The sequence below is a fragment of the Paenibacillus aceti genome, assembly GCF_003614185.1.
Taxonomy (GTDB): Bacteria; Bacillota; Bacilli; order Paenibacillales; family Paenibacillaceae; genus Fontibacillus; species Fontibacillus aceti.
The window spans coordinates 1,108,159-1,165,829 of sequence record NZ_KZ987724.1; the positions used below are offsets into that span (position 1 = coordinate 1,108,159).

The 57,671-nt window shown below is 49.9% G+C and carries 43 protein-coding genes, 2 pseudogenes and 2 riboswitches (1 of these 47 running past the window's edge); of the genes and pseudogenes, 32 read left to right on the forward strand and 13 right to left on the reverse strand.

Features of this window, described 5'->3' with window-relative positions; all coding sequences use genetic code 11:
- The 3 genes from tnpC to tnpA form a co-directional block, all read right to left on the reverse strand.
- A partial coding sequence (tnpC, locus tag BFJ94_RS04985; protein WP_120465091.1) for an IS66 family transposase occupies window positions 1-1,579 on the reverse strand: 1,579 nt, incomplete at its 3' end.
- 57 nt (window positions 1,580-1,636) lie between these two features.
- Complete coding sequence (gene tnpB / locus BFJ94_RS04990) at window positions 1,637-1,990, reverse strand: IS66 family insertion sequence element accessory protein TnpB (RefSeq protein ID WP_120461667.1); 354 nt, start codon at window positions 1,988-1,990, stop codon at window positions 1,637-1,639.
- Window positions 1,984-2,292: an IS66 family insertion sequence element accessory protein TnpA gene (tnpA, locus tag BFJ94_RS04995; RefSeq protein WP_120461666.1), complete on the reverse strand. Its 309-nt coding sequence runs from the start codon at window positions 2,290-2,292 to the stop codon at window positions 1,984-1,986. The genes tnpB and tnpA overlap by 7 nt, the downstream gene beginning before the upstream one ends.
- A gap of 1,006 nt (window positions 2,293-3,298) precedes the next feature.
- Between tnpA and BFJ94_RS05000 the strand changes: the two genes are divergently transcribed.
- The 3 genes from BFJ94_RS05000 to BFJ94_RS05010 all read left to right on the forward strand — a co-directional run bounded on the left by BFJ94_RS05000 (window position 3,299) and on the right by BFJ94_RS05010 (window position 5,558).
- The gene (locus BFJ94_RS05000) at window positions 3,299-3,835 is read left to right on the forward strand and encodes a DUF6773 family protein (protein ID WP_120461676.1); all 537 of its coding nucleotides are present in this window, start codon (window positions 3,299-3,301) and stop codon (window positions 3,833-3,835) included.
- A gap of 20 nt (window positions 3,836-3,855) precedes the next feature.
- Window positions 3,856-4,050, forward strand: coding sequence for a helix-turn-helix transcriptional regulator (locus BFJ94_RS05005; protein ID WP_120461677.1), 195 nt, complete (start codon window positions 3,856-3,858; stop codon window positions 4,048-4,050).
- Between the two features lie 71 nt (window positions 4,051-4,121).
- Window positions 4,122-5,558 carry an erythromycin esterase family protein gene (locus BFJ94_RS05010; RefSeq protein ID WP_229717239.1) on the forward strand — a complete coding sequence of 479 codons (1,437 nt, stop codon included), beginning with the start codon at window positions 4,122-4,124 and terminating at the stop codon, window positions 5,556-5,558.
- 76 nt (window positions 5,559-5,634) lie between these two features.
- Here the strand turns inward: BFJ94_RS05010 and BFJ94_RS05015 are convergent, their stop codons facing one another.
- Window positions 5,635-6,462 carry an AraC family transcriptional regulator gene (locus tag BFJ94_RS05015; RefSeq protein ID WP_229717240.1) on the reverse strand — a complete coding sequence of 276 codons (828 nt, stop codon included), beginning with the start codon at window positions 6,460-6,462 and terminating at the stop codon, window positions 5,635-5,637.
- 367 nt (window positions 6,463-6,829) lie between these two features.
- Between BFJ94_RS05015 and BFJ94_RS05020 the strand changes: the two genes are divergently transcribed.
- Window positions 6,830-11,308, forward strand: coding sequence for a glycosyl hydrolase family 8 (locus tag BFJ94_RS05020; protein WP_240431895.1), 4,479 nt, complete (start codon window positions 6,830-6,832; stop codon window positions 11,306-11,308).
- 60 nt (window positions 11,309-11,368) lie between these two features.
- Here the strand turns inward: BFJ94_RS05020 and BFJ94_RS05025 are convergent, their stop codons facing one another.
- Window positions 11,369-12,181, reverse strand: a complete 813-nt coding sequence (locus BFJ94_RS05025) for a CAP domain-containing protein (protein ID WP_120461679.1) — start codon at window positions 12,179-12,181, stop codon at window positions 11,369-11,371.
- A 309-nt stretch (window positions 12,182-12,490) separates the two neighbouring features.
- On the opposite strand from BFJ94_RS05025, the gene BFJ94_RS05030 reads away from it, so the two are divergent.
- Complete coding sequence (locus BFJ94_RS05030; RefSeq protein ID WP_120461680.1) at window positions 12,491-14,278, forward strand: flavocytochrome c; 1,788 nt, start codon at window positions 12,491-12,493, stop codon at window positions 14,276-14,278.
- Window positions 14,279-14,646: 368 nt separating this feature from the next.
- Here the strand turns inward: BFJ94_RS05030 and BFJ94_RS26295 are convergent.
- The 5 genes and pseudogenes from BFJ94_RS26295 to fabV all read right to left on the reverse strand — a co-directional run.
- Window positions 14,647-14,880: pseudogene (locus BFJ94_RS26295) on the reverse strand (DUF2798 domain-containing protein); the annotation flags it as partial.
- 130 nt (window positions 14,881-15,010) lie between these two features.
- Window positions 15,011-16,204, reverse strand: coding sequence for a transposase (locus tag BFJ94_RS05040; RefSeq protein WP_016311143.1), 1,194 nt, complete (start codon window positions 16,202-16,204; stop codon window positions 15,011-15,013).
- A 132-nt stretch (window positions 16,205-16,336) separates the two neighbouring features.
- Window positions 16,337-16,612 (reverse strand): annotated as a pseudogene (locus BFJ94_RS05045) (DUF2798 domain-containing protein); the annotation flags it as partial.
- A gap of 281 nt (window positions 16,613-16,893) precedes the next feature.
- The gene (locus BFJ94_RS05050; RefSeq protein ID WP_120461681.1) at window positions 16,894-18,411 is read right to left on the reverse strand and encodes a DEAD/DEAH box helicase; all 1,518 of its coding nucleotides are present in this window, start codon (window positions 18,409-18,411) and stop codon (window positions 16,894-16,896) included.
- 317 nt (window positions 18,412-18,728) lie between these two features.
- Complete coding sequence (gene fabV, locus BFJ94_RS05055; RefSeq protein ID WP_120461682.1) at window positions 18,729-19,919, reverse strand: enoyl-ACP reductase FabV; 1,191 nt, start codon at window positions 19,917-19,919, stop codon at window positions 18,729-18,731.
- A gap of 225 nt (window positions 19,920-20,144) precedes the next feature.
- On the opposite strand from fabV, the gene BFJ94_RS05060 reads away from it, so the two are divergent.
- From BFJ94_RS05060 to BFJ94_RS05095, 8 genes are all read left to right on the forward strand, one after another.
- On the forward strand, window positions 20,145-21,095 hold the full coding sequence (locus BFJ94_RS05060) for a Gfo/Idh/MocA family protein (RefSeq protein ID WP_229717073.1): 951 nt from the start codon (window positions 20,145-20,147) through the stop codon (window positions 21,093-21,095).
- Window positions 21,096-21,588: 493 nt separating this feature from the next.
- Entirely contained in the window at window positions 21,589-22,518 is a 930-nt protein-coding gene (locus BFJ94_RS05065; RefSeq protein WP_120461683.1) for a GumC domain-containing protein, read from the forward strand.
- A 171-nt stretch (window positions 22,519-22,689) separates the two neighbouring features.
- Window positions 22,690-24,537: a sensor histidine kinase gene (locus BFJ94_RS05070; protein ID WP_229717074.1), complete on the forward strand. Its 1,848-nt coding sequence runs from the start codon at window positions 22,690-22,692 to the stop codon at window positions 24,535-24,537.
- Entirely contained in the window at window positions 24,537-26,087 is a 1,551-nt protein-coding gene (locus tag BFJ94_RS05075) for a response regulator transcription factor (protein ID WP_120461685.1), read from the forward strand. Before BFJ94_RS05070 ends, BFJ94_RS05075 begins: the two co-directional genes overlap by 1 nt.
- A gap of 392 nt (window positions 26,088-26,479) precedes the next feature.
- Window positions 26,480-27,409 (forward strand): ABC transporter permease, encoded by a 930-nt coding sequence (locus BFJ94_RS05080; RefSeq protein ID WP_120461686.1) that lies wholly within the window; start codon window positions 26,480-26,482, stop codon window positions 27,407-27,409.
- Between the two features lie 18 nt (window positions 27,410-27,427).
- A complete protein-coding gene (locus BFJ94_RS05085; RefSeq protein ID WP_120461687.1) occupies window positions 27,428-28,384 on the forward strand; it encodes a carbohydrate ABC transporter permease in 957 nt (318 codons plus the stop codon).
- Between the two features lie 206 nt (window positions 28,385-28,590).
- Window positions 28,591-30,108, forward strand: a complete 1,518-nt coding sequence (locus BFJ94_RS05090) for an ABC transporter substrate-binding protein (protein ID WP_120461688.1) — start codon at window positions 28,591-28,593, stop codon at window positions 30,106-30,108.
- A gap of 102 nt (window positions 30,109-30,210) precedes the next feature.
- The gene (locus BFJ94_RS05095; protein ID WP_120461689.1) at window positions 30,211-32,991 is read left to right on the forward strand and encodes an endo-beta-N-acetylglucosaminidase; all 2,781 of its coding nucleotides are present in this window, start codon (window positions 30,211-30,213) and stop codon (window positions 32,989-32,991) included.
- Between the two features lie 160 nt (window positions 32,992-33,151).
- Here the strand turns inward: BFJ94_RS05095 and BFJ94_RS05100 are convergent, their stop codons facing one another.
- Entirely contained in the window at window positions 33,152-34,408 is a 1,257-nt protein-coding gene (locus BFJ94_RS05100; protein ID WP_120461690.1) for a multidrug effflux MFS transporter, read from the reverse strand.
- A 222-nt stretch (window positions 34,409-34,630) separates the two neighbouring features.
- On the opposite strand from BFJ94_RS05100, the gene BFJ94_RS05105 reads away from it, so the two are divergent.
- From BFJ94_RS05105 to BFJ94_RS05140, 8 genes are all read left to right on the forward strand, one after another.
- Window positions 34,631-35,560, forward strand: coding sequence for a DUF7916 family protein (locus BFJ94_RS05105; protein WP_120461691.1), 930 nt, complete (start codon window positions 34,631-34,633; stop codon window positions 35,558-35,560).
- A complete protein-coding gene (locus BFJ94_RS05110) occupies window positions 35,560-36,069 on the forward strand; it encodes a metallophosphoesterase family protein (protein WP_308424696.1) in 510 nt (169 codons plus the stop codon). Before BFJ94_RS05105 ends, BFJ94_RS05110 begins: the two co-directional genes overlap by 1 nt.
- Window positions 36,070-36,527: 458 nt before the next feature.
- On the forward strand, window positions 36,528-37,523 hold the full coding sequence (locus BFJ94_RS05115; protein ID WP_120461692.1) for an ABC transporter substrate-binding protein: 996 nt from the start codon (window positions 36,528-36,530) through the stop codon (window positions 37,521-37,523).
- 30 nt (window positions 37,524-37,553) lie between these two features.
- Window positions 37,554-38,468 (forward strand): ABC transporter permease, encoded by a 915-nt coding sequence (locus BFJ94_RS05120; protein ID WP_120461693.1) that lies wholly within the window; start codon window positions 37,554-37,556, stop codon window positions 38,466-38,468.
- Entirely contained in the window at window positions 38,468-39,265 is a 798-nt protein-coding gene (locus BFJ94_RS05125; protein ID WP_120461694.1) for an ABC transporter ATP-binding protein, read from the forward strand. Before BFJ94_RS05120 ends, BFJ94_RS05125 begins: the two co-directional genes overlap by 1 nt.
- A 187-nt stretch (window positions 39,266-39,452) precedes the next feature.
- Window positions 39,453-39,800, forward strand: a complete 348-nt coding sequence (locus tag BFJ94_RS05130; protein WP_120461695.1) for an antibiotic biosynthesis monooxygenase family protein — start codon at window positions 39,453-39,455, stop codon at window positions 39,798-39,800.
- Window positions 39,801-39,836: 36 nt separating this feature from the next.
- A complete protein-coding gene (locus BFJ94_RS05135; protein WP_120461696.1) occupies window positions 39,837-40,445 on the forward strand; it encodes a TVP38/TMEM64 family protein in 609 nt (202 codons plus the stop codon).
- Window positions 40,446-40,489: 44 nt separating this feature from the next.
- Entirely contained in the window at window positions 40,490-41,713 is a 1,224-nt protein-coding gene (locus BFJ94_RS05140) for an MFS transporter (protein ID WP_276145663.1), read from the forward strand.
- Between the two features lie 290 nt (window positions 41,714-42,003).
- Here the strand turns inward: BFJ94_RS05140 and BFJ94_RS05145 are convergent, their stop codons facing one another.
- Window positions 42,004-42,702: a metal-dependent hydrolase gene (locus tag BFJ94_RS05145; RefSeq protein ID WP_120461697.1), complete on the reverse strand. Its 699-nt coding sequence runs from the start codon at window positions 42,700-42,702 to the stop codon at window positions 42,004-42,006.
- 223 nt (window positions 42,703-42,925) lie between these two features.
- Between BFJ94_RS05145 and BFJ94_RS25305 the strand changes: the two genes are divergently transcribed.
- From BFJ94_RS25305 to rpoD, 11 genes are all read left to right on the forward strand, one after another.
- Window positions 42,926-43,063 carry a hypothetical protein gene (locus BFJ94_RS25305; RefSeq protein WP_162944179.1) on the forward strand — a complete coding sequence of 46 codons (138 nt, stop codon included), beginning with the start codon at window positions 42,926-42,928 and terminating at the stop codon, window positions 43,061-43,063.
- Window positions 43,060-43,440, forward strand: a complete 381-nt coding sequence (locus BFJ94_RS05150; RefSeq protein ID WP_120461698.1) for a hypothetical protein — start codon at window positions 43,060-43,062, stop codon at window positions 43,438-43,440. The genes BFJ94_RS25305 and BFJ94_RS05150 overlap by 4 nt, the downstream gene beginning before the upstream one ends.
- Window positions 43,441-43,541: 101 nt before the next feature.
- On the forward strand, window positions 43,542-44,285 hold the full coding sequence (locus tag BFJ94_RS05155) for a metal ABC transporter ATP-binding protein (RefSeq protein ID WP_120461699.1): 744 nt from the start codon (window positions 43,542-43,544) through the stop codon (window positions 44,283-44,285).
- The gene (locus tag BFJ94_RS05160; RefSeq protein ID WP_120461700.1) at window positions 44,285-45,145 is read left to right on the forward strand and encodes a metal ABC transporter permease; all 861 of its coding nucleotides are present in this window, start codon (window positions 44,285-44,287) and stop codon (window positions 45,143-45,145) included. The genes BFJ94_RS05155 and BFJ94_RS05160 overlap by 1 nt, the downstream gene beginning before the upstream one ends.
- A gap of 64 nt (window positions 45,146-45,209) precedes the next feature.
- The gene (locus BFJ94_RS05165; protein WP_120461701.1) at window positions 45,210-46,205 is read left to right on the forward strand and encodes a metal ABC transporter solute-binding protein, Zn/Mn family; all 996 of its coding nucleotides are present in this window, start codon (window positions 45,210-45,212) and stop codon (window positions 46,203-46,205) included.
- 991 nt (window positions 46,206-47,196) lie between these two features.
- Window positions 47,197-47,440: riboswitch (cyclic di-AMP (ydaO/yuaA leader) on the forward strand.
- A gap of 96 nt (window positions 47,441-47,536) precedes the next feature.
- Window positions 47,537-47,739, forward strand: a riboswitch (cyclic di-AMP (ydaO/yuaA leader).
- Window positions 47,740-47,860: 121 nt separating this feature from the next.
- Window positions 47,861-48,274, forward strand: coding sequence for a hypothetical protein (locus BFJ94_RS05170; RefSeq protein ID WP_120461702.1), 414 nt, complete (start codon window positions 47,861-47,863; stop codon window positions 48,272-48,274).
- 30 nt (window positions 48,275-48,304) lie between these two features.
- The gene (gene kdpA, locus BFJ94_RS05175; RefSeq protein WP_120461703.1) at window positions 48,305-49,984 is read left to right on the forward strand and encodes a potassium-transporting ATPase subunit KdpA; all 1,680 of its coding nucleotides are present in this window, start codon (window positions 48,305-48,307) and stop codon (window positions 49,982-49,984) included.
- A 22-nt stretch (window positions 49,985-50,006) separates the two neighbouring features.
- On the forward strand, window positions 50,007-52,037 hold the full coding sequence (kdpB, locus tag BFJ94_RS05180) for a potassium-transporting ATPase subunit KdpB (protein ID WP_120461704.1): 2,031 nt from the start codon (window positions 50,007-50,009) through the stop codon (window positions 52,035-52,037).
- A 30-nt stretch (window positions 52,038-52,067) separates the two neighbouring features.
- Window positions 52,068-52,700, forward strand: coding sequence for a potassium-transporting ATPase subunit KdpC (gene kdpC, locus BFJ94_RS05185; RefSeq protein WP_120461705.1), 633 nt, complete (start codon window positions 52,068-52,070; stop codon window positions 52,698-52,700).
- Between the two features lie 40 nt (window positions 52,701-52,740).
- Window positions 52,741-55,044: a histidine kinase gene (locus tag BFJ94_RS05190; RefSeq protein WP_120461706.1), complete on the forward strand. Its 2,304-nt coding sequence runs from the start codon at window positions 52,741-52,743 to the stop codon at window positions 55,042-55,044.
- Window positions 55,045-55,777: 733 nt separating this feature from the next.
- The gene (rpoD, locus tag BFJ94_RS05195; RefSeq protein WP_120461707.1) at window positions 55,778-56,671 is read left to right on the forward strand and encodes an RNA polymerase sigma factor RpoD; all 894 of its coding nucleotides are present in this window, start codon (window positions 55,778-55,780) and stop codon (window positions 56,669-56,671) included.
- 184 nt (window positions 56,672-56,855) lie between these two features.
- Here the strand turns inward: rpoD and BFJ94_RS05200 are convergent, their stop codons facing one another.
- Window positions 56,856-57,671 carry the 3' portion of a chymotrypsin family serine protease gene (locus BFJ94_RS05200; protein ID WP_188831461.1) on the reverse strand. The gene runs 318 nt beyond the window's last position, so 816 of the gene's 1,134 nt are visible here — the last part of the coding sequence; its start codon lies beyond the right edge, outside the window; its stop codon occupies window positions 56,856-56,858.

Genomic DNA, 57,671 nt, shown 5'->3' on the forward strand with positions numbered 1-57,671 from the left:
AGTTTAGACGACAGAAGTCCGGTAATGTCGATGACCACGGCATGAAGGGCTCTAATACCTGCGCCTCTTGCAGATTAACCTGTTGCGGCAATTGTTCAAACAGGTACGTGAGATAACGGAACGGATGCAGCCCATTTTCCTTGGCCGTCTCGATTACGCTGTAGATTGCTGCGCTAGCTGCAGCTCCCCTCGGTGTATAGGCAAACAGCCAGTTTTTTCGTCCGATCACAAACGGCTTGATCGAACGCTCCCCGCGGTTATTGTCAATCTCCAGCCGACCATCTTTCAGGAAAGCCGTCAGTTTGTCCCACTGGTTCAGACTGTAGGCAATCGCCTGACCCAGCAAGCTCTTCGGCATCGTCCGGGGTTTCTGCTGACGTAGCCAAGCATAATAACCATCCAGCACCGGACGGCTTTGCTCCTCACGTGCCTTCCGTCGTTCCTCAGGCGTCGCTTCTTTGAGCTCCCGCTCAATGGCAAATAGCTGGTTGCACCAGGCAAGCCCTTGCGCAGCCACACTGTGCGGATTGCTTCTGGCCTCCGGCGCCGCTTTCAGGGCTTCATCGTATTTGCGACGCGCATGCGCCCAGCATCCAACCAGTGTCACATCCTTGACCTTGTGGTAGCCGGGGTACCCATCCACATGCAGATAGCCGTTGAACCCCGCCAGCATATCTCTCGGATGTTCGCCGCCTCGCGTACGCTGGTAGTCGTAGAGCACCACCGGACCCACTCCTTGACCTGTGCGGTACAGCCACATATACGACTCCGACTGCGCCGCTTTCCCAGGCTCCTTCAGCACCTGCAGCGTTGTCTCGTCCGCGTGCAGCACCTCTTGCTTCAGCAAATACCGTTTCATTTCCGCGACAACGGGTTTTAGCCACTGCTCCGCGCCGTAGATCATCCAGTTCGCCATCGTTTGCCTCGACAGCGGATACCCCAAACGGGCCCAATCCTGCTCTTGCCGGTACAGTGGCAGACTATTGACGTATTTTTGGCACATGATATGCGCCATCGCCGATGGCGAGGCTAGACTGCCAGGATAGACGGGCCGAGGCATCGGGGCCGTGAGGATCGGCGTTTGCAGCTCGTGGCGCTCGCAATGACGGCAGGCATACACGTGACGCACATGCTCTACGAGCTTGACCTGTGGGGGCATCACTGCAATTTCACGGCGGGTCTCCGTGGTCATCTCATGCAGCGAGCCCCCGCAGCAGTCGCAGATTTGCTCGTGTTCCGCAAGGGTATACGTGACGGTTTCCACCGGCAGTTTGGATAGATCGGCTTCGCGTTTGCCGCTGGTTTTACGGCGCTCATACGTGATCGATTCTTTTTCCGGTTCTGGCAAAGCCGTTACTTCCGCTTCGTTAAACAGATTCAGCTCCAGTTGATCCGGATGCGTCTTCTCGCTGGAAGCGCCAAAGCGCTTCTGCTGCGCGAGCCGAAACTGTTCTTCATACCACTTCAGTTTCGCGGACAGCTCGGCAAGCTCCCGTTCCTGCTGGCGATTTTGTTGTTCCAACTGGGCATTTTGCTGTTGAAGTTGTTCAAGGGTGAGGGATTCCGGTTCATTTTTCATGAGGGTATGATTCGACAAGCGCAGCTCCAAATCCTGCATGCCCTAGTTTAGATCCTATTAGATCGCTACTTCCGGCGAAACAGGGGCATGCGCCTGACGCTGGGTGAGCGAAAGGCCGTCCAGCAGCCAGCGCAGTTCACGCTGCGAAAGGCACAAAGGAGTCGTGCCGCCTGCGGGCCACTGAAACGAACCACGTTCCAGTCTGCGATAGTAGAGCCAGAAGCCGGCATGATCCCAGTGCAGGATTTTGAGCTTGTCCCGCCTGCGATTGCAGAACACAAACAGCGCCGGGGAAAACGGGTTAAGCGCGAATTGCTCCTGCACGATCGCCGCAAGTCCGTCAATGGATTTACGCATGTCGGTTGCGCCACAAGCCAGATATACCGGTGATGCTGAAGTGAAACTCAGCATAACGGGGCAAGAGCCGCAACCACGTCGCGAAGCAGCCCCGGTTCAAAACCGGAACGAACATCGATCCGAGCGACCCCGACTTGGATTTGAAGCGATTCGGTTGCTGCAGCCTGATGGGTAACCGTAACCGGACGGAAGGTAGTGGCGGAAGCGGCCTGATCTTGTCTTTGGGCTTTGTAGAGCCAGTATTTTAATTGATGAACGGTCAGATTCTGCTCCGCGCACCAAGCTTTCATCGTTTGCCCACTGGCCCGATAAGCCTGAATTCGTTCCGCCCATAACGCCTGTAAATTCATCTCCATTCACAATCCATCCTTTCGTATGTGTGATGGATTTATTGTGACTGATTCAAACCATTATGGACAGGTGTGCTGGGTTTGACGCTTACTTACAATCGAAAACGAATCCATGGGGCCTTAGGCTATCTTTCCCCCGTTCGCTTTGCTGCACAGTTTAACAGAAAATCTGCTTCATAACTGTCCACTTTTTTGACAGAAGTCCAACCATAACGTTATTTGAGCCAAATTGAGGGTTTGAGCTGCTATTTGGGCGGAATAAGGTTACCCTGTTTCGTTAGAATCTCCAAAGGTGGTTTTTGGTGTGGATAGCGATATCACGTTTCGTTAGAGTTGGTGACAGTGCTTCCTGTGGTGAATATGACGAGTTTATAGAGAGTTTTTCTGTATTTTAGCGGAGAGGCTCTTTTTTATTTAGACTAATGTCAAACTGCGCGGTAAGTGAAGGGTGGGGTGGAGCACGTCTCAACACATCTCAATAGGCCATCAGAAAGTCAATTAGTTCCTCACCCGTAGCACATCAATACGCAGCTGCAGCGTACCGTCCAGACTTGCCCCCACACGCCATCATGAGTCTGTCCCGAGAATACACACACCACCACAGCATGTCCAAGTGTACCTACAGCAACGTTCGTGGATCTTGCCACCCTGCGGAAGGCTCTTCAACCTTGAGCAGGTTCGGTCCCGGATCGGTCCAGCTGTGCCTCGCCACCACGGCTCTGACCACCTCCAAGTGTACCTACAGCAACGTTCGTGGATCTTGCCACCCTGCGGAAGGCTCTTCAACCTTGAGCAGGTTCGGTCCCGGATCGGTCCAGCAGTGCTTCCCCACCACGGCTCTGACCACCTCCAAGCACGCTGTCCATCCCCGCTCCACATGCCCCTCAATCCCCTCCCTACCCTACCCCTCAACCACCCGTCATAAAGTAAAATATATAAAACTAAATGACATATATATATTGCAAAATGTCCGGTATATCGTTATAATCAGAATCACAAAGAGGAAATAATTATGAAGGTGGTATGGGATATGAGTTGGTTCAAGCGGAAGGCTGTGCAGGATGAGCGGATTGTGAATCTGAAGAATCAGATCGCGAAGGAAGCCTGGATACTGGTGTTGGTGATCTGCGGTATATCGGTGATTGTGAAGACGTTCTTCTTCGATGAGCAGCGACCATGGCTAGAGATTGGTATTCTTATCGTAACGAGCCTCTATTCAGCAATTCGGAGTGTAAGCTTGGGAGTATATTCAGATGAGGTTGAGGTGCATGACCAGACGCATCGGTTCTCGATGACCAAGAAGCAGGTAATAATAGGCCTTGCTTCGGGCATCCTTATAAGCTTGTTCTTTGGATTCCGTAGTGCGTATCTGTTCGCGGACGGAGTTAATGCGCTCCAAGTGAAATACTTCCTTGTTGTCTTTGCTGCGTGTCTAATCATGTATATTCCTTTCTTTATACTGCTAACAGCGGTTAGTCATCTTGTGATGAATCAGCTGAGCAAGCGCCGTTCAGCCAGCGATCTTGATGATAACGATCTTACCAGATAGGGGCGTGGAGGACAGACAATATGAAAAATTTAAAAATGAAAATGGCACGGGTCGAGAAGGATCTATCCCAGGATGAGTTAGCGAGAATTGTTGGCGTGTCGCGACAGACGATTGGCTTGATCGAACTGGGGAAATATAATCCTTCGCTCAGTCTTTGTGTGGCGATATGCAGAGCGCTGGGACGGACGTTGGATGATCTTTTTTGGGAAGGATAGGGCTGTGTTAAGGAGAACAGAGGGACAGAGGTTCCTATAATTAGCTAGATTAGCTAGGGGAGAGGATTCACGTGATAAAGATAAATAATAGTAAGATTGCAGGTATAATCGTAGCGGCCTTATTAGGCGCTCAATTCATTACAGGCTCGGTTCCGGCATATGCGGAAGCACAAGCAACAAACCCACGCAGCGAGGCCGAATCACAGCTGGTAGCACGCACAACCAAGGAGACGCTGGCGGATTGGGAGGTCTGGACCCGGGATCATGCTTACCGCTTGGAGACGATCAAGCCCGTGGAAGGAAAGATCGAGCCAGGCAGCTTCAATGACCTTGAGATGCTGAAGCCGCTTCTGCATGACAAGCGCATCGTATTCCTCGGTGAGAGCTCGCATGGTGTAGCGGAGTTCAACCAGGCCAAGACCCGATTGATTCAATTTCTCCATGAAGAAATGGACTACAATGTGCTTGCCTTCGAGAGTGGTATGAGCAATGCTTCTATCGCTTACGGAAACGCAGTCAGTAAGAGCGCAGAGCAGACGATGAAGGACTCGATCTTCGGCGTATGGTGGAGCAAGGAGATCCTTCCGTTGTTTAACTATCTAAAAGATACGCAGACGACTGAGAAGCCGCTTATGTTGACCGGCTTTGATATTCAGACGCAACCCCCGCTAATGGACGGCAAATGGCTTAAGGATGAGAAGCAGGCTGAACGCTTGAAGCAGACGGAGGAGAAGCTAGCCGACTATGCGGGAGGAACGGATCTGGAGGCGTATCAGAAGGACAAGAATCATTTGATGGGCGTCTACAATGAGGCCCTTCGTACCCTTAAAGCGAAGGGAACCGAAGAGCATATCCAAGCCCTGTATCCATCTAATCCTATGCTTATGAAGCAGTTGGAGAGAAGCCTCCAGGATCGCGTTCGAGTAGCTGACGAGTATGTAGAGCTGTCCATTAAAGCGAATCGCAGCTTGGAAGAGCAGGACTATGTCGCTTATAGTGAACATTTCCTGAAATCGATGGAATGGCGGGATCAAGCGATGCTCGATAACTTGATTTGGCTTGCGACTGAAGTGTACCCGACCGAGAAATTCATCGTATGGGCGCATAATGACCATATCCGGAAGACGCATAGTGAAGTGATGGGCACTTTCTATCCCGTAAAATTGATGGGGGAACGTCTGCCGGAAGAGTGGAAGAAATACAGCTATGTACTTGGTTTGTATCCAGCAAGTGGGCGAACATCAGATAATTCAGGTGCGATTCATGAGGTGCTTCCATTGGAAGAGGGCTCGATCGAATCGATCGTATCCAAGGCCAGCAGATCCCCATATACATTTATTGATCTGAAATATCGCAACAATGAACGTGGAAATTCGTGGATGTTCGAGCCAAGATATACATACAGCTGGGGCATGTTTCCTGAGAGCCTGGTCGCTCGGGATCAATATGATGGTCTGCTGTTGATTGATGATGTCCATCCTCCGCAATATATACGTAATAACAAATAGTCTTATCAGCAGCTAATAGTGAAGTAGATCGCATACCTTTGAGCCCAGCAAGGAGGAGCGGTCTACTTTTTTAGATTCATAAGCTCTGATTCATCTTGCGATACTTCAACGGCGGAACACCGACAATTCCTTTGAAAATACGTCCAAAATGGGTCAGACTTTCGAAGCCAACGATCTCGGCGATTTCGGAGACGGTTAATTTGCTGTTTTTTAGCATCGTTGAAGCTTCCTTCACCCGGATGCTGTTGATGTATTCAATGAGAGTGAAGCCGGTAGATTCCTTGAAAATGCGGCTTAGATGAGACTGGCTCAAGTAGAAGCGGCGCGAAATATCGTCCAAGGTCAGGCGTCTATTGTAGTTCTCATGAATGTAATTAATAATTTGCGATACCTGCCCATGACTACGGTTCGATTCGATGAACGGCCCCTTGTCCCATTTTCGCTTAATGAAGATAAGCATTTCCATCAACAGCAGCTTCACGTATAGCTCGGATTGAGGAGAGGGGTCCGTATTTTCACGGATCATTCGATCACACAGATTTTCGATGAAATTCTGTTCCTGTCCCCGCAGCTTCACCGCGTTCGAGCCACTATGGAAACAGGCAAAGGGATCGATCTCCTTCATCGCGGTCGCAAAGGATTGCAGAAACTCTTTTTTGAACAGTAAAGTGACCCGCTCGTACATCGCCCCATTGGAATTGACCAGTCGGTGTACATCATTCATATCGATCAGCAACAGAACCCCGCCCACCACTTGATAAGTGCGATCCCCGATAAAATAATAAAGCTCCCCGGAAACGACATACAGAATCTCATAAGCGTCATGGTAGTGATCGGAAGGAATGCAGGAATGCGTTTTTCGTTCGCGGCTAATGTGAAACGGCTCTGACTCATAAAATTTCATGTCCACGTAAAAAACCCCTCCATGTATGTAATAGGAAGTATGCGCTTACAGAGATCATACCACGTAATAGAGCAGATAGAATATATAATTTGCCGCAATAGCGCTATGTTGTTTCGTTAGGATAGGGAGCTGTGCAATCATTATTTTGGTAGGAAACGTTGAAAAATTATGTTTTAGAGAGGATATGCAGAGAATCTTTGGTAGCGCTTACGCTATAGTAAGCTCAAGGAACAGGCTGAAGATCCAGGGCCAACTTATCATATTACACTTAGGGAGGCGATAAGCAGTTAGAGTGGTGGTGGGATGCATAAATTTTTTTGTTACAAAAGTTAAAGCGCTTTAATTTACAGGAGGGGTGAGGTAATTCGTGCGGATCAAACGTATGGCAAAATCGAAATGGCAGCGCATCATTTCTCTACTATTAATCTTGTCGCTGCTGCCACTGCAAACCGCCGGGATCATATCAGCAGAAGAACTTGAAGATCAAACGGACATCATGCACATCACAGCGGCGGAATCCGGCTCGCAGGTCATCGCGGAGTGGGGATTCCAGGATGAAAGCGATGTGGGGGATGACGGAATTGGGCTCGTTCGGGATATTTCCAGGAGCTTTACGGTACAGGATTCTCCGGTAACTCCGAAACTGATCAATATGACTTTTAACGCAGACCCTAAGACGGGGATCGCCTTCGCTTGGTATACGGATGCCATGACAGACTCGATTGTACAAGTCGCAGAAGCCTCCAGTACGACAGGCGCGGCATTTCCTGAGGAGCAGGGGATGCTGGAATTCAGAGGAACTGGGGAAGAGATCGAGACATTCATGTCCAAGGCGGATCGCTCTACCGGACAGAAGACGAAATTCATTAGCCATAAAGTGATTGCCGAGCAGTTAAAGCCGGGGACGGCCTATCGCTTCCGGGTCGGTAATGGTCAAGAGTGGAGCAAGGTTGGCTCCTTCACGACCGATGCTGCGCAGCTGCAGTCATACCGATTCATCGTCGGATCGGATTCGCAGGCATTGAGCAAGGAGGACTTCGAGCCTTGGGCGGATACGTTCAAGAAGGCACGCGCTCATATTGGCGATCCGAAGTTTCTGATCAATGCCGGGGATTTGGTGGATAACGGCGATCTCGAGGAGCAATGGCAATGGATGCTCGGCGTAGCGCAGGATGAACTGTTAAATGTACCTTTCGTTCCGGTTCTCGGCGGGCATGAAATTCAGGACTATGATGGGGATGAGACGACTCCTAATAATAATTTCTATAATCATTTTAATTTGCCACGGAAGGTCGTGGAAGCGACGCATGATGGTTCGGTCTACTCCTTCGAATACGGCGATGCGCTCTACATGGTCTATAATTCACAGTTCGACGGCAAGCTTAATGCGGATGGCACAGTAAATTGGGATGATGACCAGCATGAGCAATTCTGGAATCAAGTGGACTGGATGAGAAATACGGTCGCTAAGACGGATAAGAAGTGGAAGTTCGTGACTTTTCATAAATCCCCTTATGCGGCTGGTGATAATTCGGCTCAATGGGAAGGCGAGCGGATTGAATTTTATAAGAAAAATTTGATCCCAGTGTTCGACGAGCTTGGTATTGATATGGTGTTCGAGGCTCATGATCATATGTACATGCGCTCCTTCCAGATGTATGGCGACAAGATGATCGATCCGGCCAGCCTGGATAAGGATGCGGAAGGCAATGTCATCGATCCGCAAGGGACAGTTTACCTGATGTCCAATGCCTTGGGAAATAAATTCTACTATAAAAATAATCAATACGAGCTGGATGAGAATTGGGAGCCACAATTGATTTTAGATGAAAATGGGAATCCGATTCCGTATGATGATTATTTCGCCGCTATGGATGAGCAGCCAGAGAAGAAGATGTTCACCGATGTGTCCATCTCCGATCAGGTAATGAAGTTTACGGCTTATACGGCGGCGGTGGAGGATGAAGGAGAAGCAGGTACCGTCGGCAACGGATTATTCGATTATGACCGTTACGGCATCAAAAGAACGGATGTCAAGCCGGATCAAGTAGAACAGGCCAAGGTTCAGTTGAAAGGGGGCAAGGCTGTTCTCACCTGGAAAGCTCCGGCGAATAGCAAGGAGCCGGTGAGAGGCTTCCGCATCTATGAGAAGAGCGATAAAGTGAAAACATACTGGAGCGAGTATATCACGGTCCAAGAAGGGCTAACGGAATACAGCTACAGTGTGGAAGGCATCAATCCGGCGCAAAATTATGATTTTATCATTAAAACAGTAGGGAGAAGGGACAACTCTGCACCGGTCGAAGTCAGCACAACGGGAGGCCCTGTGGAGAATGAGCCACCTTCCGCACCGACGAACCTGAAGGGAACAGGGGTAGCGCCTTTCCAGATTAACCTGAGCTGGAACGCTTCACCGGGTACGATCGTACCGGCCGGCTATCATATCTATCGGGACGACAAAAAAATCGGAACGACGGAAGCAACCTTTTATGATGATAGGGGCCTTGTGCCGGATAGCTCTTATCGCTATGTGGTCAAGGCATACAGTGCCGGGGGGGCAGAGTCGCTGGCCAGCAATGAGGTGGTTGTGAAGACGAAGCAGGCTCCAGCGGGCGATGGCCCTTATAAGGCATTCCCGCAGCATAGCGCTTATGTTCAAGGCTCGATCAAGCCGAGCCATGTGACGCAGGAGCAGATGGATCAGACGGTAGCCCGTTTGTATGACGAATGGAAGGCTAAATATGTGAAGAAGCATCCTTATCTTCCGAAATCCGAGCCTGCCCAATATTATGTATGGTACGCTGACGGGGATTGGTTCGAAAAGGAACATGATGATGAGCTCGATGTGGATTACATGGCCACCACCGTGTCCGAAGCGCATGGCTACGGGATGCTGATCACCGCCTTGATGGCCGGGCATGATCCGGATGCACAGAAATATTTTGACGGAATGCTCCGCTACTTCAGGGCGCATCCGAGCGAGATCAATCCGAATCTGATGGCCTGGAAGCAAGGGGATACGGGTACGGCCATTGTCGATGTAGACGGGGTAGACTCAGCGACGGATGGCGATATGGATATCGCTTATGCCTTGCTGCTGGCTCATAGCCAGTGGGGCAGTAGTGGTGAGATCAATTATCTGGCCGAGGCCAAAGAGGTTATTAACGCGATCATGGAGAGTGATGTGAATCAGAACGACTGGATGCTCCGCATCGCAGATTGGGCCTCAAGTGGAAAATGGGCTAGTGCTACACGGCCTTCCGATTTCATGCTGCAGCATATGAAGGATTACCGCAATGTGACGGGGGACAGCAGATGGGATCGGGTCATCGATACGACGTATGATATTATCAACGAGTTATATCATAATTCCAGTCCGAAGGCGGGCTTGCTTCCCGATTTCGTGTTGAAATCCGGTGGTAAATTCGTTCCGGCAGAGCCGAATTTCCTGGAGTCGGATTACGATGGCGACTATAGCTACAATTCTTCCCGCACACCTTGGCGGATTGGAACCGACTATTTGCTGACCGGGGATTCCCGAGCGAAGGAGCAGTTAAGTACACTTAATAGTTGGATTCGCGAGCAGACGAACGGCGACCCTGATCTGATCCGGGCCGGATATAAGCTGGACGGTTCAAAGCCCCTTGAGGACTATGGAGATATCACCTTCTCCGTTCCATTCATGGTTAGCGCGATGATCGATGCCTCTAGCCAAGAGTGGCTGAATAAGCTGTGGGATTATAATGCGGCGGTACGGACAGAGGATGACGTGTATTTCGGTAATAACCTGCGCTTGCTTAGCATGATCGTTGTCTCTGGCAATTGGTGGACACCGTCGATCGTGGATAGTGAGGCACCTACGGAGCCGACGATCGAGAGAGCGGAGGCCGTGTCTGGCACGACGATTGATTTGAAGTGGGTGCCAGCCAGTGATAATTTCGGTGTGGCGGGATATAAGGTATATCGGAATGATGAAGAGATTACTACAACTGCGAAAACCGAATACAGAGACACCAGTCTGTCCGCGAACACGACATATAAATACTTCGTTGTCGCTTATGATGCAGCAGGGAATCTGTCGAAGATGAGTAATATCAGATTCGTAACGACTCTGTCGTCCTCAGATGGAGGTGGAAGCAACGGGGGAAGCCCTGGTGGAGGCTCAGGCGGAAATAGCAGTACCCCAACGCCAACACCTGGTGATCCCGGAAAGGGAACCGAGGGAACACCAGCCGATCCAGTAACACCAACGACCCCGGAACCAGGTACGAAGCCTGAGACAGAGACGCCATCGAAGCATAGCTTTAGCGATATCGGTGCTAAATATTCCTGGGCGAAGACAGCGATTGAGGAATTAGCCGCCGCTGGAATCGTCAAAGGGACATCCGAGACGACGTTTGAGCCTGGCAAACGGATCTCAAGAGCGGACTTCATCTTGCTGCTGGTCAGAGCTCTTGAATTAGAGGCCAAGTTCGATACGAACTTCGATGATATCGCAGCGAACGATTATTATGCCGAAGCGGTAGGGATAGCCAAGCAGCTTGGTCTTGCTACGGGAATCGGTGGCAATCGATTCGAGCCGAAGGCGGAAATCTCCAGGCAGGATATGATGGTGCTGACGGCAAGAGCTTTGAGGCAGCTTGGAAAGCTGAGTGAAAATAAAGCGACTCTAGATCCAGTCCATTTTGCGGACGCCGCCAAGGTAGCCAAATATGCTGAGAAGAGCGTTGCAGCGCTCGTTGAGGCAGGAATCATCGAGGGCGACGGCCGTGCTCTTCATCCGCAGGAAGCGGCGACGAGAGCGGAAGTAGCGGTTATGATTCACCGAATTAATATGAATTATTGAATGCATAAGGAAGCCCCCGAGATTAATATCTCGAGGGCTTCCTCTTTTTAGACGGATTTATTAGTTCCCGATAAACTCTTGAACCCAGTAGCCATTGTCATAAGCAACACCGATCGCGGTGAAGTTTGCATTGAGAATATTTTTACGGTGACCGTCACTGTTCATCCAGGCATTCATTACCTCAACAGGAGTGCGTTGGCCTTTGGCGATATTCTCGCCGGCATAGCTATAGCTGACCCCGAATTGCTTCATCATATCGAATGGAGAGCCATAGGTTGGCGATTGATGATCAAAATAATTGTTCTGGCGCATATCCGCCGCTTTAGCTGCGGCCACTTTGGTCAGATTAGCTTGCGTAGTTAGCGGCTTAAGGCCGGCTTTGCTGCGTTCCTGGTTGACCAGATCCACGACTTGTGAAGCAAAAGAAGCTGCGTCGTTCTGCCCATTCGTGTTATTGTTATTATCGCTTGGAGCTGTCGGCTTGCTTGGTGTAGCAGGTGTGCCGTTGTTATTGTCAGACTCCGACCCGTTGGAAGGCTTCTCGCTCGGCGCAGTTGGTTTTTCACTTGGCTCGCTTGGAGTAGCAGGCTGTTCACTTGGCGGAGCAGGAGTTTCCTGTTCAGGCTGCTCTGGTGTCACCGGCTGCCAACCTGTCGTTGGAAGCTGATCCAGCAGCTTCTTCAAATCATCGAAGGAACCGTTCCAGTTCCATTTGACCGAGATCTTTTGCGTCTGTTGAACAGGTTGGTTACAATCTATGCTAGTTGACGGAGCCGCTTCTGCTTTTGCTCCCTGTGGCAAGACAAGTCCTGCAGCCAATACAGCCGCCGCCATGCCTCCAGATAGTAATGATCTCAGTTGCTTATTCTTCATAGATGAATTACCTCCAAATTAGTTCTAATGGTTACAAACTTGTAATCTTTCACAAACCCATTCTAACATGTATGGTGGGAAAAGAGGGCAGGTAAGTTATGGATAGCTAGAAAATGCCCGTGGGGACGGATAATTTACAATTAACATAAATACCCGGTAAGTTATTAGATTAAAAAAATTACTAATGTGAAAGTGATAACATTCACAAACATTAGGTAAATATTATGCTATTATTCTAGAGTAGTGCACTACCTGTTTCGCTACGAATGCGAACATACAACTAGAGCAAAGACAAGGGGTAAATGTGGAATGAAGAAGTTGAGAAGTGTAGGGAGTATCATACTTATTCTGAGCCTGGTCTTCATGCTGGCAGCATGTGGAGGCAACAAGAACAATAACGCCAGTAATGCAGGCAAGGACGGCATCATTACATCCATCGGTGAAGGCGATGGGAAGCATGGCACGATTAAGGTAGAGGTTTCTTTTGAGAACAATGAAATCAAGGATATCAAGGTTCTTGAGCAGAAAGAAAATGAAGTGCTGGCTGAGCCAGTATTCAAGGAACTGAAAGACACAATCATCACTTCGAACACAGCAGAAGTTGATGCGATTAGCGGCTCGACCGTAACAAGTAATGGTTATATCGATGCAGTTAAGGATGCAATTGCGAAGGCTGGTCTGACCCTGGTTGCGAAGCAAGCAGCAGGTAAGGACGGCGCGGAAGAAGCAGCTGAACAAACCTACGATGTAGTCGTTATTGGTGCCGGTGGTGCTGGATTCAGTGCAGCTCTGGAGGCTAAGCAAGCAGGCGCTTCCGTAGTATTGCTGGAGAAAATGCCAAGCGTAGGCGGTAATACCTTGATCTCCGGTGGCGAGATGAATGCAGCTAATACTTGGGTACAGGAAAAGATGGGTATCAAGGACAGTGTTGACCTGTTCGTTGAAGATACGCTTAAAGGTGGAGACAATGTCGGTGATCCGGAAATGGTCCGCGTACTGGCAGAGAACGCCACTGCAGCTGCAGAATGGCTGAAGAATGATGTTAAGGTTAATTTCCTGGAAGATAATCTGTTCCAATTTGGTGGACACTCCGTTAAACGTGCCCTTATTCCTGAAGGACATACTGGGGCTGAGCTGATCACCAAGCTGAAAACAAAGCTCGACGAAATGGGCATCGATCTGAAGACCAATACGAAGGCTGATAAATTGCTTGCTGATGAGAGCGGAAAAGTCACCGGCGTAGAAGCTACTGGGGCAAATGGCAACAAGATTACTTTCCATGCGAACAAAGGGGTCGTGATCGCTACCGGCGGTTTTGGTTCCAATGTGGAGATGAGAAAGCAGTATAATCCGGAATTCGGTGAGAAATATATGACGACAGATGCACCGGGATCGACCGGGGACGGGATTGTTATGGCACAAGATCTTGGCGCTGCCTTGACGAATATGGAGAGCATCCAGACTTATCCGGTATGTAATCCTGAGACGGGTGTCATTTCCCTTGTTGCGGACAGCCGCTTCGATGGAGCGATTCTTGTGAACCAAAGCGGTAAACGTTTCGTTGAAGAGCTGGAACGTCGTGACGTAATCTCCAGAGCCATTCTGGCTCAACCAGGGGGCTATGCTTATCAATTGTGGAATCAAGATATCGGTGATATCAGCAAGACTGCAGAAGTGCATAAGGACGAATATGATATGCTCGTGAAGCAAGGTGTTCTGTACAAAGCAGATACTTTGAAGGAAGCGGCAGAATTCTTCAAGATCGATCCAGAAGCACTGCAAGAAACGATTGACCGTGTTAACAAATTTGCTAAAGCAGGCAAGGATGAGGATTTCAATCACCGCGCTGGCTTGAAGGATATGAGCAAGGGTCCTTACTATATTCAAAAAGCGGTACCTTCTGTTCACCATACCATGGGCGGACTTGTGATCAACAAGACGACGCAAGTTATGAATGAGAAGGGCGAGCCAATTCCAGGGCTGTTCGCAGCTGGTGAAGTAACCGGCGTTATTCATGGTACGAACCGTCTTGGCGGTAATGCGATCGCCGATGCGATTACATTCGGACGTATTGCCGGACAAGAAGTGGCTAAATAAGATTCATATTTGAGCAGCTGTATAAAAGGGGCTGTCCGAGCTATTGATCATAGCCGGGCAAGCCCCTTTTTGTATTTGTGCGTGCGTAATTGTATAAATACACTTATTCCGGGAAAATCAACTCGAAATCGAGAATATAGATGCGTAAATACAACTATTTCCAGACTAAAGCTTAAATCGAAGGCGAAGTCATGCGAATAATTGTATAACTGCAGCTATATTTCCTGTGTAGGCGATAAGGAGGACATAGCAATGTTAAACGTTATTGTTGGTATTTGATAATTACGAACTAACATTCTGTAATAAGGGTAATATCACTGTTTGGAGATGATAGGCAAATATCGTGGTATGACTATGTTTAATACTTATTAAAGATTAACAGCCTTTGCTTTACGTGCTTGTTTTGAATGTATTTTTTTCATTGCAAATCTTGCAATGGGCTGTGCAATTAACAATTCAATCCAAAATGCTACACCAAAGTTCCTAAACCAACTGTAAAAAAAGTTCTGAAAAGGTTCAAGGCTTATTTGTTTCGTACCAACCCAAGTTCCGATAATTGTAAGAAGAATAGATAAGACTGTAACATTTAATAAAGTATTGAGTGTTTTGCATAATTCCGTTTCAGAGAAGAAGCGATAGCATATTCACTGTCGTTAAGGGGTAATTTTCGAAAATGGTATTATATGGGTGAAGAAAAGGGCAGACTTGCAGAATTTTAGAACAGCTCGTTTTTTAAGCGGCAGCCCGTTTTGAATGATGAGAAACGGCGAGCGCAGATGCAAGCAGAACAATGGCATTCAAATACTGGTGAGTTGTGACTTTCTGAATGCCCCGGACATGTGCGGCGTCTGCCGTCAAATAGGTTTTCAATCGGGAGTTGCAGCGTTCTACGCTGGTTCGTTCATTGTAAAGTTCCTTCCAACGCTTTGTATCCCGATGAGGGATGCTGTATCGCCGGAGATCATCCTTCGCATTTACTTTGACGACCATTCCATAGTTTGAAGACGAGCAGGCAGCCATGCCAAGCGGACAGTCGACTTTACCCGTGGCATGCGGGCAGCGAAATTTATGCATATCGCCGTCAACTCCCCAGTATGTCATCGCATAACCCATGGAACAGCACGGTGTTCCGTTCGAGGTCATGCCAGCAGGCGGTTCCTTCTCCCCCCGCAGATTAAGGGGAATGATGGCTTGTGCCTTGACGTTGCGGGCGGCCTCATAAACTTTCATTTGGTCGTAGCCCGCATCGAGTATGAAAAATCGTGTGCTCGTCCTGGACGCTGTTTTCTCGATCAGGCCCGGCGCCATTTCTCCATCATTGACATGCGCCGGCGTTACTTCCAAGGCGATCGGCAATTCACTTTTCGTATCGACCGCCAGATGAATTTTGTAACCAAACCATGTGATTTTATTGCCGAAGGAATCAATTTTTGCGCCCCAGTTCGCATTACCCGTTTGCTCGCTTTTGCGTTTGGGCTGCTTTTTCTCGTAAGCGCGGAGAGCGGCGCTGTCTATGGCGACGTTACTGCCTTCTATGATACCTTCCTGCTGACAGCGTGTGACCAAATCCTCAAAAAGCCGTTTTGCCAAGTCCTTTCTCGTCAGTTCTGAGAAAACTCGGCTTAATGTGGATATGGAAGGAGCTTCTCGATCCAGCGGAAGACCACACTGATAACGAAACCGGAGATCCGTATCCAAACGCTTATGCAACCCTGAAAAGGTACTTATTCCTTCAAGCGGCGCAGCCAAGAGTGCTCGTAGAATACCTTGTCTGCAGTATCCCTCAGCGCCTCGGGGTGAACGGCTTCTCAGTTCCTTGGCATACGGTCTCAGATCGAGAGAACTGAAGAAGATCGGCAATCTCTCCTTGGGTTGAATTTTTAAAAGTTCTTCGAAGGAAAACAGACATTCTTGGAGAATATACAAAGTGACTTCCTCCATCCTTGAGGTTTTTGGGTTTGGTCACTTGAAAACTTCTCCAAGTTGGGGTGAAGTCCCTTTTTTATGTCCGAAAATCCTTACGGCTCAAGGCCTCAGATTACTGCAAAACGCTCAAGTATTTAATAACACTCTGGCATTAAATCCATCTGTTTGTCCAACGAACTTTGGCATCACTCTACCAACTAATGGTCCCGCAACAAATCTTACTAATATAATGACTATAATCCACATAATCGGAATAACCTTTAGGGTTTCTAAGTAATTTCCCTTACTAAACCCGAATTGAAGCCCCATGATAATTGGGGCAATAGTGTTGACTGAAATAATTGATATAATCAACATAAATATTAAACCTTCTTTTGGACTTTGAGGCAGTCTGTCTTCCCTATACATATTTTTACACCCTCCGAAAAATTAAAATTTCAGATGGTAGACGTATCATGCGACATATATTTTTGGTAAGTTAAACTATACCAATATCTCTACATACTGATTTTTTAACTTTAACACGATTTTAAATCAATTCAAGTCTTGAAAAGATTGAACATATGTGAGCAAAATTTGATTGTGTCAGGTACGATAGCTCAATAAACCGCCTTTTTACCAAGTTAGAATATAACATAGCCAAAATAAAAAAACCGTCAGGGTGATCTTCCCTGACGGTTTTATGCACTTTATCGTCTGCCGCTGCCACGTTTATTGCCCGGCTGGTTCTGGCGGCCGCTGCCTGGTCTGCCGCCTTGTCCGCTATTGCGTCCGTCACTGCCCCGGCGTCCTTGACGCCCGGAGTCCAGACGTCCGCCGCGGCTTGTGCGTCCCCCCGCATCTCGGCCGCCTTGGCCGCCGCTGCGTCCACCGCGCGAATCCTCGCGCCCGCTGCTGCTGGTCCGTCCCGAGCGTCCGGCGGAGCCTCGCTCAGGACTGCTTTGTCCGCGCTGCGTATCCCGGCGCTTAGCACCGCCGCCGTATTCTCCCGTTCCGGCGCTTCTGCCAGCGCGTGTGCTTTCGGCACGAAGGTCTCTTTTGCGGGAGCCCTTATCGGCTGCCAAGCCTGTGCCACTGATGCGTCTCAAACCGTACTCGCTAAGCTCCCACTTCGGCAGCGTCATTTTAATGCCGCGTTCTATCGCTTCCAGAGCACCGCGGTCGTGGGCTGTGACGAAAGTGATGGCTACGCCTGTATTCCCGGCCCGGCCAGTCCGTCCGATCCGGTGGATGTAATACTCAGCATCTGCAGGAATGTCATAATTGAAGACATGGGTCACGCCTTCAATATCAAGTCCCCGTGCGGCCATATCGGTGGCGACCAGAATTTGCAGCTTCGCTTCCCGGAATTTCTTCATGACCTGCTCCCGCTTCGCCTGGGATAGATCGCCATGCAGTTCATCTGAAGCTAAGCCTTGCTCCTGCAGCTCCTGATTCAACTTGCTGGCCCGCCGCTTGGTACGGCAGAAGACGACCGCAAGATAAGGGTGCTGCTGCTCGATCAGATTGCAGAGATCCTTGAACTTCGAGCGGTCTGTGACCTGGATCGCCATCTGTGTGATCTCGGTGAGCGTGATTTGCTGGGTCGGAATCTTCACTTCCTCCGGCTTCTGCATATATGCCTGAGCGAGCTGCCGAACCTGGAGCGGCATCGTGGCCGAGAAGAGCAAGGTCTGACGGCGCAGCGGTGTTTGCTCCATAATATTCTGTACTTCCGGAAGGAAACCCATATGCAGCATTTGGTCGGCCTCGTCGAGGACGAGCATCTTCAACTTGCCGAAATGGATCGAGCCGCGCCGCAGATGATCCAGCAAGCGCCCTGGAGTGGCGACTACGATATGAATAGCCCCTTCCAGCTTACGCAGCTGACGTTCGACATCTTGACCGCCATAAGCGGCCAGGACGCGCGCGCCGACTACAGAAGCGAGCTTCTTCAGCTCGCTGGTAATTTGAATGGCTAGCTCCCGGGTCGGGGTGAGGATCAACCCCTGAACCTCAGGAGTATTTACATTGATGCGCTCAAGCATCGGCAGAATGAAGGCCAAGGTCTTGCCGGTTCCGGTCTGCGCTTCGCCGATAATATCATGCCCGGCTTGTATATAAGGGATCGCCTCCGTTTGGATCGGAGTGGGTGTGTTGATCCCTAATTCTTGCAATTGCTGTACCAGCTCGGTACGAATACCTAGCTTCTGGAATGATTTCGTCATGTAATTTGTTAAGCTCCTTATTATAGATTGCTACTCAATTCCTTAAGCTATTGTAACATGCGCGGCGGGGGATACAAGAGCGGCAGGCAGGGGGCTTTGAATATTGTGCGGCAAATCGGACCGGATTGTATTTTTACGGAAATGTATGCCGCTATTCGCCCTAAATCAGTCAGTTTAAGACAGTACGGAAATAGAGGCCCCTATTTTGTATTTTATCGTAGATATATGGCCCTCCTTGGGTAAATAAGATCTGTATCCTGGTTGAGGTTAATGCAGTGATCTGGGGAGTCCCATCAAGCCTCCATTACTTTCATACACTATTCGACATGAGGTACAGTCACTGCGGGATCAACATCTGCCTCGTAATCGATCCCGTCCACCTCGAAGCCGAATAAACGGAAAAATTCCTGGCGGTAGCTGGCAAGATCGGACAGCTCGTAAATGTTGTCTGTATCGATCTGTGCCCACAGCTTGGCCACCTCAGCCTGGACCTCTCCACGCATTTCCCAATCATCGATGCGGATGCGTCCTTCCTCATCTACAGGGACGATTTCAGGACCATAGAGCCGTTCGGAGAATAAGCGGTACATCTGCTCGATCGTTCCCTCATGGATGCCTTTGGTCTTCATCACCTTGTAGAGGATTGACATATAGAGGGGAACGACCGGGATCGCGGAGCTGGATTGAGTCACCAGTGCCTTGCCGACAGTGACATAGGCATGTCCGCCTGTAGCGGCGAGCCGTTGATCCAGTTCATGAGCGGTGCGTTCCAGATGGTCCTTCGCCTGACCAATCGTACCGTCGCGGTAGATCGGCTGGGTGATCTTCGAGCCGATATAGGAGAAGGCGATCGTCACCGCATCATCAGCGAGGACACCGGCTTCAGCGAGTACGTCAATCCACTGCTTCCAGTCATCGCCGCCCATCACGGCAACCGTATCCGCGATCTCTTGATCCGTAGCGGGTTCCAGCGTTACCGAACTCACTTCACCGGTGTGGAAGTTGACCGTTTTATTCGTGTACGGCTGCCCGATCGGTTTCAAGGTTGAATGATAGGTCTGATCGGTCTGCGGATCTGTCCGGCGTGCAGTCGCTACGCTATATACCACTAAATCCACCTTGCCCAGCTTGGCAGCGATCAATTCCGCCGTTTTGGATTTGATCTCGTGGGTGAAGGCATCGCCTGTCACACTGTAGGACTGCAGGCCCGCTGATTCAGCGGCTTGCTCGAAGGCGGCGGAATTGTACCAGCCTGCGGAAGCGGTCCTTGTAGCTGTTGCCGTGCTTGGACGGTACACGCCGATCGTATTCGCCTTGGCTCCGAAGGCGGCTACAATGCGAGAGGCCAGCCCATAGCCAGTTGAAGCTCCGATAATGAGTACATTCTTGGGTCCATGTATAGTCGGTCGTTGGGTGACATAGTCAATTTGCTTCTGTACTTGCTTGGCGCATCCGAGCGGATGAGCGGTTGTGCAGATGAAGCCGCGGGTTCTAGGTTTAATAATCATAGAATAGAGTTTCCTTTCATAATAGAGAATTGCTGCAAATGCGTGATGAATGATTCGTATAAATGCCAATAGTTCAAAATTAATCTATTCCTTTCTATTGTACCCGTATAATCCAAAATGAAAAAGGGCTGCGCCGAAACATTGTCCGCAGGTGAAGGAGGAAACGGCAGCGAAAGCGAAAGAGTAATAGTCTGTCGTCTTACCCTATCGAGAAGGAGGAAATAAATGATGCAAGCTATGCGAGTTGGAATGATTGGATTAGGCGATATTGCCACGAAGGCTTATTTGCCGGTAATGGCGGATCGAGAAGATATTGAGCTGGTGCTCTGTACGAGGAATGCAGTGACATTAGAGCAGCTGCAGTCGAAGTACCGGATCGCTAAGACAACGGAAAGTGTGGAACAATTAATAGCGACCGGAATCAAGGCTGCTTTTATACATTCGTCCACTGAATCGCATGCCCGAATTGCTGAGCAGTTGATCACGAACGGGATTCATGTGTTCGTCGATAAACCGATCTCCTATCATTACGAGGAATGCGAGAGAATTGTCGAGTTGGCTAAGCAGAATCACGTGCTGCTGATGGTTGGCTTCAATCGCCGTTTTGCGCCGAGGATTTCATCTTTGAAGGCGCAAGCGGATGCAAGATTGGTGATTATGCAGAAGAATCGTATTGCTCTGCCTGATGTGGCGCGGCGCTTTATTTTTGATGATTTTATCCATGTGATTGATACATTACGTTATCTGGCTCCGGGGGAAGTGAAGCGGATTGGCGTGCAGCCGCATGTTCACGACGGACTGCTGTATCATATTACGCTGCAGCTGGAAGGCGATGGGTTCACCTGCTTCGGGATCATGAACCGGGATTCAGGTGCGAATGAAGAATTGCTTGAGCTTATGAATCCAGGCAATAAATGGACCGTCGATAGCCTGAATACAGCGATTCATTTGGCTAACGGGGAGGAGAAGCATCTGAAATATGGCGATTGGGACCCGGTGCTGTATCGGAGAGGCTTTGCTGATATGACCGAACATTTCTTGAAATGTGTTCGAGGTGAAGAGCAGCCGCTGATTACGAATACAGACGCGTTGGAGAGCCACCGGATTTGTGAGCTAGCCGTTCAGGAGGCCGAGAAGCTGGGAGCAGTTGCGCTGAAATCGCAGACGGAAATTTGACGCATTTTACTACTTCCATGAAACGAATTAAGCTCCTATCCGTTAATACATGGTAAGACGTGTAACGAAACTACGGAGCGCTATTTGCTCCAAAACAAGACTAATTCGAATCTAACGAAACACCATAGCGCTATTTGAGCTAAATCTACGTTTTAAGCGGTTATATGGACGCAATAGCGTTACCCAGTTTCGTTACCCTATTTGGAGCCCCATTTTGGCGCGAATAGCGTTACCACGTTTCGTTAGCGCCCCGCAAGAGTCCATGACAGCTCGTTGCCCAGCTTGGGCTTAGCCAAAGCCTGCAGATTTGCAGTTTTCGCAGTATGTGAGCTCAGGCCCACGGGGATTTTGCTATAAATAAATGGAGTACGATACAGGGGAGCGTCAGGCGGAAATCCGCTAATTTCGCCAGAAGCGTGTGAGGTTAGACGGTGCAGCTAGAAGGGGCACCAGAGTGAGCGAGGGTTCACTAATTAGAAGGGGGATGGATCGTATGTTTGAGCGCTTGAATGAGCGGTTGACGGCGGTGAAAGAGCAAGGACGAAATATGAGGAAGTGGGAGTCTAGATTGGCCCAGCTGCAGGAAGAGTTGGGGGAGCTGAGGCATACAAGGGATCAGGCGCGCAGGAGACTGGCTGCTGAAGAGAAGGATGTCGAACGGTTGAGCGGCGTATCTTTGTCCGGCTTCATATACTCGATCCTTGGCAAGAAGCTGGAGAAGCTCGACGAGGAGCAGCGCGAGGCCCTAGAGGCCAAGATCAGATACGATCATGCCGAACGGGCCGTGCAAAATGTGCAGGAGCAGATCGATCAGTTGGAGTTCAAGCTGAATGAGGTTCGCCGGTGGGAGCTGGATTACAAGCAAATTTTTCAGGAGAAGGAACGTGTCATCCTTGATAGCAACAAGGAGCTGCGGGACCTCGCTGATCGGCTGGCTGATCTGTCAGTGCAGGGGAGAGAGCTGGAGGAAGCGCTGAACGCGGGAGGAAGGGTGCAGAAGGACTTAGGCAAGGCGGAAGAGAAGCTGAGCGCGGCCCGGGGCTGGGGGACCTATGATATGCTCGGCGGGGGAATGATATCTACTCATATTAAACATAACTACATCGACGACGCGATGGATCTGATCTATACCGCCGAGAACAGTATGCAGCGCTTTGAGAAGGAACTGCGTGATGTAGGGGATACCGTATCGACCGATCTGAATATGGATGGACTGCTGGTGTTCACGGATTATTTTTTTGATAATTTTATTACCGATTGGTTCGTTCAGGGACGGATTAATGAGATGATGGAGCAAGTTTCCTCCAGGAGGGCCACAGTCGATCAAATCATAGATCGCCTGGCTGCTTCCAATCGTCAGGTGAAGCAAGAGTACGGCTCACTGCATCGGCAATATGTGCAGATGGTTGAGACCTATCGCTAGATCAGCATTCGTTTAATAGAAGGAGAGACTGTGGAACGTAGGATGGATACGTCAGCAGTCTCTTTTTGTCATGCGCAGAAAAGTTTTCACAAAAAATCAGTTTGCCCGATTTCAAAGACCAATGTTACACTGAAACGCGGACAGTATATCAATGAACAGGAGTGTTCTGTCGTGTCAAAGATTCGCAGATTCTACCTCAATCATGTAAAGCGGAAAATGTTCAACAAGATTATCCTATTGTATTCAGCGGTCATGATGATGCTATTCGCGACAGCCGCGGTGATGGTGTACCAGTATCAGGTGCAGCGGACGATCCGCGAGGAGACGGATGCTAATATGAAGACAGCCCAGGTGCTGAGCATATACCTCAATCGGCAGTATGAGAATATTCAGAATACGATTCAGCAGATTTACGGAGACGCTACATTGAGCGATGATCTGGTCTATTTTCTGAATAATCCCTATGAGAACTATCTGGGCCATCGTCTCAATCAGTTTGCAGAGACCAATGAACAGAGACTGCGTTCCTACAGTACGTTGGTCAAGAATTATATGGAGCTGGAGCCGGGAGCGAAGCGAGTCTCTATCTACAGCTATCCGCGCAAATTCGGCATGAATTTCGAGAGAGAGCAGCAACAGCTTCAATATGAAAGCGGTTCCGGTGAGTCGTGGAATAATTGGCTTATGATGCGGCGCGCTTATACCTGGGATACGGTGAGTCATGGTCCGAACTCCAATATATCTACCAAAGGTGCCTCCACTTCGATGTATTCGTATTCTCGCGAGCTTCAGGACCCTTGGACCTTGGATCGAATCGGTATGCTAATCGTTGATTTTGACAGCAAGCAGCTTACGAACTGGTTGGATAGCCGGGTCCCTGCGACCCATGGACAGATGCTGGTGATGACCTCTATGGGCAAGGTGCTGTATGATTCCACAGGGGAATATGTGGGCCAGATCTATCCGTATCGCTATGAGATCAATTCGACCGACAAATGGGTCAGCCTGGATGAACCCTCCAAGATCAACATTCTGGATACCGGGAATGCGGGACTCTCGGTGGTTGGAATCGTTTCCAAATCGACGATAGAAGCGAGTACAGGCAGCTTGAAGACGACTTTAATTCTGGTTACTTTATTGTTCTTCATCGCCAGCTTCGTGTTGACTGCTACGGTGATGAGGAGGTACTCCAAGAAGATCCGCCGGATTATCGTGTCGATGAGCCGCATCGGTGAAGGGGATTTATCTACACGGATTCAGATGCCGGGAGAGGATGAACTGAAGCAGATTTCACAAAGATTCAATGATATGTGCGAACGGCTGGAGCAATATATTGATAAAATGTATACCTCTGAAATTAAACAGAAGCATGCTGAGCTGGTTGCGCTGCAATCTCAGATTAATCCGCATTTTCTATATAACACGCTGGAATCGATTCGTATGAAGGCCTATTCAGAGGGCGCGAGAGATGTAGGCAAGATGGTCTACAGCCTGTCTGTGATGTTCAAGAATATGGTGAAAAAAGATACGGTCGTCACGATCAAGGAAGAGATCGAGATGTGCTCTATTTATCTGGATCTGCTGCAAATCCGCTATGAGGGCCGGCTTGAGGTTGAGACTTATATAGAGCCATGTGTCAGTGGCTGCAGCATTATTAAATTGCTGATTCAGCCGATTGTAGAGAATTATATCGTGCACGGATTCCGTTCTCTTGATGATGATAATCGGGTGAGCATCCATGCGGTCCGGGATGGGGGTAGAGTCATCATTACCGTGAAAGATAATGGAACAGGAATTGCGCCGGAGAGATTAAAGGAGATCCATCAAATGCTGTCCGGGTCTTCCCATCTATCCTCCAACTTGATGGAGAAGAGCACGCCATCGATCGGACTGATAAATGTACATGATAGAATTCGGATGAACTATGGAGAGGACTACGGCATCGCCGTATTCAGTGAACCCGGGGAAGGTGCGGAGATTCGAGTAGAAATACCTATGCTGAAAGAGGGGATACTGTGATGAAAAAGGTATTTTTTGTGGATGATGAACCGTTGATCGCTCAAGGCTTGAGCTCGATTACGGATTGGCATAATTATGGCATTGAGATCGCTGGTTCTGCGAATGATGGAGAGACGGCGCTGCAGCGGATTAAGGAGGAGCCCGTCGATTTATTAATTACGGATATCATGATGCCGCGCATGAATGGCTTGGAGCTGATCCGCAGAGTGAAGCAGATCCATCCGCGGACTCGCTTCATTGTACTAAGCGGCTACGAGGAATTTGAATATGTGAAGGTGGGCATCACGCTCGGAATTGAAAATTACATATTGAAGCCGATTAATATCGATGAATTGGAATCGACGATCAGGCATATCCGTGGCGATTGGGAGCGCGAAGAGCTCAATATGTTCCGCTATGAGGAAGATTGGAGGGTGCTGCGCAGCAATATTCTGCAGCGCTGGGTGCTGGGCGAGATCGAGGGCCAGGAATTCAAGCATCGCGCCGAGCTGCTTGGCATTCCGCTTAACTATAAATATGTACAGGCGCTGGTGTACCGGATTATCTCCCAGGAGAAGCCGATCTCACGGCTGTACCGGCTGCATGGGCTGAGCGAGGAATGTGGCGTCATCGCGCGGGAGGCTATTAGTGCAGAGGATGAGGTGATCTGCTTCCCGGATGCGGATGAAGATCTGGTGATGCTCTATGTATCGAATGATCCCGAGCATGAGCAGCATGTGCTGGAGAATGTACCGGCTACCGCCAAGCGAATCTCTGAGCTGACGGGATTGTCGGTGTGGGCCGTCAGCAGCGCCTTAAGCAGTGATTTTCAGGGAGTTCAGGATAGCTATAAGCAAGCGAAACAGATGTTCCAGCGCTATCTCGTATCAGGAGAAGACAAGATTATCTATATGAGCCCCTCCTTCATAGAAGCGGAGGAACGGCGTCCGGTCGTCTGGGATCAAGAGGAATATATCAAGCTATTAATTGAAGGTAAGCCGGAGCCGGTGGTGGAATTCATCGAGTCTGTATTGCCGGGCGCCTTCCAGAGCAGCGTCATCCAGCGAAGTGATTGCCTTAATATGGCGATCCAGCTGATGTTAAGCGCCAAGGATATGGAGGATCGCCCCGATTACAGCGAGGTGTTCGCCGCGCTTGCCCGAATAAATACCTTGCATGGGTTAATCCAGCATGTCATCTCGGTCGTTCAACGCAGTCTGGCGAATAGAGAGAACGTGCAGCAAGAGTATAGCGGGCATGTGGCTATTCTGATCGATCAGGTGAAGGAGCATTACGCGGAGGAATTATCGCTGAAGACCTTGAGCCAGAAGCTCGATATGCATCCGAACTATCTGGGCCAGCTATTCCAGCAGGAGGTTGGCTTAAGCTTCTCGGATTATGTGAACCAATACCGGATAGAGAAAGCGACGCAATTATTAATCCATACCGATCAGAAAACGGCAGAGATCGCCGCCAGTGTAGGCTATATCGACACTTCGTATTTCTATCGCCAGTTCAAGAAGTATGCAGGGGTGTCTCCCACAGAATTAAGGCATATGTATACGAAATAAGCAAATAAAGGCCGTCCGTATTAGCGGGTGGCCTTTCCTTTATAGGTTATTCAAAAAACTTTTGATCACGAAGAAAACACAAGAAGCCGTCTCGACTTCGAATCTTGAATTCACCCGGGTCTTCCGGTGCTAACGTACCCATTTTCGCTCCGCTCCTCCTACCCTAGCTTCATCCAAGCTTCCAGGTGCTGAAAACTGTACTTTTTGAACTCCTATCTTTAGTTTGTCTACATATCTTTAATTTGTACATAAGATTCGAGCATTTTTCAACTTGTGACAGATAACGCTTTCTTGGGAAAATAGAGATAGTTAAAGGGCAATATTCTATATTCCATCCAAATCGGGCTTTTCAGGCACCAAGAGGATGACAGCAGTAAAGGGGGGAGAGAATCATGTCAGCATTTTTTAAGAAAGTAATTAGAAACCGGGCGTTGCTGGTCATGATTTTGCCAGGGACAATCTGGTTCTTAATTTTTGCCTACTTGCCGATGTTCGGGACCGTTCTAGCATTCAAGGACTTCCGCATCAGCCGCGACGGCTTCTTCGCCAGCGTGATCAATAGCGAGTGGGTCGGATTCAAAAACTTCGAGTATTTATTCTCAACGAATGACGCTTATATCATTACGAGGAACACGATTCTGTACAACCTGTTCTTCATATTCCTGGGGCTTATTATCGCTGTAACCTTCGCGATTATGCTAAGCGAGCTGGTGAACAAGAAGATGGCGAAGGTGTATCAGACAGGGATGTTCCTGCCGCACTTTCTTTCCTGGGTTATTATCAGTTATTTCGCCTTTACCTTCCTGAGCATGGACAAGGGAACACTGAACCAAATTATTACCTTCTTCGGTGGAGACAAGATCAGCTGGTATTCCGAACCGAAATATTGGCCGTTCATTCTTGTACTTGTAGGGATCTGGAAAGGGGTTGGCTATAACAGCGTTGTCTATCTGGCTTCTCTGACCGGGATTGATAAATCCTACTATGAAGCCGCGGTAATTGATGGGGCGACGAAGTGGAAGCAAATTCGTTATATTACGATACCTCTGCTTAAACCGTTAATGATTATTTTGACGATCCTGGCAATCGGCGGTATTTTCCGTTCAGACTTCGGTCTATTCTATCAATTGCCTAAGGATTCGGGCGCACTGTATCCAGTGACCAACGTTATCGATACCTTCGTATATCGCGGATTGATCAATATGGGCGATATCGGGATGAGTACAGCAGCTGGTCTGTATCAATCACTCGTTGGCTTAGTGCTGATCTTGCTCGCGAACTACATCGTCAGAAAAATCGAAAGAGATCATGCGATCTTCTAATTTAACGGAGGTGCTATTATGCCACAAGCTACGACTCAGCCCGCCGAACAATTAGGAGCGGGGAGAAAAAAGAAGAAGCGCGATTATAACGCCATATCGCCTTTCTGGAACGCAGTATTTAATGTCCTTATCGGTTTGTTTACATTCTCTTGCGTCTTTCCGTTCATCTTCGTTATCATCATATCGCTGACGGATGAACAGACACTGGCGCTTAATGGATTTAGCATGTTTCCAAGTAAAATAAGCACACAGGCTTACGAGTATATTTTCAAATCAGGTGGCGAACTGCTTAGCTCCTTCGGGGTAACGCTGCTCGTCACGGTGCTGGGTACCGTGCTCAGCTTGACGCTCGTAACGACCTACGCTTATGCGCTATCGAGAAGAAGCTTTGAATTCCGTGGATTTTTCAGCTTCCTGGCCTTCTTCACGATGCTGTTCTCCGGTGGTATGGTTCCGGGTTACATCGTGATGACCCAGTTCCTGCACCTGCAGAACACCATCTGGTCGCTGATCTTCCCATTGTCGATGAATGCCTTCTTCATCATCGTGATGCGGACGTTCTTCCAGACGACCATTCCGGAGGAAATTATTGAATCCGCGAAAATCGACGGGGCCGGCGAGTTCCTGACCTTTGCCAGAATCGTATTACCGGTATCTCTGCCAGGGATCGCCACGATCGGGCTGTTCAGCTCGCTCGGCTATTGGAATGACTGGTTCAACGCGCTATTGTACTACAATAGTCCGAAGGTTACTCCGCCGATGCAATTCTTGTTGATGAAAATTGAGAAGAACATGGACTTCTTGATTCAAAATGCACAAAACATCGGTTCTGCGGTTGATTTTGCCGCGACGATACCTCAAGAGACGGTACGGATGGCGATGGTTGTACTTGCAACCACTCCGATCGTTCTGGCTTATCCGTTCTTCCAACGGTATTTCGTCCAAGGCTTGACCGTAGGTTCTGTTAAAGGCTAAGATGAGGATTTGTTTGCATGATCTGATGTTCTAACATCCATTACAATCAAGTTCAAAAGTGAACTTTTTGAACTACTTCTATGGTTGCTACCGCACTAACAAGATAGAAGGATTAATCAGCCGGACATAAGTCCGGCCGGTTATCCCGCGAATTGTTAAGCGGTTTCAATAAATGCAACATAAAATTTAGATCAGGGGGAAAGAAAATGACCAAGAAGAAGTTATCATTGTTGTCGCTTGCGCTGGTTATGATGCTGTCTGTAGTGCTTGCCGGTTGCGGAGACAAGAAGGAGAACAACGCATCATCCGGCAAAGAGCAGAATGCTGTCCAAAACGATGGCACGATCGATGTTTCCAAGCTGGACCCAGTAACCTTGAAACTGTATTTGATCGGACCGAACCAAAAGGATTTGCCTAAGGTGCAGGAAGAGATCAATAAATATGTAACTGAGAAAATCAACGCTAAAGACGATATTACAATGATCGACTGGGGCGATTATAGCCAGCGGATACAGGTCATCACCAGCTCCGGTGACGATTATGACATCGCATTTACAAGCTCCTGGGCTTTTGACTACCTGCCTAACGCAGCCAAAGGCGCATTCATGCCATTGAATGATCTGCTTGATCAATATGGCAAAGGAATTAAAGAAGTCCTCGACCCTCGCTTCCTTGAAGGTACGAAGGTGAATGGCGTTAACTATGGTATTCCTGCCAACAAAGAATTGGCGCAACAATACGTATGGCGCTTCAACAAGAAATATGTTGATAAATACAATCTCGACATTTCGAACGTAACGACACTTAAGGATCTTGAGCCACTGCTGAAGACGATCAAGGAGAACGAGTCTTCTGACATCACTCCATTGGCTGTTCCTAAGAGCTTTAAGCCATATTTGCCAGTAGACTTCTTGCTCGGCGACGAAATTCCGATCGGTATGTATCTGGATACGGATGATTTCAAATTTATCAATCTGTTGGAAACACCAGAATTGAAAGATGCTTTGGGTACAATTCGCAGTTATTATAAAGCGGGTTATTTGCGTGAAGATGTTGCAACTCTCGATGGTATCGACAACATGAAGACCGGCAAATGGCTGGTTGACCGTGAAATTACGCAACCATATGCAGAGCTTGGCTGGTCCAGAAGCGCAGGATACGACATCATTACTAGACCGATGCATGATCCAGTAATCTATACTAGCTCCGCTGCAGGCTCCATGCTCGCGATCTCTTCTTACTCGAAGAACCCTGAGCGTGCGATGATGTTCCTGAACCTGCTGAACACCGATGTTTATCTGCGTAACCTGATTCAATATGGTATGGAAGACGTTCACTACAAGAAGTTGGAAGAGCCGTACATCGAAGACCTTCCAGCTATGCAAGATAGCTATGCAATGCCAGGCTTCGCCCTTGGTAATATGTTCCTGACTTATCTGCATGATGGCGAACCGAAGGATAAATGGGACGCATTCGAGAAGTTCAACTCCTCGGCGACTGTAGCTCCAACCTTCGGCTTCAACTTCGATACAGCGCCCGTTAAGACAGAAGTGGCTTCGGTAACGAACGTAGCTAAGGAATTTATTCCTTCGTTGTACACGGGTTCCGTGGATCCGGACGAGTACTTGCCTAAGGCGATCCAGAAGTTCAAGGATGCGGGGATCGACAAGGTTATCGCTGAAGCTCAAAAACAATTTGATGCTTGGAAAGCAGAGCAAAAATAATCCATTCATTAAGGAGAAACGGTTAAACACTTGACCGTTTCTCTCTTTTCTAAAATGCATGAGGTGAGAGGTTCTACTTACACAAACAGGGGAGGCAATTTAATGAAACGAGCTAAAGATAATTACTTGATGAGATCCAAGAGGAAGCATCAGATTGCCATGATGGCGGGAAGCGCAGTGCTTGCTATGACCTTATTTGGCTTCAGCGGCGAGGCCAAGGCGGCTCAGCCTCATTCCTCTTATTGGTACCCGAATACCTTGCTGGAATGGTCTGCGGCGAAGGATAAGGATGCACCCTTCAACCGGGGCACGGTGGAACTGAAGGAAGGACGCTTCCAGGGTGCGAAGACCAATGTGACCTCTAAAATTCAGCCAAAAGTGATAGCGCTTTCCTCGATGTATCCAAGCACGAGCGGCGCTCCTTCTCAGGGCTCTGAGAACTTCCATTCTTATACGTTCAGCTTCTGGCAATACATCGATAAGCTCGTTATGTGGGGCGGGTCGGCCGGTGAAGGCCTGATCGTACCGCCTAGCGCGGATGTGATCGATGCTGCTCACAAGAATGGCGTACCGGTGCTGGGTACAGTATTCCTGCCACAGACTGAGCATGGCGGCAAAATCGAATGGATGAAGGATCTCTTGCAGCAGCGTCCGGACGGGACCTTCCCTGTGGCCGACAAGCTGATGGAAGTCGCTAATTACTATGGTTTTGACGGCTGGTTCATCAACCAGGAAACCCAGGGAGCCAGCAAGGAAGATGCGGCGAAGATGCAGCAATTCCTGAAATATATGCAGCAGATCAAAGGGCCTAAGATGGAAGTCGTCTGGTATGACTCCATGATCGATGAAGGCCAGATTAAATGGCAGGGATCGCTGACCGACAAGAACAAGATGTTCTTCCAGGATGACAAGACGCGCGTGTCCGACCAGATGTTCCTCGATTTCCGCTGGCAGTACAAGGATGAAGTGAATGGCAAATACGATTATGTAACACCGTACCTGAACTCTCCGCAGCAAGCGAAGGAGCTTGGTCGCAGCCCGTACGATCTGTTCGCCGGCATCGATGTCGAAGCGAACGGTTACAATGGGGAGTACAACTGGCCTGTGCTGTTCCCGGATGGAAAAGAGGCTACAACCTCGGTAGGCATCTATCGTCCGGACTGGGCTTATAACAGCTCGAAGACGCATGAGGAGTATATGGAGAAGGAAGAGATTTTCTGGGTCGGCCCTCATAAAAATCCGCAAAACACCGGTTCGGCTGAGGCAGATAACCAATATGCTTGGCGAGGGATCGCTCATGATATTGTAGATCGAAGCGTAGTAAGCGGCTCAGAATTTATTACCCATTTTAATACCGGCAACGGTCATATGTATGCGCTTAACGGCAAGGTGATGCGGGAGAAGGATTGGAGCAACCGCAGCCTGCAGGATATCCTGCCAACCTGGCGCTGGATCACTGAGACGACGGAAGGGGCAACTCCACTCGCTCCGGGCTTTGACTTCAGCACAGCTTACAATGGTGGCAGTTCCTTGAAGCTGGAAGGCGAATTGTCCCCGGCGAATCCGACCCATGTGAAGCTGTATAAGGCGAATATGCCAGTGGAAGCGACCACAGAATTGTCGGTTACCTATCAAGCGAATGTAGAGGCTGGCAAGGTGAAGATCGGTGTTGCCTTCTCCGACGCTCCAGATCAGTATACCTTCTTCGAGCCGAAGAAATGGACATCAGTAGGCTACGGCAAGGATTGGCAGCAGGGCTCGGTACGCCTGAACCAATATAAAGGCCGCACCATCGTCGGCTTGTCACTGAAATTCGAGAGTGATCAATTGATTAAAGATTATCAGGTGAATATCGGTCAGCTTGCAGTCATGCAGGTGAATGATCATGCCAAGACTCTGAAGGCGGTAACGGATCTCAAAGTAACGGAGAATGATTTCCGGGATGGCATCTATGGGGATGCGAGATTGTCATGGAGCGCTCCGCAGAATGAGAAGGATGTCCTGTACTACCAGATCTACCGCGTGAAGCCGGACGGCAAATATGAGCTGATGGGCTTAACCGGAAATACCGTATATTATGTGCCGGAAATGAGACGGCTTGAGAAGGAAGCGGAGACCAAGCTGGTTGTTATTCCACTGAATCGCCACTATGAAGCAGGTAAACCGGCTGGAGTGACCTTTGAATGGCCGGCCTATCCGAAGCCAACGGCTGCATTCGAGGCGGATCAGACGCTGATCGCCCCTGGAGACCAAGTGAAGTTTACGGATAAATCCTCTGAAGTTACAGAGAGCTGGAATTGGAGCTTCCCGGGTGGCGATCCATCCTCCAGTACCGAGCAGAATCCGGTAGTGACTTATAAAGAAGAAGGAACTTACGCGGTGACGCTGACGGCTAAAAATAGTGAAGGCGAGGATGTAGTTAGCCGGCAGATGATTACGGTAACTAAGGAAGCGGCAGGCGGGGTTGCGGACCTGGCTTTGAATCAGAAGGCGACCGCATCCAGCTTCGTAAACGAGAAGGAAGCGCCGCAGTTTGCGATCGATGGCGATGACAAGACGAAGTGGTGCGCAGTTGGTGATGCGCCGCATATCTTGACGATTGATCTTGGCGCAGAGCGTAAGGTTAGCGAATTCGTGATCAAGCATGCCGAAGCGGGCGATGAGCCAGCGGCATTCAACACCCGAGTCTTCAAGATCGAGCTTAGTCTGGATGGGGAGAATTGGACCGAGGCTGTCGCTGTGAATGACAACACGAAGGGAGTCAGCAAGCATGCCATCGCGCTAACCCAGGCTCGATATGCAAGACTGACCGTTGAGAAGCCGACCCAGGGCGGAGATACAGCAGCACGCATTTACGGATTTGAGGTTAAGGGTTTAAAGTAATATAAAAAAGACAGCATCTCCATTGCAGATGATCGCTTCCTGATCGCCTGCGGGAGATGCTGTTTTGTTGCAGCGGAATGTCTGACGAAACTAGAGATCGCTATTTGGAGGAAGTAGCAATACCGAGTTTCATAGCGAGCCCTTTTGGGCCCGAATAGCGTTACGGTGTTTCGTTAGAGCTGAGTCTATTATTCTTTCTCTGTACGATGAGAAGGTAACAGATAACAGCGCCAATATCTGCCACCGTGATGACAATCCCCATCGGCAGGGCGTTCATATCGCCGCCAAGACCGACCAGCGGTGCAACGGCTGCGCCGAGTATATAAGGCAAGAGACCGAGCAGGGCCGAGGCACTGCCTGCGGATTCGCCTTGATCTTGCATCGCCAGGGTGAAGCTGGCTGTACCGACGATCCCGACACAGGAGACGACGAAGAATAATGGAATCAGGATCGATACAAGTCCTCCGTGAAAAATAATGGCAATAAGCAGAGCGATAGAGGACAATGCAGCTAGAGACAAACCGAAGCGCATCAGTCTCGTTTCTTTGAACCGATTGGCCAGACGGCCGGTGAGCTGACTGGCAATAATGATTCCGGCACCGTTCATGGCGAAGATCAGACTATAAGCCTGCTCCGATACATGGTAAATGTTCTGCAGAACGAAGGAGGAGCCGGATATATAAGCGAACATCGCCGCGGTGATGAGGCCTTGAGATAGGCAATAGCCCATGAACAAGCGATCGACGAGCAGCTTCCGGAAGGTGTGTAGCGTCGTTCCCAATCCTCCCGACTGGCGCCGCTCCTTCGGCAAGGTTTCAGGCAGAGCGAGCAGCACCGACAGCATCATGATGACGCCGATGAGCGTCAGCACGACGAACACGCCGCGCCAGGAGACGAAGGTCAGCAGCTGACCGCCGAAGATCGGTGCCAGTATAGGCGCCGCCCCGTTAACGAGCATCAGCATCGAGAAGAACTTGGTAAGCTCGGTGCCGGAGTACATGTCGCGTACGACTGCACGGGACAGCACGATGCCGGCGGAGCCGGACAGGCCTTGAATGAAACGCAGTACATTCAGGAGGCCAGCGGTCGGAGCGAATACGCAGAGCAAAGAGCTGATCGCGTACATGGCCAGCGATATGATCAGCGGCATACGCCTGCCGCGCATGTCACTCAAGGGGCCGACGATCAGCTGCCCGAGCGCTAGACCGAGCAGGCAGGAAGTCAGGCTCAGCTGCACCATCGATGCGCTGGTGTTCAGATCTTGCGCCAGCGAGGGCAGAGCTGGCAAATACATGTCCAGTGAGAATGGACCGAAGGCCGACAAGCAGCCTAGAATCAACACCATTTGCAGACGGCGTGATCGAGTTTGAGGTTGAGGTTGTGTAGCGACAGATGGACCATCTGCTGTAAGACTCATTGTTTGTTCTTCCTTTCCATTTCAGGGTCCCGAAGTGATTGGACCGCGAGTATGATTTTTTCAGCATTTTTACATTATACTACAGGCGCGGCATGTGAGAAGAGGTTTTATTATTCTTTTTCACCGAGTTGCAATGAATTTACAGAAAGCATGTTATACTTCATCGTAGAATGGTCCGTTGTGGTATAAAATGTATAATATCAAAAAAGATGAGGTGAGCCCATGAAGAGAATTCTGGATTGCCGCGCATCTGATTTCCGCAGGATGGAGCGAGAACAGTTGAAGGGGGCGATACTCGCCGCCGAGGGAAGAACGGTTATTGCCGAGACGGTTGCCGTCACGCAGCCGTTGCTGCCGGAGATTAGCAATGCTGAGCTGGCCAAGGCTTTTGGTGCAGATATGATTCTGCTCAATGTGTTCGATGTGTTCAACCCTGTCGTTCGTGGACTAATTCCACTGGATGTATTCCATCCAACCGGAGGGGAGCAGGGAATTGCCAATCCGATAGCTGAGGTGAAGCGCTTGACGGGCCTGCCCGTAGGCATTAATCTCGAACCAGTGGATGATTCTGCGCAAGCGGTTGAGCAATTAAGCAAGCTACCTGAGGGACGCCGAGCGACCGTAGACAGTCTGTGCAAAGCCAAGGAGCTAGGAGCCGATTTCGTGTGCCTGACCGGTAATCCCAAGACCGGGGTTACGAATCAGCAGATCGTGCATGCGATTAGACGGGCTAATGAGCATTTTGGCGGTCTGGTCATCGCCGGGAAGATGCATGGGGCAGGTACGCGCGGCAGAGTGATCGACCGGGAAGCTGCGCTGGCCTTTGCCGAGGCAGGTGCTGACATCGTGCTGCTGCCTGCACCGGGGACAGTCCCGGGGCTTCGTGAAGAGGAGCTGGCTGAGATCATCTTCGAAGTGAAGGGGCAGGGAGCTCTGGCTCTGGCGGCGATTGGGACGAGTCAGGAGGGAGCCGATGTGGATACGGTCAAAGCGATAGCACTTAGCGCAAAAAGGGCGGGAGCCGATGTATTCCACATTGGCGATGCGGGATACACTGGAATTGCGGTACCGGACAATATCATGGCTCTGTCCATGGCGATACGCGGCCGCAGACATACCTATATCCGCATGGCGGCCTCGCCGCTGCGTTAATGATGAGGATCGGAATCGTATCGGATACGCATATGCCGAAGGGAGCATCAGCGCTGCCGCCTGTGCTGGTCTCTCATTTTCGCGGCGTCGATCTGATCATTCATTTAGGGGACTGGACGGATATGGATGTCTATAGGCAGCTCTCTGCGCTGGCTCCGGTTGAAGGAGTGGCAGGTAATAATGATCCCCGGGAAATTGTCCAACAGTTCGGTTACCATAAAATAATCCAGCTCGGCTCCCATCGGGTCGGGCTCACTCATGGATTTCTGCCCGCTGGGCGCGGTACTGCACAGGAGAAGGCGATGCGGATCTTCGAGGGTCGTTCATTAGACGCGATTCTATTCGGTCATTCGCATAAGCCTCTGTTGAAGAAGGAGAAAGGCTTGCTGCTGTTCAATCCGGGATCACCGACAGACAAGCGGCGCGAGCCGAAATACTCCTTCGGCTTACTGCAAATCTCCGGCGAGACGCTGAAGGCGAAGCATATTTATATGGAGCGGAAGCTGTAAATATGTAGTTTGATAGAGGCAGGTCAGATGTCTGGCCTGTCTTTTACTCTGTGTGGCTTTGCAGCTTAATAACTGCATAAGTACACTTATTTTTAAATAATCTTCTGAAAATCAGAAAATAACTGCGAACCTACAACTATTTTCTCACTTTAGGCTCATTTATCTCATAATTCTTCCAAATAGTTGTACAAAAGCATCTATATCCGCAATGCAGCTCATAAAGCTCCCATATAGTTGTACAAATACACTAATTAATAATTTTCCATCTACATAATTGTGATTATGGATTGACTAAGAATTGACCGCCATTTAATATGAGAATAATAAAATCTTCCGGGAAAATGGGATAGATCGCCTTTTCGCGCTTTATCACTTTCACAGATAGAAGCGTTGACCGGAGTCCGCATTGAAGTTGCATACTATTAATGCAATGAATTAATTAAGGGGGTCTATGGGAAATGAGGAAGAAAATCGGTCTATTATTGGTGATTTCGATGATGTTGTTTGCGGCAACGGGCTGTGGGAGCTCGGGCTCCGGGCAGCAGTACAAGATTGCTATATCGCAAATTGTAGAGCATCCATCCCTGGATGCGACTCGTGACGGTTTTCTGGCTGCACTTAAAGACGCAGGAATCGTAGAGGGAGAGAATCTGAAGCTGGATTACAACAATGCTCAAGGGGATGCGACCAACAACTTGACGATCGCCCAGAAAATTGCCGGGGAGAAGTATGATCTGGTGCTCGGGATCGCTACAGGTCCGGCGCAGGCGCTGGCCAGTCAAGTGAAGAATTCACCGGTCATGTTCGCGGCTGTGACCGATCCGCTTGACGCTAAATTGGTAGATAATCTGGAGCATCCGGGTGGTAATGTATCCGGCGCATCTGATACGAATCCGGAGGCAATTAAGCAACTGATGGATTTCATCGCCGGGAACTTCACGAATGTGAAGACCGTTGGGGTCGTACTTAATCAAGGCGAGCCGAACGCGGTTGTGATGACGGATTTGGCGGCAAAGGCATTGGAGAAGCACGGAATCAAGGTCGTCAAAGCTTCGGTGACGAATACTTCAGAAGTGAAGCAGGCGGCGGAATCCTTGGTAGGTCGGGCCGATGCGATCTATATTACGCTGGATAATACGGTGGTAGAAGCGGTGAGCACGGTCATTCAAGTGGCTAATGAGAATGATATTCCCTTCTTCGCCAGCGACCGGGATTCGGTAGAGAAGGGGGCTTTTGCTACAGTCGGCTTCAAATACTATGACCATGGCTACCAAGCCGGGCAAATGGCGCTAGAGATCTTGAAGGAAGGCAAGAAGATTGGCGATCTGAAGGTGACTGTACCGGATAAGCTGGATTTGATCCTCAATTTGAAGGCCGCTGGTGAACAAGGGATTACTGTAACGGATGCAATGAAGGAACAGGTTCAGGATAAGGACAATAATATCCTCGAATAAGCGGTTCCACAATTAGGAGGTTGTGTCATCATGATGAACTCATTACTGGGAGCCCTTGAATCCGGCATGCTTTATGCTTTGATGGCGTTAGGCGTATACATCACCTTTCGGATCCTGGACTTCCCGGATTTGACAGTAGACGGTAGCTTCACGACCGGCGGCGCCATCGCTGCTGTCATGATTACCAGCGGTGCGCCCGCCTGGGTATCTACCCTCTGCGCTTTTGCTGGCGGCTTGCTCGCCGGTACACTGACCGGTCTTATTCATACGAAAGGGCGAATTAACGGTTTGCTGTCCGGCATTCTGATGATGATCGCGCTGTATTCGATTAATATGCGGATCATGGGCAAGCCGAATGTCGCCCTGATCGGCGAGAAGACGATCTTCAGCTCGGTCTCGCCGCTGCTGTTAATGCCATTTGTCGTCTTGGCGATTAAGCTGCTGCTCGATCTATTCTTCCGCACCGAGCTCGGCATGGCGCTGCGGGCAACAGGGGATAACCAGCGGATGATCCGCAGCTTCGGCGCTAATACCGATTATACGATTATTCTTGGCCTCAGCCTGTCGAATGGCCTCGTTGCTCTTTCGGGTGCATTAATTGCCCAGCAGTCCCAATTTGCCGATATCTCTTCGGGGATCGGGATGATCGTGATCGGACTTGCCTCGGTCATTATCGGAGAGGCGATCTTCGGGGCGCGCAATGTCTTCTTTGCTACTTTGGCGGTCGTGCTCGGCTCTATTGTATATCGGCTGGTCGTCGCGCTGGCGCTGCGGATCGAATGGCTGGAGCAGACGGATTTGAAGCTGATCACAGCGGTTATCGTAATTGTCGCTTTGGTGCTGCCGACGATGCGCCGATCCTGGAAGCAGAAGGCGGTCGCGCGCCGACGCTCGCTGGAGATTGGCTCCGAAGCTGAGCGCAACAGTGTGGGAGGTGGATTATAATGCTGCAGATCTCACACTTATCCAAGCTGTTCCATCCGGGTTCTGTCGATGAGAAGATCGCTTTGGTGAACGTGAACTTACAGCTGAAGCCAGGGGATTTCGTAACTGTCATCGGCAGTAATGGAGCTGGAAAATCAACACTGATGAACATGATCTCGGGTACGCTGAGACCCGATTCGGGTACGATTCATATCGGTGGCAATGAGATAACGAATCTATCCGAGCACCGCCGTAGCCGCTGGATCGGCCGGGTCTTCCAGGATCCAATGGCCGGAACCGCGCCGCATATGACGATTGAGGAGAACCTGGCCATGGCCTATTCCCGCGGCAAATCCCGCGGCCTGTCCATCGGTATCAATGCGAGACGGAGGGAGCTGTTCCAGGAGCAGCTTGGCAAGCTGGGCATCGGGCTGGAGGAACGGCTGCGGGCCAAGGTAGGGACACTGTCGGGTGGGGAGCGGCAGGCACTGAGCCTGCTCATGGCTACGTTCACCAAGCCGCAGATCCTGCTGCTGGATGAGCATACTGCTGCATTGGACCCGGCGCGGGCCGAGCTCGTAACTCAGCTTACTCAGCGGATCGTCAGTGAGCTTAAGTTAACGACGCTGATGGTCACGCACAATATGGAGCAGGCCATCCGGCTTGGCAATCGGCTTATTATGATGGACGGCGGCCGCATCATTCTGGACATCCGTGAACAGGATAAGCAGCATCTATCCATCGCGGGCCTGCTTGGGGAATTTGAACAGATCAGCGGGCATAAGCTGAGCGATGATCGGGTTGTGCTTGGCACTTAAGCTTACTTAAGCTTACTTAAGCATATTGAAGGACTGGCATTTTCACTTTGCACGTGGATTTGTCAGTCTTTTTATTTTTCTAGTACCGTTAGTGGGTATGCCTGATTGTCTTGACATCGTTTAAAATAAATCGATTCATAAAGGCTGGGCACCATGCTATAATCAGGAAAACGGAGGGGGTGTGACGATGATACTTGAAGTTGCCCATTTGCAGGTCAAACCGGGCACGATTAATGATTTTGAGAGTAGTTTCCGCCAGGCGTCGAAAATCATTTCGCAGATGCGCGGATATCTGGGCCATGAGCTACATAAATGCGTAGAAACCGAGAACAAATATATTCTACTCGTCAAATGGCATTCGATCACCGATCACGAGGTCGGATTTCGACAATCTCCCTGCTATGAGGAATGGAAGGCACTGCTGCACCATTATTACGATCCTTTTCCATTAGTCGAACATTATGTTCAAATTAAATTGGAGACCGGAGTCGTAACAGGAGGTAATGAGAATGAGCATGGAGGAAACTCTGTTTGAGCAGAGCCCAATGGTCGAGAATGGAGAAGAAATCGCTTGAATGGATGGATAGAACAATGGACGAATTGGCTTATTGAAGCCACACAGCTGGGCGGTTTTTCAATTTTACTGATTACGATCCCGCTGGCGCTAATTCAAGGGACAATCGGGATCTTTCCGTTTGCGACCATCGTCTTGCTGCATATTTCTGTTCTTGGCATCGCAGATGGTCTTGTGGCAAGCTGGATTGCCGGGACATCGGCAGGGATGATCGTCTATTTATTATGCGGCTACCTATTCTCCGACTGGTTCAACCGCAAATGGATGAATAAGCTGCAAAAATATGAAAAATGGCAAAGAGGTCTGGAGCGATATGGTGTATGGGCGGTGATCTTTTTGCGTACGCTACCGATTATGCCCAACAATCTGATCTCGTTCATGTCGGCTATATCTAATATGAAGCTGTCTTCCTATACCTGGTCGAATATGGTCGGTAATTTATCAGGCATCTGGTTGTATGGGATATTAAGCGCTTCGGTTATCTTCCCGGATACCGATCTTCGCAAGCTTATTATTAGCTATGTTGTGTTCCTCGTCGTACTGAGCATTATATTCTGGATCAGGAACCGGAATATGATCAAGCATGATCACAGCATGACGGTATAAGCGGATAGTAGAAAAAGAAATGTAGTGAGTGGAGAGTGGGCAACTTGAGTGCAACGAATACTGTAGAGAAGGCGAAGACGCGGAAGCTGCTCTTTAGCGCCGGCTTCAGTTGGATGTTCGACGCCATGGATATTGGAATTATATCATTCATCGCCGCTGCCCTGGCGGCGGATTGGGGGCTGAATCCGCAGCAGACAGGCCTATTCACCAGCATTAACTCGATCGGGATGGTGTTCGGGGCTGCACTGGCTGGTCTTGCCGCTGATAGATTCGGCCGCAAGGCGGTTCTGCTCTGGACACTGGTGATCTTCGCTGTGGCGAGTGGCCTGTCCGCAGCAGCAACGGGATTTGCCATTCTATGCGTGCTCCGGTTTATCGCCGGGATCGGGCTTGGCGGCGAGCTTCCCGTGGCCTCTACCCTGGTGTCGGAATCCGTACCGGCGAAGGATCGAGGGCGTGCGGTGGTCCTGCTTGAGAGCTTCTGGGCTATCGGCTGGATTCTGTCTGCGCTGATCGCTTATTTTGTAATCCCGCCTTATGGGTGGAGGACCGCCTTTGTGATTGGTGCCGTACCGGTGGTGTACGCGCTGTACCTGCGCAAATCGATCGAGGACCCGCCGCGATTCATCGCTCAGGCCGATACGATGAGACAGAGATTCTCGATGGGCGAGAAGCTGCGTTCCGTATGGTCTTATCCGCATCGCCGTTCCACGATTATGCTGTGGATTCTATGGTTTACCGTCGTGTTCTCCTATTATGGCATGTTCCTGTGGCTGCCCTCGGTCATGGTGCTGAAGGGCTTCAGTCTCGTCAAGAGCTTCGAATATGTGTTGATCATGACATTGGCTCAGCTGCCAGGGTATTTCACTGCGGCTTATTTCATTGAGAAATTTGGTCGCAAATTTGTGCTGGTGCTGTATCTCGTCTTGACCGCAGCGAGCGCGGCCTGGTTCGGGAGCGCAACGACGGAAGGGATGTTGATCGCTTCCGGCATCTGCCTATCCTTCTTCAACCTTGGCGCTTGGGGCGGCATGTATGCCTATACGCCTGAGCTGTACCCCACGAAGGTCCGCTCGACCGGTGTCGGCTTTGCCGCTTCCTTCGGACGGGTCGGCGGGGTAATCGCCCCATTCCTAGTCGGCTGGCTGGTGGCTCGTGATGTCCCGATCAGCTCGATCTTCTGGCTGTTCTTCGTCACGGTTCTGATCGGCGCGATCGCTGTGCTATGGCTGGGCACCGAGACGAAGGGCAAGGAACTGGTGGATTAGCACTATAGAGTTTCATGAAATAGGTCCGGTAGCGCTGATGGCTGCGCATACCGGACCTATTTGTAACTTGTAACGAAACTGGGCATCGCTATTTGCGTCAAAAGAAGCGATTTAAATATCTAACGAAACTGGATATCGCTATTGGGGCAGGAAAGGGGTTAAATGGCCGTTTTTACCCCAATAGCGATATGGTGTTTCTTTAGATTTCTGTGGGTGCTGATTTTGCGAAAATAACGATATGGAGTTTCGTTAGAGCTTCGAGAGAGACTGAGCAACGCTTTTTCTCGTTATTATCGGGTTAGTTGGCTCTGCTCCAGGCTCTCACCGGGCTGTAAGGCGTGGCCGGATATGCCCTGCTTCTCCAATTGAGCGGTGAACAGAGGGCCATCCTGCTTGATGATATCAAAGGTGTTGTAGTGGATGGGAACGACATGCTTGGCGCCGATCCATTCGGCAGCGAGCAGTGCGTCTTCCGGACCCATGGTGAAGAAATCCCCGATCGGCAGGAAGGCGAGGTCAATGTGATGCTTGCTTCCGATCAGCTTCATATCACTGAACAGGGCTGTATCGCCGCTATGATATAGGGTAAATCCGTCTATGTTAAGCACGATTCCTGCGGCGACACCAAGGTACAAATTAGTCCCGTTCACTTCGACGGAAGAGCTGTGCAGAGCAGGAGTGAAGGTCAGCTTGCCGAATGGGAAGTTGTACGAGCCTCCCAGATTCATGCCAGTTACTTGCAGACCTTTTTGTTGGAAGAAATCAGCAAGCTCTACAATGGCAATAATCGGGGCTCCGGTTCTTCTGGCGATGGTCTCGGCGTCCCCGATATGGTCCGAATGTCCGTGAGTAAGCAGAATGTAGTCGGCCTCGATATCCTCGGCTTTAACGGCAGCCTTCGGGTTTCCTGTCAGGAAAGGATCGATGATCAGGCGGTAGTCGCCAGTATCCAAATATACACCTGAATGTCCCAGATACGTTAATTTCATAAATATCGCTCCTTATTGCTAAATTAAGATCTATATCTCTATTATAGCTATAGCGGATCGCTTTCCAAAGTCTGAAGCTAGATTAAAAAAATACTACAAAATGGAGTATGCGCCCCGAAAAAATCTGTTGTATTGTCGGTACAACAGGTTTTTCGGGGCGCATTTTTCACTATATTCTGTTGCACATATCGAACTCGGGCTAATGAAGAAGGGGGAAGAAGGCATGGCGCAGATGGATGCAGATATATCGAGGCTGCAAGAACAGGAAGAAGACACGCTTCATGGCAAGTATGCAAATTTCATGAGAGAAGCAGAGCATTTCAATAACAGTGTTTACGACAGAAGGGGAGTGTGGCTATGAAAAAGCAGCTCAAAGACATCAACAATAAGAAAGTAAATAGAGGGCTGATGAAGAATCTTACCATCAACATGAAGCTGATCGTGAGCTTCGGGATCGTATTGTTATTAATGCTGTCTACTGTGGGGGTTAGTATCGGTGCGGATCAAGTATCGAGCGGAGCTCAGGCTCTTGCTGTAGGCTCGACAGAGCAGGCCTCCGCTGTAGAGGAGTTGAATGCGTCCATCAGCAGAGTTGCGGAACAGGCGGTGGAGAATTCAGCAAGCGTGAGAATGGCGACGCAATATGTTGAGCAGACCAAGGCGGATATCAACGTATGTGCTCGCTCCATTTCTCCAAGGCATGTAATTATTCCGCGATCAAAAACTTTAAAAACGTGAAACAGCCTTTACTTTTTATACGAGATGGTCTAACATAATACACAAGTTTCTTTAAGGAAACATTTTTTCTTAATAATAAAATAATTGGAGGAGGGAAAGACATGCCCCAAACTGTAGATGTTAGCAATCTGTACATATCGTACTACGGGAAAGAAGTCATCAAGAATGTAAGCTTCTCGCTGCAAACCGGCAAGCTCGTTGGAATCCTCGGACCGAATGGGGCGGGTAAGTCGACTTTGATGAAGGCGATGCTTAATCTCATCCCCCGTGATGGTGGAGAGGTTACGCTGGGAGGACAGCCGCTCACCTCGATGCGCAAGAAAATCGCCTATGTACCGCAGCGTTCGAATATCGATTGGGACTTCCCGATTATCGTGAAGGATACGGTGCTGCTAGGGACATTTCCGACCCTGGGCTTACTGCGGTGGCCGAAGAAGAGGGATAGGGAATGGGCGTTGGAATGTCTTCGCAAGGTGGGTATGGAGCAATTCATGCACAATCAGATCGGCGAGCTGTCCGGCGGTCAGCAGCAGCGGGTATTCCTGGCACGTGCGCTGGCCCAGAAGGCGGAATATTTCTTCCTTGACGAGCCCTTCGTCGGGATTGATGTTGCCAGTGAGACCGTCATTATCGATATTTTGAAGTCGCTACGGGATGAGGGGAAGACGGTATTCGTCGTGCATCATGACTTAAGCAAGGTGGAGAGTTATTTCGATGATCTGATCTTGATGGATAAAGAGCTGATCGGCTGTGGACCAGTGGATGACGTCTTCCGTCCGGAATTGATGCAGGAGGCATATCAGATACCGTTTCCGATGTTAGGGAAATTGGGGGTTGGCATGTAATGGAATTTATACATGATTTAATAGCTTATGAATTTTTGCAACGAGCCTTTGTTACTTCGATTGTGGTTGGTATTATATGCGGCGTGATCGGGTGTTTTATCGTATTGCGCGGAATGGCGCTGATGGGGGACGCTATCTCTCATGCTGTTCTGCCAGGCGTGGCCATCTCATATATGCTGGGAATCAATTATTTCTATGGGGCGATTGTCTCCGGAATACTGACTGCGCTGGGGATCGGGGTCATTAATCAGAATAGCCGCGTCAAGAATGATTCTTCCATCGGGCTGGTGTTCTCCGCCGCCTTCGCTCTCGGTATCATCCTGATTACGATCGCCAAGAGCGCGACGGACCTGACACAGATTCTGTTCGGAAATGTTCTGTCGGTTCGGGCGTCGGATATGTGGCTGACGGTTGCCGTGGGAGCCATCGTGCTGCTGGCGGTTCTACTCTTCTATAAAGAATTGCTAGTCTCCAGCTTCGATGAGACTATGGCTGCGGCCTATGGCTTGAAGACACGTCTTATTCACTATTCGATTATGGTACTGCTGACCCTTGTCACAGTAGCATCCCTGCAGACGGTAGGCGTTATTTTGGTCGTCTCCATGCTGATTACGCCAGCGTCTACGGCATATCTGCTGACGAATAGACTATCCACGATGATCGGTCTCGCCATGTTCTTCGGGGCTCTATCTTCGATGATCGGCCTTTATGTCAGCTTTCTCTATAATCTGCCATCCGGACCAGTCATCGCATTGGCGACGACATCTATCTTCTTGCTCGCGTTCCTGTTCTCTCCGAGGCAGGGAGTCCTTGGGCGCAAGCTGAAGATCAATAAGCGGAGAATGGCTGTTGGTAAGTAAGGAAGTAATAACGGAATTGGGGAAATTGGAATAATTAAGATTATATTTTAAGGAGTATAGGATAATGAAAATGTTTAAAAGATTGATGTTATTACCAGCGCTCGCGGCGCTGTTGGTGCTGGCCGCGTGCGGGCAAGCGAATTCAGGCAAGGACTCTGGGGCAACGCCTGCCTCTGCAAATGCAGGATCAGACTCAACCAACTCAAGCAAGGAAGCTCTACTTAAGGTGGTTACATCCTTCACGATTCTTGAAGATTTCGCAAGAGAAATCGGCGGTGAGGATGTCGAGGTTCATAACCTGGTACCGACGGGCACAGACCCGCATGAGTATGAACCATTGCCTGAGGATATCAAGAAAGCAACGGACGCGGATGTCCTTTTCTATAATGGCTTGAATCTGGAAGGCGGGAAGAGCGGCTGGTTCTTCAAAATGATTGAGTCCGTCGGTCAAAAAGAGGAGAATGTATTCAACCTGACCGAGCGCGTTGAGCCGATGTATATCGGCGGCAAGGATGGTCATGAGGAAGAAATTAACCCGCACGCCTTCATCGACCCTGCGGTCGGTGTCAAGATGGCTGAGGATATGCGGGACGCTCTGATGAAGAAGGACCCGGCGCGCAAGGATAATTACCAGAAGCGGGCGGATGAGTATATCGGCAAGCTCAAAGATCTTGACAAGGAATATGAAGCTAAGATCAATTCCATTCCGGAAGAGAATCGCATCCTCGTGACTAGCGAACGCGCATTCCAATATATGACGACCCACTATGGATTGAAGGAAGCGTATATTTGGGAGATTGATACGGAGGAGAACGGTTCGCCGACCCAGATCAAATCATTGGTTGAATTTATCAAGGAGCATAAAGTACCAGTTCTCTTTATTGAATCCAATGTGGACCCACGCCCGATGGAGACAGTCTCGAATGAAACTGGCGTACGCATCGCCGAGAAGCGGATCTATTCCGATGAAATCGGACAGCCGGGAGAAGAAGTGGACACGTATATCAAATATTTGAATTATAATCTTGAACTCATGCATAGTGAATTAAGTAAATCATAAAAGGATGGATGGGGTGCGTTTTCGATCCACTCGCAAGTGGAACGCACTGGCTTGAAGCATCAACTGACGGTAGGCGGCGAGCCTGATCGCAATTCAGAAAAGGGGGGAGAGCATGCGAACCCCAGGTATGGAGGATCATCTCGAACAGTCCAATAAGCCTCCAAAATAAAAAGTTGGGCGGAGAAACGTCATGTTTTCCGTCCAACTTTTTTGTGGGCCAAAGCCACAATCCCAAACTCAGTGTGAACCTCCTCTAGCCCCCGCAAGGAGATCCGGCGGAACGAGCCAGGACTTCCACTGACATGCGGTCAAAAATGCCCGTTAGAGCATGAAAACAACAACTACGCTTTTCTAACGGACACTTTTGACCCTTAGAAGCATAAAATGCAATTTCTCGCGACAAATCCCCTTGTAATGGACATTAATGTCTGTTACAAGGGCGGGATGCCCCAGAATCAACGCTAACGGACAATGATGTCCGTTAGCGTTAATCCGGCCAGAACAGGGAGATGTTCACATTTTTGAACACGCAAAAGGGGCGTTTCCAAGTCGGAAGCTCGACTTTTGAGACAGCCCCTTAAGCTTGCGCGACGGAGAGTAACTTATTTACTGCTGCTACCTGCCTGATTACCTCGCAACTACCTAACTATTGTGCAAAGAGTTCCCTCACCCCCACCGAACTACTACTGAAGACGCGGGCGAAAACTGCAAAAATGCAGGTATTCTTCCCACAAGCCACCTGTTCTGAGTGAATTACTGCCTATTTGCAGGCTTTCTAGTGTATGTGTACGGCGTCCCTCTCATATTGCCAAGCCAGAATGATCAAAAGCCGAGCGAAAAAGAGATATATCGTGAATTAGCGAGATAGTGATGAATGTAAGCGATATATTTTCGAGTTGCATTTATTTAAGTCATTTTTTGGCAGGGAAGCTGACTTTACAGCTTATCACAGCAGCGTTATGATTCAATCCAGAATATATCAAATTGAACCGATTTCTGATCGCTTAATCTCCGGATCACTCCGGAGAACGGGGGAACCAACCGGGCATGCCGTCATCTGATGATCATCGCGGCCTGCTCATTATCTGAATTGCCCAAGACGGTGTGAGAGCCATCGAACGGCAATTCGGATCGGGGTGAATCTTGAAGGGAGACCATGGACTCCCTTCAGGTAGGGCGACTCTCACCGCCCGAATCCGTCAGCTAACCTCGTCAGCGTGGATATGGGAGAGGAAGGGTGACTGCGCGCCGCAATCGATTGGGCCACAGAGGACCGTTAGCCTCTGTGGCTTTTTATGCGTAAATTTGAAAAACAACTGAAAAAAATCCATAAAAACGAATCGCTGAATGCCGTCCTATGTGGCGGCAGCGGGGGAACCAACGAATGACGAAGCCAGCTTGTGCTCGGCCCGACCGAGCATACACACAGACGAGCTTCATGGGGTGAATCCTTGGAAGAATGATACTTCCCAAGGTAGGGCGACTTCCACGCCCGAATCCGACAGCTAACCTCGCAAGCGTTCAGGAAGAAGCAACCACCAAGAGCCAGTATTGTGGTCTAGGACTGACCATACTATGGAGCCGTGGGGAAGGTTACTATCTTTCCTGCGGCTTCTTTTGTGTTGTCTGCTTCATATCCAAGGAGGCGTAATCAAATGAAGGAAGGATATATTCTGGTGGCTGCGCCAAATTCGGTGGGCCTGAAGTTCATTCTGCTCTTAATCGCGAGGAAATACAATTTCATCGTCCTTGTCAATAACAAGAGGGAGGAGAGCCTTCTCCGTAAAATTGGCGTCCAGCATGTGCTGCGGATGAAGACGGGTGATGAAGAGAGCTGGATTGCTCCGCCTTTTCCGGTGGGCCGCTGTTATATTTTTGAACTAAGTCTGACACTGACCTGCCGTTATTTGCAGATTTGCCGTCGCTGGAGCGCTGACCCGATCTTCATCATTACTCCTAACCGGAGTCCGCGCATGATCTACAAAGGGTTGGGTGCCAGCTATGTCATACATTCGGTAACTGGTGAGGTTGGATTTCTGCTTGGTGCAGGCCCAGAGCTTGAGCTCTGAAGATCGTATAAGGATGATGGGGTGAGTTATATGGATTATTTAGAAATGCTAGTCGTGATCGGCGTGATTCTATTACTGGTGAAGCCGGTCGGAACTTATATATATCATGTGTTCTCGAATGTGCCGAATCGCAGTGATCGAATTTTTGGCGGGATGGAAAATCTCATATTCAAGCTAGCTGGCTACAGACAGCGTGAAGGGATGGACTGGAAGAAGTATATGGTCAGTCTCTTGGCCTCGAATACGGTGCTGATGACGATCTGCTTCATACTATTAAGCTTGCAGCAGTGGCTGCCTTGGAATCCGGATCGCATAGGGGGAATGGAGCCGAGCTTGGCATTCAATACGGTAATCAGCTTCATGACCAACACGAATCTGCAGCATTATAGTGGTGAGACGGGGCTAAGCTACCTCTCGCAAATGATGGTTATTACGATGATGATGTTCACCTCGGCTGCGACGGGGCTATGCATCGCGATTGCCTTTATCCGTGGGATCACGGGGACGGGCAAGCTACTGGGGAATTTCTTCGTGGACTTTGTCAAGGCAATCGTCCGCATCCTGCTGCCCGCAGCTCTGATCGTTACCTTGCTGCTGGTTGCGCTGCAGGTTCCACAGACGCTGGAGCCAGCCGCCGCTATTCACACCTTGGAAGGATCGGTACAGCGGATTGCGCTCGGTCCTGTTGCCTCGCTGGAATCGATCAAGCATCTGGGAACGAATGGGGGCGGATTCTTCGGCGCCAATTCATCCCATCCGTTCGAGAATCCGAGCGGATTGACGAATGCCATCGAGATTTGGTCGATGTGGGTGATCAGCGCTTCGCTGCCTTATACATTCGGCTTGTTCGCACGGAATAAGAAGCAGGGCTGGGTTATTTTTACGGCGATGTTCATTCTGTTTGTCGCTTTTCTGTCTCTGGTCTATTTCAGTGAGCAAGCGGGGAATCCGCTGATCCATACCCTTGGCGTCGATGCGTCACAAGGAAATATGGAGGGCAAAGAGGTACGCTTCGGGGTTGCCGGCTCGGCGTTATTCACGGCAGTGACAACCGCTGCGACGACGGGCAGTGTTAACAATATGCATGATACGCTCACACCGCTGGGCGGCTTGGCCGCTCTGGTGCAGATGATGCTGAATGTAGTGTTCGGCGGCAAGGGCGTCGGTCTTATGAACATGATGATGTACGCCATACTGGGGGTGTTTATTTGCGGCTTGATGGTCGGCAGGACACCGGAATTTCTCGGCAAAAAAATCGAAGCCAAGGAGATGAAGCTGATCGCCATCGCGATCCTGATTCATCCGTTCATCGTGCTCGTACCTACCGCAATTAGCGCCATGACCGGACTTGGCTATGGGGCTGTGACAAATCCAGGCTATCATGGGTTAACCCAAATGCTGTATGAATATGCCTCTTCGGCGGCCAATAACGGATCGGGCTTCGAGGGGCTGGCGGATAATACGCCTTACTGGAATATCATGACCGGGTTCGTGATGCTGCTGGGCCGGTATGTCTCTATGATAGCCTTGCTCGGGGTAGCCGGTTCCTTGATGGGCAAGGAGCCAGTTGCTGAGTCGATCGGCACACTGCGAACAGATAATAAGCTATTTACCGGAATTTTGATCGGAACGGTCTTACTGATCGGGGCATTAACGTTCCTGCCGGTCATTGCAGCCGGGCCTGTCGCCGAATTTCTAACTTTAAAATAATGAACAAAGAGGTGTGCCAAATATGAGCACTCAGCGTAAATCGATACTAAGCGGAAGAATGGTGCAACGGGCCATTCTGGACAGCTTCAGGAAGCTGAATCCTGTCATGATGATCAAGAATCCGGTGATGTTCGTTGTAGAACTCGGCGCGATGCTCGTCCTGCTGCAGATGCTGCTGCCAGGGATACTTGGGAGGAGCAGTCATACGGGATTCAATATTGCCGTTTTCGTGATTTTGCTAATCACGATCTTATTCGCGAATTTCGCCGAGGCTCTGGCCGAAGGAAGAGGGAAGGCTCAGGCGGACCATCTGAAGAAGACGAAGCAGCAGGTCATGGCTAATAAGCGGGTAGGCGGCGGCTTGCGTAGCGTTCCTTCTACGGAACTCCGTAAGGAGGATATCGTCGTTGTCTCCCAAGGTGAAATGATTCCCGGGGATGGTGAAATCATCGAAGGCTTGGCCTCGGTGGATGAATCGGCGATCACGGGGGAATCCGCTCCTGTAATAAAAGAAGCTGGCGGGGATTTTTGCTCGGTAACAGGGGGGACGCTGGTCGTCAGCGATAGCATCGTCGTTCGTATTACGAACGATCCGGGGGAATCCTTCATCGACCGGATGATCTCATTGGTCAAAGGCGCGAAGCGGCAGAGGACGCCGAATGAAATTGCGCTGGGCACTCTGCTTGCCGTGTTAACGGTTATCTTCTTGATCGTCGTCTTCACATTGAAGCCGATCGCTGACTATTTAAATATTGAGCTGGAGACGGCGGTGCTTATCTCCCTTCTCGTCTGCCTGATTCCGACGACGATTGGCGGACTGCTGTCGGCGATCGGGATCGCTGGCATGGACCGGGTTACCCAATACAATGTGCTGGCGATGTCGGGCAAAGCGGTCGAAGCGGCCGGGGATGTCAATACGATGATTCTCGATAAGACAGGAACTATAACGTACGGCAACCGGATGGCGGCTGAACTTCTGCCTGTCGGAGCTGGGACAGAGGCTGAGTTGGCCAATTGGGCCGCGATCTCTTCGCAATTTGATGAGACGCCGGAAGGGCGCTCGGTGCTCGCATTATTGCGGGAGCGGGGCCTAATCTATGATGAACTGTTAGCCCGTTCAGGAGATAGTATCGAATTCAAGGCGGAGACGCGGATGAGCGGCGTTGATCTGCCGGATGGCCGCAGGGTGCGTAAAGGAGCGGTCGATGCGATCCGTCGCTGGGTTGCGGAACAGAGCGGGCAGATTCCGGATGATCTGGAGGCTGTGACCCATCGAGTGGCGGTTGCGGGCGGAACCCCGCTGGCGGTCGCTGTTGATGCAGTAATCTATGGAGTTATCTATTTAAAAGATACGGTTAAACCGGGGATGAAGGAGCGGTTCGAGCAATTACGAAAAATGGGCATCCGCACGATTATGTGTACCGGCGATAATCCGCTGACAGCGGCGACCATCGCTCAGGAAGCGGGGGTCGATGATTATATTGCCGAATGCAAGCCTGAGGACAAAATCGATGTGATCCGCCGGGAACAGGCCGCTGGGAAATTGGTGGCGATGACCGGAGATGGCACCAATGATGCTCCGGCATTAGCTCAAGCGGATGTGGGGCTGGCCATGAACAGTGGAACGGTATCCGCGAAGGAGGCGGCCAATATGGTCGATCTCGATTCGGACCCTTCCAAGCTGATCGAGGTCGTAGGCATCGGCAAGCAGCTGCTTATGACCCGCGGGGCGCTGACTACGTTCAGTATCGCTAATGATATTGCTAAATATTTTGCCATTCTCCCGGCGATGTTCATGCTGGCGATCCCGCAGATGAGTGTGCTCAATGTGATGAAGCTCGGCTCTCCGCTCTCGGCGGTTCTCTCGGCCTTAATCTTCAATGCGGTGATTATTCCGCTGTTGATTCCGATTGCCATGCGCGGGGTGAAGTACCGGCCGATGAGCTCGCAGCGTCTGCTTAGCAGAAATTTACTGATTTACGGCTTGGGCGGGGTTGTGGCTCCCTTTATCGGTATTAAATTGATTGATCTGTTCGTGCATTTATGGATCTAAACTAAGTTACCTGGAAAGGAAGTTATCAAGATGGATGTTAAATATACACATCAATCATTATCATCATATACAGGCGCGGCATTATCGGCATTATGGGTTGGTCTGCGTTTTAGTCTTATTCTGATCGTCCTGTGCGGTATGATCTATCCGTTAGTAAGTACCGGACTGGCACAATTATTATTCCCTTGGCAGGCTGGGGGGAGCTTGATCAAGAATAGCTCGGGAACTGTAGTCGGTTCGGAGCTGATCGGTCAATCCTTTCAGGACCCGAAATTATTCCAGGGCCGAGTATCCAGCATCGAATATGACGGAGCAGGGTCAGGTTCTATGAACTATGCGCCTTCCAACCCGCAGCTTATGCTTCGTATGCAGGCATCGCTGGAGAAGTGGGAGATGAATAACCCGGAAGTGGCACTAAATCAGTTGCCTATCGACCTCATTAGCAATTCAGGCTCGGGGCTGGACCCGCATATAACGCCGCAAGCCGCTGAAGTACAGATTCCCCGCATCAGCAGCTTGACAGGAATTTCGGTTCAGAAATTGAACTCATTAATAGACGATGCGACTACCGGACGGGACCTCGGCCTCTTCGGCGAGCCTAGAGTCAATGTATTGAAGCTGAATCTGGCGCTGCAGGAGCTAATAGCGGTAACGAAGCAATGATCAGATCCGATGAATAACAAGCGGAGGATGAGGAGCGACGATGACTTACCGGAGGAGGACGCCTGAAGAAATTCTACATTATATAGAACAAATTCAGCGCGGCAAGCTGAAGGTGCTGATCGGTGCGGCTAGTGGCACCGGCAAAACATATCATATGCTCCGTGAGGGACAGCTTCTAAGATCACAAGGTATAGATGTGATTGCCTGCGCGGTGACGACTTCACAGCGGGAAGCTACAATGGAACAGCTCGAAGGGCTGGAATGCTTGCCGAGCATTCATTGGATGAAGGAGGGCAGGGTACGGGAGGATCTGCCGCTGGAACGCATTCTGCAGCGCAACCCTGAGGTCATGCTCGTGGATAACCTCGCTCATCGCAACCGGGAGGGGGCACAGAATGCGACCCGACTGGAGGATATCCGCTTCCTGATGAATCACGGAATCAGCGTGATTACAACGATCAATGTATATGAGCTGGCCGGGGCGGATCGAATTGCTCAGGAGCATACCGGAATCCGGGCGGAGGACACGGTACCCCCGGATACGCTGGATATGGCCGATGAAGTCAGATTGATCGACGTATCGCCGGAGACTTTGTTGAAGCGGATTGAAGCTGGTCTGCTCGGCGAAGAGGTACACCCGGCAATATGCCATAGAGATAATGTGGCGGTTCTGCGCGAGCTATCGCTCCGGCTAATGGCCGATGGGGTAAGCGACATGCTAGATAAACACCGCATGCTGCAGGGGCTTAACGGTCCTTCCGGCGCAGCGGAGCGTATTCTGGTATCCGTGCAGTATCATTGGAACGGGTCGATCTATATTAGACGGGGGCAGCAAATTGCCAAGCGCTTGAACGGAGAGCTTATTGTAGTTGTCTATGTGAAGCCAGGTGTGAAATTGACGCAGGAGCAAGCGGCCTTTAAACGTTCTATAGAGCAGTTATGCGATAAGATCGGAGCAGAGCTGCTTGAGCTGACCTCACTGGGCAGACGCAGGCTAGCGGGACAGCTGGCTGAGCTGGCCGTGGAGCGCAAGATTACAAGGATTGTCATGGGACATTCTAAAATGAGCGCATGGCAGGAGATGAGGAAGGGCTCCATCATTAGAGGGCTGCTGTGTAAGCTGCGGAATACAGACTTATTCCTCGTCGCGGATAGTGCCGAGACGGAAGGGGAGCGTATTATGTCTATGCGCTCAGCGGGATCGGATAGGGGCAGCTCCTTCCGCAGGCCGAGCAACGAGGAAGCGGTCAAACGGACGGAGCATTTACGCAGAGGCTCCTTCAAAATATACATCGGTGCCGCTCCGGGCGTAGGCAAGACTTATACGATGCTGCGGGAAGGCAATCAGCTAAGAGCGAAAGGGATCGATATCGTGGTCGGCTTGCTGGAGACCCACGGCAGGCAGGAGACCGAGGAGCAAATCGGCAGTCTGGAATTGATTCCACGAAGAAAGCTGCTGTATCGGCAAACGGAACTGGAGGAGATGGACACAAGAGCGATAATAGAGAGAAATCCGGAGGTGGTGCTGATCGATGAATTAGCCCACACTAATATTCCGGGTAGTAGATACAAGAAGCGTTACGAAGATATGATGGAGATTCTCGAAGCTGGAATTTCCGTAATCACGACGGTCAATGTGCAGCATCTGGAGAGTCTGAATGATGCGATAGAGCAATTGACAGGAATCCGGGTTCGGGAGCGGGTTCCCGATGCCATTCTACAAATGGCCGATGAAATCGAGCTGATCGACGTAACGCCGCAGATGCTCCGCCAGCGACTGAAGGAAGGGAAAATCTATGCACCAGCCAAGATTGAGCAATCCTTGAATTCGTTCTTCAAGATGGGGAATCTCATCGCGCTTAGAGAACTGGCGCTGCGGGAGCTGGCCGATGATGTTGATGAACGGCTGGAATCCTGGGAGCATAGAACTTCCTTGCGTGGACCGTGGCGCAGGAAGGAGCTGATCTTCGTCTGCATCGATCATTATGCGGAGGCCGAGCGGATGATACGCCGCGGCTTCAGGCTTGCCTACCGCTTGAAAGCTGAATGGTATGTGGCCTGCACGGATTATTGCACTATGCGAGGAAGTTCTGCCGAGCTAGAGCAGATCCAGAGATTAACCGAGCAATTAGGCGGTCGGTTTGAATTGCTGGAGATAAGCCGGCGAACGGAGATCGCCCCGGCTTTTCTGGCAAGGGCTACGGAGCTGGGTGCATCCCAAATGATCATTGGACAGTCCGGGGCTAAAAGGGCGTGCAGGCTGTCCAGAAGCTCAATGTCGATGCGTCTGCTGCGTGGTTCAGCCATGCGCGATGTGCTCATCGTCGCAAGGAGTGAGACTTGATCCGGGACTAGGTCAATGCCCATTCCTCAAAGAAAGCGAAGCCTGCAATTATGCAGGAATTTCTATGAACAGGGGAGGTTGGGAGCTAGGGGCTGTCTCAAAAGTCGATCTTCCGACTTGGAGACGCTCCTTTTGCGTGCCCTAAAATGTGAACATCCCATGTTCTGGCAGGATCAACGCTAACGGACATCATTGTCCGTTAGCGTTGATCCTGTGGCATCCTGCTCTTGTAACGGACAATGATGTCCATTACAGGGGGATTTGTCGCGAGAAATTGCATTTTGTGCTTCTAAGGGTCAAAAGTGTCCGTTAGAAGAGCGAAGTTGTTGTTTTCATGCTCTAACGGTCATTTTTGACCGCTTGTCAGCGGAAAGTCCTGGCTTCGTTCCCTTGACCTGATTTGACCCATCTCGCCACGCAGACATCGAAGGCTGCTAGCAAAAAGATAAAGCAAAAACAGGCCAAGCTGGGTTACCATGTAACCTCACTTGACCTGTTAAAATCTCATAGATAATATAAACTCTTAAAGGGGAACCATAATCTATTTCCGAATTAGACTTGTAATTAATAAAGACTTATGTTAAAATGACGGATAGCCAAAACACAGGCGTTTCCAATGCAATATTAAAACCATATTAGCATAAACGCATTAAATTGTCAAATAGGCACACTACTGGCAGAAATATTGAAAGCGGAGTTATTTTGTTCTTATTTTAGGGTGGGGGTCTGACTGATGGCAGAGGATTTGAAGCATACTGAAGCTTACTTGACAGATGACCTTTCGTTACCTCCTGGAGTTAAAATCGATGATCCAGTCAGAATGTATCTCAAAGAAATAGGACGTGTCCCTTTGTTGTCAGCTGAGGAAGAGATCGAGCTGGCACAGAGAGTGGAACAAGGTGATGAGGAAGCTAAACGCCGTCTGGCGGAAGCAAACCTACGCCTTGTTGTCAGTATCGCGCGTCGCTATGTCGGCCGGGGTATGGTATTTCTCGATTTGATCCAGGAAGGAAATATGGGTCTGATCAAGGCTGTTGAGAAATTTGATTATTCCAAAGGATTTAAATTTAGTACGTATGCGACTTGGTGGATACGTCAGGCCATTACGAGAGCGATTGCTGACCAAGCCCGGACGATTCGGATTCCGGTGCATATGGTTGAGACGATCAATAAGCTGATCCGTGTATCCAGACAATTGCTGCAAGAGATTGGGCGCGAGCCTACGCCGGAAGAAATCGCCGCCGAAATGGATATTTCACCGGAGAAGGTCCGTGAGATTATGAAAATCGCACAGGAGCCTGTATCGCTGGAGACGCCGATCGGTGAGGAGAATGACTCCAATCTGGGCGATTTTATCGAGGATCACGACGCTCTTGCGCCAGCGGATGCCGCTGCGTTCGAGTTATTGCGGGAGCAATTGGAGGAAGTGCTGGATACACTCACTGAACGTGAAGAGAATGTGCTTCGTCTGCGCTTCGGTATGGATGATGGACGTTCGCGTACACTGGAGGAAGTCGGTAAGGAGTTCGGGGTTACGCGGGAGCGGATTCGTCAAATCGAAGCCAAAGCGCTGCGTAAGCTGAGACATCCTAGCCGCAGCAAGCGTCTGAAGGATTTCATGGAATAACCAATTATTTTATATTCATTTGCCATAGAACAGGGCCTGACCTTCTTTGTCAGGTCCTGTTCTATGTTCACGTAGATTAAGCGAAGTGGTCGTTAGACCGCCATCATAGAGCGCAGCGATTTGCCCTGTCTGATCAAGGCATAAGCAAGGTAATGCAATTCACTTTTGAACAAAGGTGTTTTGGTTACTTTGATTTGACGGATCTAGCAGACTTCGCAGGTTTGGTGGATTTGTTGGCGGATTTACATTTGCATTTGCGGCAGGAAATCGTCTTCAGGGCTGCAGCTGACAGGGGATGGGTGTACACATATTGCTTCTGCTTCCCGCGATCTGGCTTCGACAGGCCGTGCTTCCCGCTATCGGCCACTTGGGCGCCGAACACCTTCATGAACCAATCGACGGGGTAAGAGATGGAACGATAACCGTTGTCAGATCCGGCAAAATTGACGGCCGCGGCTTTATTTCCTTTCTTCGTCAGCCAGACAGAGCCTGAATCTCCCGGTAAGGAGACAGGTTTTTTTCCGCGAATGACACTCTGATTCTTGAAAGTGATGGCTCCCAAATTGCCATAATCCCCGTAATTGACCTGAATATCCGTATGAATGGATTCAACGGTGCCTGTCACGATGCCGCTCGTTCGGCCTACCTTCTTGAAGCGATCGCCCACCTTGTATTGCGTAACGTACCCGGGTACTTTGCCGAATACAGCATATGTCGGCTTGACGAGATTCCTTCGCAGCGGACGGGAGATGGCCGCATCTATATAATTCGCCTTTTTCTTTTGAAGCTTGACGTATTTGCTCAAGTATCCGACCAGATCTTGCTTGACGGTTCCTCCATCGGCTCCGCCGGGTTGAATGGTTGCCGAGGGCCGACTCGTATTGCCGTCCACAAGCACATGATTATTGCTAAAGATATAACGGTTATGCCCCCGGGCATCCGTGCTGACGATCAGTCCGGCCGTCCCTGATTCATCCGGTTGTCCAATGCTATAGCCGGC

Bases quoted from the DNA above. Each gene is read 5' to 3' on its own strand.
- BFJ94_RS05120 (WP_120461693.1), top strand. From the start codon at position 37,554: ATGATGAACTCATTACTGGGAGCCCTTGAATCCGGCATGCTTTATGCT.
- BFJ94_RS05025 (WP_120461679.1), bottom strand. From the start codon at position 12,181: ATGAAGAATAAGCAACTGAGATCATTACTATCTGGAGGCATGGCGGCG.
- BFJ94_RS05115 (WP_120461692.1), top strand. From the start codon at position 36,528: ATGAGGAAGAAAATCGGTCTATTATTGGTGATTTCGATGATGTTGTTT.
- fabV (WP_120461682.1), bottom strand. From the start codon at position 19,919: ATGATTATTAAACCTAGAACCCGCGGCTTCATCTGCACAACCGCTCAT.
- BFJ94_RS05030 (WP_120461680.1), top strand. From the start codon at position 12,491: ATGAAGAAGTTGAGAAGTGTAGGGAGTATCATACTTATTCTGAGCCTG.
- BFJ94_RS05160 (WP_120461700.1), top strand. From the start codon at position 44,285: ATGGAATTTATACATGATTTAATAGCTTATGAATTTTTGCAACGAGCC.
- BFJ94_RS05100 (WP_120461690.1), bottom strand. From the start codon at position 34,408: ATGAGTCTTACAGCAGATGGTCCATCTGTCGCTACACAACCTCAACCT.
- BFJ94_RS05065 (WP_120461683.1), top strand. From the start codon at position 21,589: ATGTTTGAGCGCTTGAATGAGCGGTTGACGGCGGTGAAAGAGCAAGGA.
- BFJ94_RS05000 (WP_120461676.1), top strand. From the start codon at position 3,299: ATGAAGGTGGTATGGGATATGAGTTGGTTCAAGCGGAAGGCTGTGCAG.
- BFJ94_RS05190 (WP_120461706.1), top strand. From the start codon at position 52,741: ATGACTTACCGGAGGAGGACGCCTGAAGAAATTCTACATTATATAGAA.
- BFJ94_RS05085 (WP_120461687.1), top strand. From the start codon at position 27,428: ATGCCACAAGCTACGACTCAGCCCGCCGAACAATTAGGAGCGGGGAGA.
- BFJ94_RS05130 (WP_120461695.1), top strand. From the start codon at position 39,453: ATGATACTTGAAGTTGCCCATTTGCAGGTCAAACCGGGCACGATTAAT.
- tnpB (WP_120461667.1), bottom strand. From the start codon at position 1,990: ATGCTGAGTTTCACTTCAGCATCACCGGTATATCTGGCTTGTGGCGCA.
- BFJ94_RS25305 (WP_162944179.1), top strand. From the start codon at position 42,926: ATGGCGCAGATGGATGCAGATATATCGAGGCTGCAAGAACAGGAAGAA.
- BFJ94_RS05060 (WP_229717073.1), top strand. From the start codon at position 20,145: ATGATGCAAGCTATGCGAGTTGGAATGATTGGATTAGGCGATATTGCC.
- BFJ94_RS05015 (WP_229717240.1), bottom strand. From the start codon at position 6,462: ATGAAATTTTATGAGTCAGAGCCGTTTCACATTAGCCGCGAACGAAAA.
- BFJ94_RS05075 (WP_120461685.1), top strand. From the start codon at position 24,537: ATGAAAAAGGTATTTTTTGTGGATGATGAACCGTTGATCGCTCAAGGC.
- kdpA (WP_120461703.1), top strand. From the start codon at position 48,305: ATGGATTATTTAGAAATGCTAGTCGTGATCGGCGTGATTCTATTACTG.
- BFJ94_RS05095 (WP_120461689.1), top strand. From the start codon at position 30,211: ATGAAACGAGCTAAAGATAATTACTTGATGAGATCCAAGAGGAAGCAT.
- BFJ94_RS05090 (WP_120461688.1), top strand. From the start codon at position 28,591: ATGACCAAGAAGAAGTTATCATTGTTGTCGCTTGCGCTGGTTATGATG.
- BFJ94_RS05125 (WP_120461694.1), top strand. From the start codon at position 38,468: ATGCTGCAGATCTCACACTTATCCAAGCTGTTCCATCCGGGTTCTGTC.
- BFJ94_RS05150 (WP_120461698.1), top strand. From the start codon at position 43,060: ATGAAAAAGCAGCTCAAAGACATCAACAATAAGAAAGTAAATAGAGGG.
- BFJ94_RS05105 (WP_120461691.1), top strand. From the start codon at position 34,631: ATGAAGAGAATTCTGGATTGCCGCGCATCTGATTTCCGCAGGATGGAG.
- BFJ94_RS05170 (WP_120461702.1), top strand. From the start codon at position 47,861: ATGAAGGAAGGATATATTCTGGTGGCTGCGCCAAATTCGGTGGGCCTG.
- rpoD (WP_120461707.1), top strand. From the start codon at position 55,778: ATGGCAGAGGATTTGAAGCATACTGAAGCTTACTTGACAGATGACCTT.
- BFJ94_RS05165 (WP_120461701.1), top strand. From the start codon at position 45,210: ATGAAAATGTTTAAAAGATTGATGTTATTACCAGCGCTCGCGGCGCTG.
- BFJ94_RS05145 (WP_120461697.1), bottom strand. From the start codon at position 42,702: ATGAAATTAACGTATCTGGGACATTCAGGTGTATATTTGGATACTGGC.
- tnpA (WP_120461666.1), bottom strand. From the start codon at position 2,292: ATGGAGATGAATTTACAGGCGTTATGGGCGGAACGAATTCAGGCTTAT.
- kdpB (WP_120461704.1), top strand. From the start codon at position 50,007: ATGAGCACTCAGCGTAAATCGATACTAAGCGGAAGAATGGTGCAACGG.
- BFJ94_RS05005 (WP_120461677.1), top strand. From the start codon at position 3,856: ATGAAAAATTTAAAAATGAAAATGGCACGGGTCGAGAAGGATCTATCC.
- BFJ94_RS05110 (WP_308424696.1), top strand. From the start codon at position 35,560: ATGATGAGGATCGGAATCGTATCGGATACGCATATGCCGAAGGGAGCA.
- BFJ94_RS05080 (WP_120461686.1), top strand. From the start codon at position 26,480: ATGTCAGCATTTTTTAAGAAAGTAATTAGAAACCGGGCGTTGCTGGTC.
- BFJ94_RS05155 (WP_120461699.1), top strand. From the start codon at position 43,542: ATGCCCCAAACTGTAGATGTTAGCAATCTGTACATATCGTACTACGGG.
- kdpC (WP_120461705.1), top strand. From the start codon at position 52,068: ATGGATGTTAAATATACACATCAATCATTATCATCATATACAGGCGCG.
- BFJ94_RS05050 (WP_120461681.1), bottom strand. From the start codon at position 18,411: ATGACGAAATCATTCCAGAAGCTAGGTATTCGTACCGAGCTGGTACAG.